The organism is Pseudoxanthomonas gei, from assembly GCF_010119615.1.
GTDB lineage: Bacteria > Pseudomonadota > Gammaproteobacteria > Xanthomonadales > Xanthomonadaceae > Pseudoxanthomonas_A > Pseudoxanthomonas_A gei.
Window position 1 is genome coordinate 1 of the sequence record NZ_QOVG01000012.1, and the last position, 55,859, is coordinate 55,859.

Sequence of the window (55,859 nt, forward strand, 5' to 3'; positions counted from 1 at the left end):
GCCACGTGGCTTGCGTGGGCGGGCTGGGGCGTGGCGGAAGCGGGGGGTACAGCGGACATGCGTCGGGGAAGCCTGGGCAGCGGGGGCCACAGTTTAGCCGACCGCTCCGGCGGGCCGTGGCATGCCGTGGTCATCAGCCGCTGACTGCGGTTACTCTGCAATCGGTGACCAGGGGAAAGCCGCCATGCAAGTCGTGTACCGCGCCAACAACCTGATCGAGGCACATCTGGCCAAGCATGCGCTGGAGGGCAGGGACATCCCGGTCTTCCTGTTCGGGGAGTCCTTGCTGGGTGGTGCAGGCGAATTGCCCCTGTTCGGGATTCTGCGGGTCTGCGTGCCCGAGGGATACGAGGAACAGGCCGGGGCCTGTCTGCGCGAGATGGAAAGCGAACAGGCCGCGGAGCGGAACGAGCTGGGAGACCTGGATGGCCTGCCCGCCGGCTGAAGCCGCTGCGACCATGGCGCGCCACCTGCTGGCGCGGTTGCTGCCCGCCATCGCCGTGTGGCTGATGCTGGCCTGCAACGTCCATGAGGCGTTGCCAGGCAGCGTGTCCGCCACCCACGTGCCGGTGCGCATCGAGCTGCTGGATACCGATGCCCGCAGCCACGTCAGTGTCGATGGCGGCGGCGTGGTGTTGCCAACGAATGGCCGGCCTGCCCGTTTCCTGCTGCATTTCACCCTGCCGGCTTCGCGGGACGAGGATCCGTCCTGGCAGCTGCGCTTCAACCGCGTGGCGGTGGACGAGCTGCATCTGTCGAACGGGCAGTGGCGACCGGCAGCGCAGTCCTATTACCACCCGCTGCCGCAGGACGGCCTGTTTCCCATGGCCTTCCTGCAGACCCTGCCCCGCGACTGGAGCGGCGAGACCACGGTGGAGGTGCAGGCGCGTTCCACCCAGCTGGCGACCTTGCGTCCGCAGGTGGTGCGCACCCTGTACGGGCAGCAGCAGGACCAGCGTTCGCTGGCCCTTGCCGTCACCCTTTACGCCTGCATCCTGGTGCTGGCGCTGGTTGCGGTTTCGCTGCTGTTCGGCGCGCGCGAGCTGGCTTTCCTGAGCCTCCTGTCCTTCATGGCCACCTCGCTGCTGCTGATGCTGGCGATGAACGGACACGCCTACACGCTGCCTTGGCTGCGCGGGCTGTCCTCGCTGGGCGGGCGCGGCATCAACATCGCCACCCTGCTGGTGTGCGCGACCGGGATCGCCGTGGCCCGCGACTTCGCCGGCCGGCGCCCGGAAGATCCCTGGTTGCGATGGCTTCCTTCGACAGGCGCCCTGGCCATTGTGTCGGTGGCCGTGGCCTGCCTGTTCGGCTGGGTGCCAGGCCCCGAGGCCACCCAGCAGCTGGTCACCCTGTGCTGGATCGTGGCGTCCTCGCTATCGGCAGTGGCTTTTGTCAGCGCGACCTTGCGCAAGGCCTGGATGGGCTGGGCCCTGCTGGCCGCGGTCGCCATGCTCGGGGTGACCGGCACCCTGTTCGAACTGAGCGTGCGCGGCATGGGTACCGAGTTCTGGGGCCGTTTCGGATTCCAGATCGGACTGGTCTTCATAGGGCTGGTCCTGGTGTTGGCGCTGATCGGGCGCATCGCCGATTTCCGGGTCCGGCATGAGCGCGAACGCAGCGCGCGCCAGGCCAGTGAATCGCGCCTGCAGCAACAGGAAGCCTACGCCGAGCTGATCCACGACCTGCGCCAGCACCTGCCCGATGTGGCACCCAAGGACATGGAGTGGAACGCGGTGCAGATGGCGATGGCGCGGTTGTTGCCCCTGCTGAAACTCGAGTCGGTGGCGATCCTGCTCAATCGTTCCGGTTACGACCCGATCCTGATTGCCGAACCGGTCGTGCATACATCGCGCATGGCCGCTTTGACGGCGGCCAACGCCGAAACCCTGCGCGCGATCGCGCAGCGCCAGGTGGAGGTCGCTGCGCTGCCGTTGCAGCCGCCACCCTCGGCAGGCGCACCCAAAGTCAAACGCACGTATGCGGCGGTGCCGGTCGCGACCAGTGGCGGCTTGGGAGTCGCCGTGCTGGAGCGCGAGGGCACCCAACCCTTCAGTGCCGAGGAACTGGCTCTTGCCACCCGGTTCGGACTGCTGGTGCAGGAGGTGAGCGCCGAGGCCCGCGCCAACCACAGCCTGCGCCGTGCCGCCGAACTGGACGTGCTGACCGGCATCCTCAATCGCAGCGCGATCGATGGCGTGCTGGTCCACCACTTCGCCGAAGCCGAGCGCACCGGACAACCCTTGTCGATCCTGTTCGTGGACATGGATCACTTCAAGTCGGTCAACGATACCTACGGCCACGCCTGCGGCGATCACTGCCTGCAGGAACTGGCGGCAGTACTGCAGGGCGTGCTGGGCCCCGGCGATGCATTGGGCCGCTATGGCGGCGAGGAGTTCATGCTGGTGTTGCCCGGCCAGGGCCTCGAGACTGCGCGGCACGTCGCCGAGCGCCTGCGGGCCCAGGTCGAACTGGCCAGCGTGCTATGGCAGGGAAATCCGGTAGCGCTGACCGTCAGCGTTGGCGTCGCCGAACGCCGGCTGCATGAGCACGAACCTGCACAAGCCCTGGGCCGCGCCGACCGCGCCCTGTATGCGGCCAAGCACGGCGGACGCAACAAGGTGCTGCTGGGCGACTGAGGCCATGGGCCTGTCTTCAGGCCCTATGGTTCGGACCGGCGCGCCACCGCAGCCTGGCTCAGAGGCGGGTGATCGAACAGACGTAAACCACTTCGCAGGCACCGCCGCCACTGTCGGTGCGGCTGGTCGAACTGCGCCACCGCCATCCATCGGTTGCCCTTGCTTCCACCAGCCAGCCATCGATGCGCAGGTGGTCGTCCCTGGCCGTGGCCGCCAGCAGTCCGGCCACGCCAGGGTTGGCCGGGATCATGTGCATGTTGGCGCTGCTGCTGGCGATTTCCTGCGCGGGCAACGGCGGCTGGTCCCACTGGTAGTGGTACCAGCGCGAGGACTGGCTGATGCGCAGTTGCGACAACACCGCATCCTCGCGCATGCGCTGCCAGCCCAGCGCCAGGTCGGTCGGCGACAGCGCGGCTTCGCGGCCCAGGCGGTAGTCCTCGCGCGACAGCACCCGCGCCTCGATGCTGAAACCGGCCAGCGGCTGCAGCGTGGTGTCTCCCAGCACGAACGGCTGCAGTGAAGCGGGCACCTCGGTCTGCAGGGGCGGAGCGTCGCTCGCCACCCGGGGCGGCAACGGACACGCGGCCAACATCGCGCCGGCGGCGGCCGGCGCGGGCGAATCACGCAATGAGGAAAAAGCCCAGGCCGACGCCGCCAGGCCGGCGCAGGCCAGCAGTGCGGTGCTCAGCTTCACGCGGCGGCGGAAAGGCGTCCGGCCAGGGTCTGGCGCAATGCGGCCAGGTCGCCGGCGAACGCGTCGACGCCCTCGCGCAGCTTGTCGGTGGCCATGGCATCGGCCGCCATGTCACGGGCGAAGCGCGGCGCGTCGATCGGCGCATGGGTCGCGGCTTCGGCGCTGACGGGGAAAAGCCGGCGCGGCAGCTCGCCGGTTTCAGATTCCAGCTTCTCCAGCAGGTCCGGCGAGATGGTCAGGCGGTCGCAACCGGCCAGCGCCTCGATCTGCGCGGTGGAGCGGAACGACGCGCCCATCACCACGGTCGACGAGCCCCGGCGCTTGAATTCCTCGTACACGCCACGCACGAACACCACGCCCGGGTCGGCATCGATACTGGACGGCACCTCGCCACGCGCCACATGCCAGTCGAGGATGCGGCCCACGAACGGGGAGATCAGGAAGGCCCCGGCTTCCGAACAGGCCAGCGCCTGGGTGCGGTTGAAGATCAGGGTCAGGTTGCAGTCGATGCCGTCGCGCTGCAGCTGGCGCGCTGCCTCCACGCCTTCCCAGGTGGAGGCGATCTTGATCAGCACGCGCTCGCGGCCGATGCCCAGGGCGGCGTACATGTCGATGAATTTGTGCGCCTTGCGCACCGTCGCCGCGGTGTCGAAGGCCAGGTCGGCATCGACTTCGGTCGATACCCGGCCCGGCACCAGCCCGGCCAGCGCGGCGCCCACGGCAATGGTCAGCCTGTCCACCACTTCCTCCACCCGCGCGGCCGGGTCGCCGGCCTGGCTGCGTGCCCACGCCAGCTCCCTTTCGATGGCCTCCGCATACACCGGCAGGTCGAGCGCCTTGCGCACCAGGGTCGGGTTGGTCGTGCAATCGACCGGACGCAGGCGCTTGACCGCATCAAAGTCGCCGGTATCGGCGACCACCACCGACATGTCGCGGAGTTGCTGGAGTCTGGAAGCGCTTGCGGGCATTGCAGTCATGGGGTTTCCGTAGTCAGGTCGTGGTGGATTGCAGGAGGTGGCCGGCGCCGCTGTGCAGGGCTTCGGCAGTCAACGGTTGAAATCGGAGTTGGCTTCGGGCTGGTAGTGGACGGCGGTAACCCGCAGCCGCAACTTGCGGCCATCCGGTGCCGACCAGTCGATGATCTGTCCGGGGGAAAGCCCCAGCAGGGCGCTGCCGACGGGTGCCAGGATCGAGATGCGTCCGGTGTCGACACTTGCTTCGTTCGGATACACCAGGGTCAGTGTGTGGCGCTCGCCGCTGAGCTCTTCTTCGAACTCGACGCGGGAGTTCATGGTGACCACCGTGCCGGGCATCTGCTCGGGCGCCAGTACCTGCGCGCGGCTGAGTTCCTGCATCAGGGCGATGGCTGCGGGGTGGCGGCGCAAGGCCGGTGAATCCAGCAGGCTTTCGAGGCGATTGAAATCGCGGCTTGAAACGATGATGGGCGGGGCAAGGCTCGACGGCGGCAGGCCGCTGGTGGAGTTGGCAGTCACGGGAATGTCCTGTAATGGAAGTGGTGGGGCCGGAAAGGAAAACGGACGCCGCGTTGCCGTGGCGTCCGTCGATTCAGTTTGCAGGGCCAACCCTAGCCCGGAAGCGGCATGGGTTCAAGCCTGCAGGGGCAACGGCCTGTCCCCTTTCCGGAGCCGGGACTCGACCTGGGCCGGGTTCGGCTGGAAAAGCGCCGCCGGCAGCTCGGAGAAAACCCGTGAAAATTCGAGCAGGAAGTCGGCCATGGCCGAACTGCGGCGCCATAACATCGCAATCTGGCGGCTGGGATGGGAATCGCTGAAGCCAAGCAGATGTATGTTCTGGGAGCGTGCCACCGGGGGTTTCACCGCCAGCATCGGCAACAGGGTCATGCCGACATTGGCCGCCACCATCTGCCGCAGTGTCTCCAGGCTGGTGGCGCGGAATTCGGACTTTTCGTTCGCACCCGACAGCCGGCACACCTCCAGGGCCTGTTCGCGCAGGCAGTGGCCGTCTTCCAGCAGCAGCAGTTTCTGGTCGGACAATTCGCCCAGGCTCAGCGAATCGCGTTGCGCCAGCGGATGGTTTTCCGGAACCGCCAGCAGGAACGGCTCCTCGAACAGGAACTGGCTGTGCAACTGGTCGTCATGCACGGGCAGCGCAAGCAGCACGGCGTCCAGCTTGCCCTCGTGCAGCCGCGACAGCAGGACGTCGCTCTTTTCCTCCACCAGCAGGAGTTCCAGGTTGGGAAAGCGTTCGCGTATGCGCGGGATCACGTGCGGCAGCAGGTAGGGGCCCAGGGTCGGAAAAATACCCAGCCTGACCGTGCCTGCTTCCGGATCCTGGCTGCGTCGCGCGCCTTCCTTCATCTGCTCGACTTCGGACACGATGCGTCGCGCGCGTTCGGCGGCATCGCGACCGGCGGGGGTCAGCATGACCTTGCGCGGCGCGCGCTCGACCAGCGAAACCCCCAGCTCTTCCTCCAGCTTCCTGATCTGCGTGGACAGGGTCGGCTGGCTGACGAAGCATGCCGCTGCCGCACGGCCGAAATGCCTGTGGTCGGCCAGTGCGAGCAGGTACTTGAGGTCGCGCAGGTTCATGGCCGGAGGATACTTCCAAATGCAACACGGGAAAAAAAAGCCCACTGGATGCCAGTGGGCTGGACCGCAAATCAAATGTCCTTACGCGGCCTCGGCTTCGGTTTCCTCAAGCTCGGCATCCGCGGCGGGAGCCGAGCTGCGGATCAGGTGGTCGAAGGCGCTGAGCGCCGCCTTGGAACCTTCGCCCATGGCGATGATGATCTGCTTGTACGGAACCGTGGTGACGTCTCCGGCCGCGAACACGCCGGGCAGGGAGGTCTGGCCGCGCTCGTCGACGATGATCTCGCCACGCGGCGACAGCGCCACCGTGCCTTTCAGCCATTCGGTATTGGGCAGCAGCCCGATCTGCACGAAGATGCCTTCAAGCGCCAGCGTGTGCCTGTCGTTGCTGCCGCGGTCCTCGTAGACCAGGCCGTTGACCTTGTTCCCGTCGCCAGTGACTTCGGTGGTCATGGCCGAAGTGATGACGGTGACGTTGGCCAGGCTGTGCAGCTTGCGCTGCAGCACCGCGTCGGCGCGCAGCTGGTGGTCGAACTCGATCAGGGTCACGTGGCTGACGATGCCGGCCAGGTCGATGGCCGCTTCCACGCCCGAATTGCCGCCACCGATCACCGCCACGCGCTTGCCCTTGAACAGCGGGCCATCGCAGTGCGGGCAGTAAGCCACGCCCTTGTTGCGGTATTGATCCTCGCCGGGCACGTTCATCTGCCGCCAGCGCGCGCCGGTGGACAGGATCACCGTCCTGCTTTTCAGCGAAGCGCCATTGGCCAGCTCGATCTGGATCATGCCGTCGGCGGCGCTCAGCTTCTCGGCGCGCTGCAGGTTCATGACATCGACCTCGTACTGGCGCACGTGCTGTTCCAGCTGCGCGACCAGCCTCGGGCCTTCGGTCTCGGACACCGAAATGAAATTCTCGATCGCCATGGTGTCCAGCACCTGGCCCCCGAAACGTTCGGCGACGACGCCGGTGCGGATACCCTTGCGCGCTGCATAGATCGCGGCCGACGCGCCGGCCGGGCCGCCGCCCACGATCAGCACTTCGTAGGGGGCCTTCCCTGCCAGCTTCTTCGCATCACGCTGGGCCGCGCCGGTATCGAGCTTGGCGACGATCTCCTCCACGCCCATGCGGCCCTGGCCGAACACTTCGCCGTTGAGGTAGATGGTGGGCACCGACATCACCTGGCGGGCTTCGACTTCTTCCGGGAACAGCGCGCCATCAATCGCCACGTGCTGGACGCGGGGATTAAGCACCGCCATCAGGTTCAGGGCCTGGACCACGTCCGGGCAGTTCTGGCAGCTGAGCGAGAAATAGGTTTCGAAGCGGTAGTCGCCGTCCAGCTCCCTGATCTGTTCGATCACATCCTGGGCGGTCTTGGACGGGTGCCCACCAACCTGCAGCAGCGCCAGCACCAGTGAGGTGAATTCATGGCCCATCGGCAGGCCGGCGAAGCGCAGGCTGATGTCCTGGCCCGGGCTGGTCAGCGCAAACGACGGCGTATGCGCGTCGGCATCGCGGCCCTGCACCAGGCTGATCTTGTCGGAGAGCAGCACCAGTTCGCCCAGCAGCTCTTCCATTTCGCGCGACTTGGCGCTGTCGTCCAGCGAGGCCACGATTTCGATCGGGCGCACGACCTTTTCCAGGTAGGCCTTCAGCTGGGTCTTGAGGGTTTCATCGAGCATGGCTTTGACTCCGGGCAAGGCGGAAGAAGGGTAAAGAGGCTTGCAGAAGCGGCCTGGAACCAGGAATGCGCTGGGGGGAGGGGAGCCGGCGCGGTTTTTCCGTTGGGACCAGGCCGCTATTGCAAGCGTCCATGGGGAAAAAGTGGAGACTCAATGGAAGTCCGGGCGGCTGGCGCCCGGACTCCAGTGCAATGCAGCGGTCTTAGATCTTGCCGACCAGGTCCAGCGACGGAGCCAGGGTCTTTTCGCCTTCCTTCCACTTCGCCGGGCAGACTTCACCCGGGTGGCTGGCGACGTAGCGGGCGGCCTTGAGCTTGCGCAGGGTCTCGCTGATGTCGCGGGCAATGGCGTTGTCGTGGATTTCGGCCGTCTTGATCACGCCCTCGGGATTGATGATGAAAGTGCCGCGCAGGGCCAGGCCTTCCTCTTCGATATGCACGCCGAACGCCTTGGTCAGCTGGTGGGTCGGGTCACCGACCAGCGGGAACTGGGCCTTGCCGACCGCCGGGGAGGTCTCGTGCCAGACCTTGTGCGAGAAGTGGGTGTCGGTGGTGACGATGTAGACCTCGGCGCCGGCCTTCTGGAACTCGGCGTAGTTGGTGGCGGCGTCTTCGACTTCGGTGGGGCAGTTGAAGGTGAAGGCGGCCGGCATGAAGATGATCACCGACCAGTTGCCCTTGAGGTCTGCGTCGGAAACGGTGATGAACTTGCCGTTGTGGAAGGCGTTGGCGGTGAAGGGCTGTACGTGGGTGTTGATCAGGGACATGGAGATCCTTAGGTTGGGTTATTGATGCGACGCAGCAATGTTAAAGCTGGCCGATTGATATAGCTAATCGATTGATGGCATTGCAATGATAGCTTATGACTATCATATGGGTGGATCGACCCCTTTCCCGGTGCGCGGCTATTCCCCCAAAAAGTCCTTCATCGCCTGCATTGCCGCGGGGTTGCGTTGCGGCGCGTAGAAGGCCTGAAGTGGAGCGATATGGCCGCCCTGGATCCAGACGAGTTCTGCTTCCCCGCCCATTGCGCGCAGCTTGTTCGTCAGTTCCTGGCTGTCTTTGGCTTCCACTGTCGTGTCGCTGGCCCCGTGGATGAGCAGGAACGGGGGCTCGTCGCCCCCTACGAAATTGACCGCCTGCGCGCGCGGCCATTGCTCCCGTGGCCCGAACACCTCCTCGTAGCCGCCGGTGATGGCGAAATCGTAGGGGCCTGACAGGCCGATGACGCCGGCCAGGTCGCGTGGTTTCATGGCGTGCGCGGCCAGGTAGCGGCGGTCCGTGCCTATCAACGCGGCGATCTGGGCGCCTGCCGAATGCCCCGCCACGAACAGGCGCTTCGGGTCGCCGCCATAGTCGGTGGCATGATCGCGGCTCCAGGCCACCGCCCGGGCGCCGTCCTCGACGAAACCGGGGAAGGTAGTGCGTGGCCAGGTACGGTAGTCGGCCACGATGGCCAGCACGCCTTGTTGCGCAAGCCGCTGGCCGACGAACCTGTAGTCCTCGCGCTTGCCGCTCTTCCAGTTGCCTCCATAAAAAAACAACACGACCGCGGTTGGAACGGTCGTGCGGGCCGCCGGCCGGTAGATGTCCAGCGCCAGGCCATGCCGGGTGTCGTAGACCATGCTGGCGCTGGCGGCTGCAATGCCGCGGTTGGCGACGCTGAAGGCAACGCTCTGGCAGGCTGCGATCAACAGCGCGACGCTGGCGGCGACCAGGCCGCGCAGGGGAAAGGAGGGAGTCATGGAGTCAGGGCCTGTGGGAGGAATGGGCAAGTGGTCGTGGCCCGCTGCGGCTACGATGGCGTCGTGAATACGAATCAACCGGTGTCCCTGGATGCAGCCCTGCGTAGTGCGTGTGAACGCATCGACGCGGTGGACGCACGCCTGTTGCTTGCACACGCGGTCGGCCGCACGCCTTCGTGGCTGTACGCGCATGGCGGCGAACACATGGAGCAGGAGGCCATATGGCGTTTCGATCAACTGCTGCAGGCGCGGCTCGACGGACAGCCCGTCGCTTATCTCACGGGTAAGCGCGGTTTCTGGACGCTGGATCTGGAGGTCAACGCCGACACGCTGATCCCGCGCCCCGAAACCGAGTTGCTGGTCGAACTCGCACTGGCCCGGCTGCCACCTGCACGCGCCGTGCGGGTGGCCGACCTTGGTACGGGTAGTGGCGCGATCGCGCTGGCCATCGCCAGCGAACGTCCGCGGGCAATAGTGACTGCGACCGACGCCAGTGCAGGCGCACTCGAAGTGGCCAGGCGCAATGCATCAGCCAACGGCCTGGCAAACGTGGAATTCAGGCACGGCAGCTGGTTTGCCCCGCTGGCGGGCAAGCGCTTCGACCTGATAGCGAGTAATCCTCCCTACATCGCCGAAGGGGACCCGCACCTGCAGCAGGGTGACCTGCGTTTCGAGCCTGCAACCGCGCTTTCGTCAGGCAACGACGGGCTGGACGACATACGCCGAATAGTGAACCAGGCGGGCGTACACCTGGTGTCCGGCGGATGGTTGCTGCTGGAACATGGACTGGAGCAGGGCGCACCGATTCGCACGCTGCTGGAAACGGCAGGGTTTGCTGACGTCGATACGGTGCAGGACCTGGAACTGCGTGACCGCGTGACCTGTGGACGATGGGCCTGACTTGGCGCTGGTCAGCGCACGGCCCTCATTGCCTGCAGGCTCTCCAGGCGAGGGCAGGAATCCGGTCTGATTCCAGGCTCTGACGGTCTGAACCCTGTTCGGGTCATCGCGAGGCAGTTCCCGTAGTTGCCACATGAGGGCTTGCGTTGCGCCGGGGCAATACAGCCCGCGTTAGACTCCAAGGCCCAGACCTGAGGCCGCATCCATGCGCCAGCTCTATCCGGACATTGAACCTTTCGACACCGGCACCCTCAAGGTCGACGGCCGCCATACCCTGTACTACGAGCAGTGCGGCAACCCCGCGGGAAAGCCCGTCGTGTTGCTGCATGGAGGCCCTGGCGCCGGTTGCAGCCCGAAGATGCGCCGCTTCCACGATCCGGCCAAATACCGCATCGTCCTGTTCGACCAGCGCGGTTCCGGCCGCTCCACCCCCCACGCCGACCTGGTGGACAACAGCACCTGGCACCTGGTCGCGGACATCGAGCAGTTGCGCGAAAAACTCGGTATCGACGAGTGGCAGGTCTTCGGCGGCAGCTGGGGTTCGACGCTGGCGTTGGCTTACGCGCAGAAGCATCCGGGCCGGGTCAGCGAACTGGTGCTGCGGGGCATCTTCATGCTGCGGCGCTGGGAGCTGGAGTGGTTCTACCAGGAAGGCTGTTCGCGACTGTTCCCGGATGCCTGGGAACATTTCCTGGCGCCGATCCCGCTGGTCGAGCGCCACGACCTGATTTCCGCCTTCCATCGCCGCCTGACCAGTGGCGATGAAGCCACCCGGCTGGCCGCTGCGCGGGCGTGGAGCGTGTGGGAAGGTGCAACCAGCTTCCTGCGCGTCGACCACGATTTCATCAGTGGCCATGAAGACCCGGCCTTCGCATTGGCCTTTGCGCGCATCGAGAACCATTACTTCGTCAATGGCGGCTTCTTCGAGATCGAAGACCAGCTGCTGCGCGATGCCCACCTCATCGCCGACATACCGGGCGTGATCGTGCACGGCCGCTACGACGTGGTCTGCCCGATGGCCAATGCCTGGGACCTGCACAAGGCCTGGCCGAAGGCCGAACTGGTGGTCTCCCCGGTCTCCGGGCACTCGGCATTCGAGGCCGAACACGTGGATGCACTGGTCAGCGCCACCGACAGGTTCGCCTGATGCGGCTCCCTTCTCCCCTAGGGAGAAGGAATGCAGCTCACCGCGGAATCAGGGCTTCCACGAAAGTCTCGTCCGACCACACTTCGAACTTCTCCAGCGTGTTCGGACCAAAGGTGTTGCTGATGGCCACGTCCGCGGCATCGCGCCCACGCGCGATGAGCACGCGACCGATGCGCGGGAAGTTGTGGCGCGCATCGAAGGTGTACCACTGGCCGTCCAGGTAGGCCTCGAACCAGGCCGAGAAATCCATGGGTGAATCGCTGGGCGGCACGCCGAAGTCGCCGATGTAGCCGGTGCAGTAACGCGCGGGGATGTTCATGCAACGGCACAAGGCGACGGCCGAATGGGCGAAGTCGCGGCAGACGCCGCGCCCCTGTTCCAGTGCCAAGGCCGCGCCCTTGGTGGCGTCGGCGAATTCGTAGCCGAACTGGATGCGGCCATGGACGTAGTCGCAGATGGCCTGCACGCGGGCCCAGCCGGTCGGGGTGGCGCCGAACAGGTCCCAGGCCTTCTCCACCAGCTTGTCGGTTTCGCAATAGCGGCTGCCCAGCAGGTAGACCAGGGTTGCTTCGGGAAGCTGGTAGACGGGAATCTGTTTGGCGGCGGGCACCACGGCATCGGTCCAGCCGGTATCGCGGAGCACCACGTCGGATGAAACGGTGAAGGCACCGGCCGGCGAAACCAGCCGGGTGCAGACATTGCCGAAACCATCGTGGTACTGCTGCAGCGGAACCGGCGGCGAGGTTTGCAGTTCCTTGCCGATGGCGATGTCCGCGCGCCGGGAATCGTGCACGTTCAAGGTCAGCAGCATCGGCGTGGGTTCCGGGAAGCTGTGGGTGATCTCGAAACCAAGGCGTATCAGCACGTGTTGCTCCTGCGCAGGAAGCCGCCAGCCGCGGCGCACCGTTCCGGTGCGTCCGGACGATGCGGTGGGTACTGGAAGCGTGGGGTTGCGACTGTTGTAGCAGATGAAGATCAGGGGCGCGTCAAATCCGCCAGTAATGGTGGCAGGAGGCGGGCCAGTCGCTCGGCCCATTGCTGCTGGCCCGCGGCATCGGCAATCAGGTCCTGGCGGATTTCCAGCTCCACGTGCAGCAGGCCGCGCTGCTCGCCATGGACCGGGATGGCATAGTCGCTGTGGTCGCTGACCGCATAGGGTTCGTTGTCGCCGACTTCCAGTCCGGGCTCGGCGCGCAATGCCGCCAGCAGCGCATGTGCCAGGCGCGCATCGCGGTGGTACAGGATGCCGGCATGCCAGGGACGCTCGAACGCGGAGAAGACCGGCGTGAAGCTGTGCATCGAGACCAGCACCGGTGATGGCGAGCGAATGCTGCGGCGGTCCAGTTCCTCGGTGATGCGCCCATGGTAGGGCGCGAAGATTTCCAGCGCGCGTGCTGTCCGCGCCTCGTCATCCAATCCCTGGTTGCCCGGTACCTCGGTGCCGTCGCTGACCGTGACGATCGAGCCGGCGGCCTGCAGCGGCCGGTTGCAGTCGATCACGAGTCGCGAATAGGTCTGCAATATGGCGAAGGCATCGAGCAGGCCGGCGAGTCGTTCGGTGACTCCGGCGATGCCGATATCCCAGCCGATATGGCGGTCCAGTTCCGCCGGTGTCAGTCCCAGGTCGCCGAGGTGGGCCGGAATCCGTTGGCCGGCATGGTCGGCGATCAGCACGAAAGGCGAGTTGCCATTGGGGTTGTGGACGGTGAAGGGTGGCGGGTCGTCCACGCCCAGCAGCACCAGCGCATCAGCCACGCGGGGTGCCGTCCAGCTGGTGGTCGATCATCCACAGCCCGGCCCACAGCTTGGCGTCCAGCTCGTAGCCTTCGGCCATTTTCTGCACCAGCCAGGCGGCCGCCTGCGTCCGCGGGATTTCATGCACGGTGATGTTTTCATCGGCATCGCCGCCGCCTGCGCCTACCCGGCTCAAACCCGTGGCGCGGACGAAGGCGACTTTCTCGCTGGCCATGCCGGAGGAAGTGGGGCCGATCATCAGCACTTCGGCGTGGCTGGCGGTCCAGCCCGCTTCCTCCTCGAGCTCGCGGATGGCCGAGAGCTCGATGGATTCGGCCGCGTGGATGTCGCCCACCAGGCCTGCCGGCATTTCAATGGTGGAAGCCTGCAGCGGCACCCGGAACTGTTCGACGAAGACCACCTTGTCCTCCGGCGTCACCGCGATGATGATCGCGGCCATTCCGCTGGCGTGGGTGCGTTCCACGTACTCCCAGGAACCGCGCTCGACCATGCGCAGGTAGCGGCCTTCGTAGACGGTCGTGGGTACTGCGGTCTTGTTCTTCATGGGTCCATGCTAGTCGAGTAACGCAAGCCGTATGCTCCTAGCCAGGCAGGCCGGCGGCTTCGCGCAGGCGTCGGCGGGTCATGGGGCCGAAGCGAAGCGAGTCGGACAGCGCTTCAAGCATGCCGGCATCGACGCCGGCGCGGACGAAATCGGGTTCGGCGCCGTCGACCGGCGCATCCAGCGCAATGGTGGCAAGCTGCCGCCACAGCAGCGCATGTTCGCGCTGCTCGCGAAGGCGCACCGCCATCTGCGCGGCGCCGCGCATGCGCAGGAAGCCCACCTCATCGATGCGCGTCAGCAGGATGTCTAGGCTTCCGAAATGCGCCAGCAGGATCGCCGCCGACTTGGCGCCGATGCCAGTGACGCCCGGGATATTGTCGACCGCATCGCCGGTCAGGGCCAGGTAGTCGGCGATCTGCGCCGCCTCCACGCCGTGCCGCGCCTTGACTCCCGCCATGCCCCAGCGCTGGCCGCGGGCGAAGTCCCATTGTTCGTCATGCTCCATCAGCAGTTGCGACATGTCCTTGTCGGCCGACACGATCATCCCGCGGAAACCACGTGGGCGTGCGTGGTGAAGCGCGCTGCCGATCAGGTCGTCGGCCTCGTATTCGGAATGCGCCAGTACGTTTAACCCCAGTGCCGCACACAGCGCCTTGCAATGGGTGAACTGGCGCTTGAGTTCCTCCGGCGCCGGGTCGCGATTGGCCTTGTAGGCCGGGTAAAGCCGGTTGCGGAAACAGCTGTCCAGAGCCTCGTCGAAGGCGATGGTGATGTGCCGCGGTCGCTCCTGTTCCAGCAGTTCCAGCACGAATCGGGCGAAACCGTGCACTGCATTGGTCGGCCAGCCATCGGCGTCGTGGAACTGGTCGGGCATGGAATGCCAGGCACGGAACACGTAAAGACTGGCATCCACCAGGTACAGCGCTGGCCTGGGCATTGCCGGCGTCACGGCTTCAGGCATGCGCGTGCCAGTCCTGCAACAGCGCGGCGGCATCGGGGCGGTCGCGTTCCGGAACCTCCAGCTTCGGCGTGCCGATATGGATGAACCCCGCCACCTTCTCGTTGGCCTGCAGCCCCAGGGTCGCCGCGATCACCTCGTCGTAGGCGGCCCATCCGGTCAGCCATTGCGCGCCGAAGCCCAGGGCCTGGGCCGACTGCAGCAATGCGAAGCACACGCAACCGGCGGTGAGCAGCTGTTCCTGCTCAGGAACCTTGTGTCCAGGAGCAAGCCGCGCCACGACCGCGATGACCAGGGGCGCATGGGAAAACCGGGCGCGATCCTTTTCTACGCTCGCCGGAGCGGCATCCGGATCGCGTTGCAGCGTGCGCGCGGCCAGCGCGGCGCCCAGCGCGTGGCGGTCATCCCCCTGGATACGCAGGAAACGGAACGGCACCAGCTTGCCGTGGTCGGGCACGCGCACGGCGGCTTGCAGCATGAGCTGGAGTGCGTCGTCATCAGGTCCTGGCGCGGTCAGTTGCTTGGAGGGCACCGAGCGGCGGGATTGCAGGACATCAAGAAGTGGCATTGCGTCGGGTAGCGGCTTGGTGCTCATCAGTCTCACTTGGTCGGAGGCCATCACGCCGCGGTTGTGACCGGCGGCGAATTACGTCAGGCTCCCCGGAGTCACAAAGTCTTAGCGGTCGTCTGCCTAGTGTAGCCGCCGGTCCCCCCTTGCCGAGGTCCCCGTACTTACATGCAGCAGGCACCGCCGACACTCGCCGTCGCCAACCCGCGCCTGCTGGGATTGATGAGGGAAACGGTGTTGCCGCCACTGCTGGACGCATTCACGGACGTTGTGGACGGCCTGCGCGAGCCGTTGCTGGAGCAAGGCGCGCGCCTGGGTATCGACCCGGCGCCACTGATCGATGGCCTGTATGTCATGCGCCAGCAACGCGAAGCCGTGCTGGGCGCATTCCGCACGCACCTGTTTCGCGCCTGGCAGGCCCTGGAGTCGGGCGCGCCGCTGACCTCGCGGCTGTCCTTTGATGGCCGGGCCACCAACCTGGACCTGGTGGAACACGATGAGCTGGAGGTGCAGCTGGCTGTCCACCATCTGGCGGACGCGCTGACCCGGGAATGGCAGTCGCAGCTGCTGTCGCTCAACAGTTACCTCACCTGGATAGATCCCGGCCTGCGCATGGATGCCGACAGCAATCCGTTCTCGCCGGCGCAGATCGCAATGGGGGTTTACGAAGGTTTCAGCGCCGTGTCCCTGCCCGGTGTCATGCGGGTCAATGCGGTGGAGTGCTGCGAGCGCGTGCTGATCGAGTTGGTCGGGCCGATCTACGAAACGGTGTATGCCATCCTGGCGCGGGAATTCGGCGTTCCGGAAAAGGGATCCGGCCAGGCCAGGATCGCCCATATCCCATCCACCGGCGCCGAGTCGGCCGAGCCGGAACCCGACTGGCTGACCCGTTTCTTCGGCGAGTGGGAGGTTGGTGAGCCAGGTCAGGCCGCCGCAGCCGCCCGGTCACCCACTGCCGCCACGCCCGATGACAGTACCCTGCCGCCCGCCCTGCACAGGCTGTTGGAGGATTCGCGTGCGGCGCGCGAAGAGGTGCAAGGTCGCGACCCGGGAATGTCCGGGCCCCGCAACACGCTGTCGCAGCGGGAACTGGTGTCCATCCTGACCCTGCTGCAGATTGCCCCTGATGAATCCATCGCCGCCATGGTCCGGCCGCCGGGCGCCTTGCTGCCCCGGTTCAAGAAGCAGATGTTCGCCACTGCGGCCCTGCTGGGCGTGGAGGCCAGGGCGGTGAAGCTGTCGGCGGCCGATGAGAACATCGTCGATCTGATCGGCATGCTGTTCCAGGTGATGTTCGACGAATGCGACCTGAGCCCCGCCCAGCGCGAGGTGCTTGGCAAGCTCATCGCACCCATGACCAAGGTCGCCCTGCAGGACCGGCAGTTGTTCCTGCAGGCCACGCATCCGGCGCGCCGCCTGCTCAACGTGCTGGCCGAAGCCTGCGAAGGCAACCACGGCCAATCAGGCGAAGAGCGTGAGCTGCTGGAAAAGGTGGAGGCCACGGTAGGCAGGCTGGCGCTGGAATTCGATGAAAGCCAGTCGGTGTTCCGCGCGTTGCGTGGCGACTTCAACCTCTATTACGGCGAGTACCGCCGGCGCGCGGATATCGCCGAGCGTGAACTGGCCGAACGTCAGCGCCTGGACGAGGCACTGGAGAAAGCCCGCAACTGGGCCCGTGCGGCCTTGCAGTCCAGGCTGGAGGCCCGGGTCATTCCCGCGCCCGTGCGTGAGTTGTTGCAGGCGCGCTGGGCGGCGCACGCCGCGGCGCTGGAAGCCGGTGGCAAGGGCCACGCGGCGTTGATGCAGATCGACGGGTTGCTGCAGGCACTGGAGTCCGCGCAGAAGGAAGGACCCGCTGCGCGCTGGGATTCGGTGGTCGACTGGCTGCAGCCGGTGTGGCTGTCTTCGGGCAAGTCGAGGACGGAAATCGCAGCCGCCCGGACGGCAATGATGGAAGCCTTGCATCAGGGCGCGATGGGTCACCCAACGGCAATGCCCGAAGTGCCTGGCGACGTGGTCCCGGAAACGGCGCTGCCGTCCGTGCCGGAAACACATGCTTCGCCTTTAGTGTCCGTCAGCCCCCTGAGCCGGGAAGAGCTGGAGGCGGGCATCGAATACGACAATGTCACCGCCGAGTACTTCAGCAACCTGCCGGTGGGCACCTGGCTTGATTTCGTCGGCCGCGACAACCGCGTGCAGGCAGGCAAGCTGTCCTGGATCAGTCCCATCTCCTCCCGCCTGTTGTTCGTCACCCGCTCGGGAGCGCGTATCGCGGTCGCCTCGGCTCAGGAGCTGGCGATCATGGTCAAGCTGGACCGCCTGCGCCTGCATCGCCCCGATGACGCATTCCATAGCGCCATGCAAGGCGTGATCGATCGGCTTGGGCCGGTCGCAGCGGGCCAGTCCGTAGCTGCGTGAGGCAATGCACCCGCGCCCGGCATGGTGCGCGGCATCAAACTGGCTAACGGGTCACGGTTGTTAAGGGCTCGCATTCACTAAGCTGTCCAAGCGGAATCCTGCCCGCACTTGCCCCCCCGTTTTTCTTTCGCCTGCCAGGGCGGGAACCTTGCGCATGTCCAGCAGCAATCACAACCCCGAGCCCCACGGTCGCGATCCCCGACTGCTTGCCCAGGCCCGCGAGATGGTGATTCCGCCGCTGGTCGATACCTTCGCCGTCGCACTGGGTCGTTTCGACGACGCGTTGTTTGATCGCGCCGAACGTGCCGGCAACTCGCAGATGGCGTTCCTGGATGCGATGCGCGAGTTGCGCCGCCGCCGCGATGAAATCATCCGCCGCTTCCGCAGCCACCTGGACAAAGCCTGGCAGTCGCTGGAGTCCGGCGATCCGCTTTCGGTGGAAGACGCACTGTCCGAGCCCACCACCTCCCTGAGTCTGGTCTCGGACCAGGAACTCGAGTCGCGACTTGCCGCGCGCAACCTGGCCAGCGTGATCATGCGCGACTGCAAGCAGGTGATCGTGCGACTGGATCGCCGGCTGGGTTGGATTGCGGGCAACCTGGTCCTGGACAACGACCACAATCCCATCGGCGCAGAACACATCGGTGTTGCCATCCACGAGGCATTCGCCACCTGCGAGCTGAGCCTTGAAGTAAGGCTGGTCGTGGTCAAGCTGTGCGAGCGCGACCTGGTGCCGGGCATCGGCCGCATTTACGAAGCGCTGGACCAGCGCCTGGTGCAGGCGGGTGTCATGCCCGAAATGCCGGCCGCCCGGGCGCCGGTGCGGACGCCAACGCGCGCGCCGGAACACGAGGCGATGGCCGACGAAGAGGACGAAACCAGTGCGCCGGCGTGGGCGGCCCGCTTCACCCATCGCATGGCCGGGATGAAGGGCGGCATGCAGGCCTCGATGGGCCAGGGCGGCTACAACGAAGGGCAGGGCACCTATTCCGGTGGCGCCCAGGGCGTGCTGCTTGAAGCACTGCACCATCTGCTGCAGGAATCACGCGGCAACCGCGAGGCACCGCAGGCTAACCGGCCGAACTCCGGCAGCGTGGACAACCGCGCACTGTCGCAACGCGAGATGCTGTCGGTGCTGTCGCTGCTGCAAAGCACCCCCAGTGCCACCCTGCGCGCGGCCATTGGCGACACCGGCGAGTCACTGGCCCAGCGCCTGAAGAGTGAAGTGCTGAGCGGCGCCACCCAGCTGGGCGTGGATCCGTCGACGGCACGGCTGGCGCCGGTGGATGAGGATGCGATCGACCTGGTCGGCATGCTGTTCGACGTGATGCTGGACGAGCGCGACCTGGAAGGCCGGCCGCGCGAACTGATCGGCCGGCTGGTGGTGCCCTTCGTCAAGGTCGCGCTGCTGGACCGCCGCATGTTCGTGCAGAAGACCCATCCGGCGCGCCGCCTGCTCAACGTGCTGGCCGAAGCCTGCGAAGGCAACAATGGCGAGAGCGCGGCCGAACGCACGCTGATGGCCAAGGTCGAGGAAGTGGTGGGCCGGCTGACGGCCGAATTCAACGAGAACCTGGCGATCTTCCTGACCCTGGAAGAGGAATTCCGTGATTTCCTCGGCCAGCACAAACGCCGCATCGAGATCGCCGAACGCCGCGCCGCCGAGATCCAGAGCGGACAGGAGCGCCTGGAGACAGCGCGCCTGCGCATGGCCCAGGAACTGTCGGCCCGCCTGGATGGGCGCCATGTGCCACAGGCCATCGACGACTTCATGCGCCAGCCCTGGGCCCACCACGTCACCATGACCGTGCTGCGCGAAGGCGAGAACGGCGATGGCCTGCGCGATGCGCTGGCCCTGGCCGATGGCGTGCTGGAGGAACTCAACGAGGCCCAGCGACAGATCGTGGGCAAACCCTGGCTGCAGACCTGGCGTCCCTCGCTGCAGAAGGTGTTCGCCAGTGTCGGCATGAACCCCGATGCCGCCAGTTCGGCTGTCGATGCGCTGCACGACACGCTGCAGGCCGTGGCCGCCTCGCGCCCGGACCTGGAGAAGTCCTTGCCCGAACTGCCGCAGGTGGTGTTGCCCAAGGTCGCCGAGGACGATTCGCTTTCCATCCAGCTCGTTGGCGGCACCGATACGCTGGATTTCGACAGCACCGATGCCGATCATTTCCGTTCGCTGGCGATCGGCACCTGGCTGGATTTCATCGACAAGGACAACAAGGTGCAGGCCGGCAAGCTGTCGTGGGTCAGCCCCATTTCCTCGCGCCTGTTGTTCGTGAATCGCCGCGGCGTCCGTTTCTGCGTGGCCTCGCCCGAAGAGCTGGCCATGATGGTGCGCATGGGCCGCCTGCGCACCCACCAGGACGAGGATGCCTTCGACAGCGCCATGCAGGGCGTCATCCAGCGCCTGGACCCGGAGAAGGCAGCAGCCGGCGTCTGAGTCCCGGAGCTGCTCCGGCCAAGCCGGTCGAATAAGCCGCCGTTTCGCGATCCCCCCATTGCAGACCGGGTGCATTTCCGCCGCCGCCAACGTGCCGGCCTGCCATGGGCTTTCAGCCGTGGCCCGTCTGCAACCCCTTCGCTTTGCTAGCATCGGCAGTCTGGAATCCGACCGGTGAGGGGAATATGGCGATTGAAGTGCTGGTGCTGAAGGAAGTCGCGGCGGGTGAACGTCGCGTGGCCGCCACTCCCGAAACAGTCAAGAAGCTCGTTGCCACCGGCGCCAGCATCAAGGTCGAGAGTGGCGCGGGCCGGAGTGCCGGATTCGTCGACCAGGCCTACCTCGATGCCGGTGCCCAGCTGGCGACCGCTGAAACCCCCGCCCAGGCCGACCTGGTGCTGTGCGTGCAGGCTCCCGACCCCGCTGCGATCAGCCAGCTGAAACAGGGCGCCACGGTGGTGGGGATGCTGCAGCCGGACGCCGACGCCCAGCGCGCCGAGGCATTCAAGGCGCGCGGCATCGTCGCTTTTCCGCTTGAGAAGCTTCCGCGCACCACGCGCGCGCAGTCGATGGACGTGCTCAGTTCGCAGGCCGGCATGGCCGGCTACAAGGCGGTGCTGATCGCCGCGCAACTGGCGCCGCGATTCTTTCCGATGCTGACCACCGCCGCCGGCACCATCCGTCCGTCCAAGGTATTGATCGTCGGCGCCGGCGTGGCCGGACTGCAGGCCATTGCCACCACCAAGCGCCTGGGCGCGCAGGTCGAAGGCTTCGACGTGCGCCCGGAGACCCGCGAGCAGATCGAGTCGCTGGGTGGCAAGTTCCTGGACCTGGGCGTGAGCGCGGCGGGCGAGGGCGGCTATGCGCGCCAGCTCACCGACGAGGAGCGCGCCGAGCAGCAGCGCCGCCTGGCTGAACACCTGAAAGGCATCGACGTAGTGGTCTGCACCGCCGCCGTGCCCGGACGCCCGGCGCCCAAGATCATCACCATGCCCATGGTCGAGGCGATGAAGCCGGGGAGCGTGATCGTGGACCTGGCCGCCGAAACCGGCGGCAACTGCGAAGCGACCCGACCGGGAGAAACCATCGAGCTCAACGGCGTGACCGTGGCCGGCCCGCTCAACCTGGCCAGCATGGGTGCCGTGCATGCCAGCGAAATGTATTCGCGCAACGTCTACAACTTCGTCGCACTGTTCCTGAAGGAAGGTGCGATCAACTTCGACTGGAATGATGAGCTGCTGGCGAAGACTAGGTGGCCGGAAGCGGTAGTGGCTACCCAGTAGTTCGGCGCGACATTTAGGGCTATATAAGACTTAGGCTCGCAACCTATACAGGCGCGCCTTAGAGCTTGTGGCCGCAATCATGCGTAGCCAGCAGCATCCGCTACCGAATGATCGATCCTGCTTGGGTGCCGACACGCATCGTCATTCACGTTCGGCGCAATGCCCTTCGGTTATTGCGCCCTACGCCAGCTTTCGACGGAGCGCCTTCCGGCAACTGCGGCATCCCCTGCCGGCGGGCCGGGGCCCGCCCTACGCAATTACGGATGTGCCGGCGGTGATTTCGGCGTGTTGTTCTGTACCCAGGCCTTGCGCTGCTCGGCCGTCATCGCCCTCCACTCGTCGCGAAGCTGCTTGCGCTGCCCCGGCGACAGCGACTTCATGCGCTCGAACAGGGCGCGTGCTTCCTCGCGTTGATGCGGTTTCATGCCTTCGAACCGGCGCATGCCCTTGCGGGCCTGCTGGCGCTGTTCGGGGGTCATGGCCTGCCAGCGGCGCGCGTGCTCCAGCATCCTGGGGCGCTCGGTGGGATCGGCGTTCCAGCGCTCGCGAACCGGTGCGATCAAGGCTTCGCGTTGCTGGGAAGTCAGCTTGTCCCATTCGGGCAGTGGCTGCGCCGGCGTCGACTGCGCAAACGAATTGCCGGCAAGCAACAGCATGCCCAGCGTCGCGGCGCGAAAGAAAGTGGTCTTCATGCAGTTACTCCATTGCCAGCGGCGCAGCTTCCGAAGAAGCCAGCCACACGTAAAGGTCGGGACTTTCGTCCAGCGTTGCCAAGGTCTCGGTATAACCGGCATCGCTGCTGGCGGCAGCCATGGGCGGTGCCTCGGTGGCGGGCCCGGAGCCCGGCAGCAACTGCACGCCCAGACCCACGGCGAGCACTGCCGACAGCGCGGTCGCGGTGACCCAGCGCCAGGCATGCCCGCGTCGTGGCGCAGCCTGCGCGGCGTGGCGCGCCGCGCGCAGGCGCGCGAGCGTCTGCGGCGAGAGGCTGGATACGGCCGTGGCATGCAACTGGCGCATGTCGTGGTCGAACTTCTGCTCCTTTTCGTCGATCCCCGTATTCATCGGAAATCCTCCATTTGTTTCTGCAAGGCGCCGCGCGCGCGCGACAGGTGGGTCTTGACCGAGCCTTCCGAACATCCCATGGCACGGGCGGTGTCGGCGACGTCGAGTTCTTCCAGCACCCTCAGGGTGAAGGCTTCGCGCTGGCGGGCCGGAAGAGTGCGCAGCGCAACCGTCAATCTTGAATAGGCTTCACGCTGGTCGTGCGAGCGCGAAGGTCCTGCGGCCGAGTCGGCCCAGTCAGCGAGGCTGTCTTCGCTGCGTTCGTTGGGTGGGGCGAAGAAACGCAGCCTGAAATTGCCACGGCGCTGGATGTCCACGATCTTGCGTCGCAGGATGCTCCAGAACAACGGCGTCCATTCCTCGGCGGGGCGTTGGCGATAACCCAGCATCTTCATCATTGCTTCCTGCACTGCATCCAGGGCGTCGTCGCGGCTGCGCAGGCCGGCCTCGGCGAAGCGGAACGCGCGGGTGCCGACTTCGGCCAGAAACAGCTCCAGCGTCGCTGCCACTTGGCGCGGCGTGCTTTCGAGGGGCTGATCGAGGTCGGCCTGGTTTAGGTTCGGACTCACCAGCACAGCTTAGTGCCTGTGGTCCGGGAGGCCGTCAAGATCACCGCCTCGTACGCCAACAGCGTATCTGCAATATCGGGCAGGGACATGCGGGGCAGGATGGCCTGGTACCTCGTCGGTCTGTATTTCATCGCGGCCTGCTCCGACTCGGGTTCAGGGGGGCAAACGCATCAAGCGGCCATGGGTTGACCCAAGTGCCAACGGATTCAGTGCGCGGTTATGATGCGGGCAGGGCGCAGTGCCCTGGGAGAGAATGGATGAGCGACGGTTTCGTGGCCTTGTACATCTTCATGCTGGCGGCCATTGCCGGCCACGTGATCATTTCGCGGGTGCCGGTGATCCTGCATACCCCGCTGATGTCGGGCTCCAACTTCATCCACGGCATCGTCCTGATCGGCGCCATGATCGTGCTCGGGCACGCCGACACCACCCTTGAGAAGGTGATCGGCTTCATCGCCGTGCTGCTGGGCGCGGGCAACGCCGCTGGCGGCTACGTGGTGACCGAACGCATGCTGGACATGTTCAAGTCTTCCAAGAAGCCCGCCATCAAGCCGGAGGCCCAGCCATGAGCTGGATCACGCCGGAAGTGCTGGCGAACTTCGTCAAGCTGAGCTACCTGGTCGCCGCGACCCTGTTCCTGCTGGGCCTGCAGCGCATGGCCTCGCCCATGACCGCGCGCAGCGGCATCCGCTGGGCCGGCCTGGGCATGCTGATCGCCACCGCCGCCACTTTCCTGCTGCCGGAACTGCACAACCACCTGCTGATCTTCACCGCGGTGGCCATCGGCACCACGGCGGCCTGGATCTCGGCCAACCGCGTGGCGATCACCGACATGCCGCAGATGGTGGCCCTGTACAACGGCATGGGCGGCGGCTCGGCGGCGGCCATCGGCGCCGTGGAACTGCTGCGGTATTCGGCCCACGGCGGCTCGCCGTCGAAGGTCACGCTGCTGCTGGCCGTGATCGGTGCGCTGATCGGCGCCGTATCGCTGTCCGGTTCCATCATCGCCTGGGCCAAGCTCGACGGACGCATGGACAAGCGCTACACCTTCGCCGGCCAGCAGTGGTTCAACGCGGCGGTTGCAGTGGCTGCGGTGGTGCTGGGCGGCATGGCCATGTGGACGCTGCAGACGCCCTGGATCATCGCGTTCTTCGTGGTGGCGTTGGCCCTGGGCATCCTGATGACGCTGCCCATCGGCGGTGCCGACATGCCGGTGGTGATCTCGCTGTACAACGCCTTCACCGGCCTGGCCGTGGCGTTCGAAGGCTATGTGCTGGGCATCGAGACTCTGATCATCGCCGGCATGATGGTGGGCGCGGCGGGCATGCTGCTGACCAGGTTGATGGCCAAGGCGATGAACCGGCCCATCAGCGGCGTGCTGTTTTCCAACTTCGGCGGCAGCAGCGGCGAGATGCAGGAAATCAGCGGGTCGCAGAAGCCGATCGAGGCCGGCGACGTGGCGGCGATGATGGCCTTTGCCGAACGCGTCGTGATCGTTCCCGGTTACGGCCTGGCGGTCGCCCAGGCCCAGCACAAGATCTGGGAACTGGCGCAGAAGCTGATGGAGCGCGGGGTCAAGGTGAAGTTCGCCATCCACCCGGTAGCCGGGCGCATGCCGGGCCACATGAACGTCCTGCTGGCCGAGGCCGGCGTGCCTTACGACCTGATCGCGGACATGGACGACGTCAATCCCGAGTTCCCCAACACCGACGTGTCGCTGGTGATCGGCGCCAATGACGTGGTGAATCCCGTCGCCAGGACCGACCCGGCCAGCCCGATCTACGGCATGCCGATCCTGGACGTGGTCAATTCAAGGAACACCATCGTCATCAAGCGTGGCAAGGGCACCGGTTTTGCCGGCATTGAAAATGCGCTGTTCTACGCCGACAACACCCGCATGCTGTACGGCGATGGCGCAGAGATGGCCAGCGCGCTGGTCAGCGAACTGAAGGCGCTGGACGGCGGCCACTGAGGCTGGCCTGCGCCCTCGTCAGCGGCCTTGGATAATCAGGCCGCCCGCTCAGCGGGCGGCAAACGCCGCGACTGCGAGGGAGACCACCATCCACAGCCGGTCCAGCGGATGGTTGGCCAAGCTTGCCAGCGTCCATGCATAGGCGCTGCCCAGCTTCCACGCGGAATCCCAGGGGTTAAGCCCCATCGAGAATCCTATCTGGGTAGCGGCAACCACCCAGTTGACCAGCACGATGATCGCCAGGGTGGCCAGCGCCGCGGCCAGTGAACGGCCCAGGCTGCGCGGCATGCCGCCCAGCCTGAGCATGCACGCACACGTCAGCGCGGCCGCGATGGCCATCCAGCCGCAGGAGCGTTGCAGGTAGAGCGCAGCCAGCACCCAGGCCAGGGCGATGCAGCTGCCGCCCAGCAGCAACAGGGCGGGTGCGACCCAGCGTGCGGGGCGATGGGCTCGGATTGGTTGCTGCATGGATACTCCCGGGTGACCACACAGGATACTGTGCCGTCCGCACGAACCCGTCGTGACCCAAGGAAAAGGCCGGATGGATGCCCGGCCTTGGCCTCATGCAGGACGCAGCCGCGGCCTAGAAGCGCACGCGCGCCGTGACGCCATAGGCGCGCGGCTGGCCGGGCACGAAGGTCGGGGTACCGAACTGGCGACCCGTGTTGCCGCCATCGATCAGATACTCCTCATCGGCCAGGTTGGACCCCCACACGCCGATGTCCCAACGGTCGTTGTCCAGGCGCACGCCCAGGCGCAGGTTGAGCAGTCCGTACGCGCCCTGCTCCAGGCCTGCGGCGTTGTCGTCTTCGAAATACACCTTCGACTTCCAGGTGTAGGACGGGCGCAGGTAGAAAGCGTTGCCGCCGCCGAAAGGCAGCTCCCAATCGAGGCCGACGGCCGCTGAATGGTCCGGAGTCAGGCGGAAGCGATTGCCGGCGTAGACCTGCGGACTGCCGTTGTCGTCGGTGCTGTCGAAGCGCGCGTGGGTCCAGGCGTAGTTGGCGAAGACCACCAGGCCCCGCGTCAGTTCGCCGGTCACTGAAGCCTCGATGCCGTTGGCGGTGGCGTTGCCGCCGTTGGTGGGAATGAAGAACGGGGTGCCGCCGGCGGGATTGGGACGCAGGGTCTGGAAATTGCTGTAGCGGTACCAGTAGCCGGCCAGGTCATATACCAGGCGTCCGCCCAGGGCGTTGCCCTTGATGCCCAGCTCATAGCTGTCGACCACCTCGGCCGGCAGCACGCTGCTGCCTTGCGGGGTGATCTCGATGACGTTGGGGCGGCGGCCGCGCGCGAGCGTCGCGTAGCCGCTGAACGTGTCGCCGAAGGCATAGCGCGCGGCCACGCGACCGACCACCGAATTGAAGTCCTCGGAACGCTCCAGCCGGCCATCGGTCGCCAGGTTGAGGATGTTGCTGCCTGCCAGCGGGGCCGGGCTGCCGGTACCCAACCCGTTGAGCAGGGTGGGGCCATTGCCGGCGAAGCCCTGGTAGGCGGCGGTCTGCTGTTCCCAGCTGGCACGCAGGCCGCCACTGAGGTCGAGCTTCGCATTGACGTGCCAGGTGCCATCGACGAACACGTCCAGGGCCCTGGTGGTGCCGTAGTTGGCGAAGGCTTCCTGGTGGTCCTTCTTCAGCAGGCCCTGCAATCCGAGAGGCAGGGTGTAATCCAGGTTGGCATCGCCGTTGGCCAGCACCGGCGGGATGATCGGGAACGGGACTCCGCCGAGGATGCCGCTGACCTGGTTGCGGAAATCCGGGTTCTGCGAGAGCAGCGCCACCAGGCTGCGTTCGTCGGTGCGGAACGGCACCCGCTGGGAGCCGTCCTCGAAGAAGTAGCTGGCGCCCAGGAAACCGGCGAAGCGTTCGCCGTCGTCGAAGTTGAGGCGCAGCTCCTGGCTCCATTGCTCGCCCTGCGCGATCTCGGCGAATTCCAGCGCATACAGCTGCGAACCGTCGCCGTCGAATTCCTCGTGCGAGTCGAACGTGCGCCAGCCGGTGACGGTGTTCAAGGCCCACGTATCGTTGAGCGGGAAACTGCCCAGCACGGTCACTCCGCGCACTGTGCGGTCCAGGCCCAGTTCGTCGCCGCGGTTGAGCTCGGCCTGGTCGAACGGACCGGTGCTGCCGTTCCGGGTCGGGAGGGTGCCGCTGCGGAAAGCGGTGCCTGGGGGAGTGTCGTGCTGGTAGTTGAGGATGAAGTCCAGTGAGCCGGCCTCGCCCATGCGCATGCCCAGGCTGGCGCGCACGGCGGTGGTGTCCTTGCCATTGAGGGTACCGCCGGCGGCGTTGTCGATGCTGCCGTCGCGCTCTTCGTGGAACACGGCCACGCGCGCGAACAGCGCGTCCGGGGCGATGCTGGCATTGAAATAGCCGTTCAGCAGGCGCTGGTCGAAGGCCCCCATGCCAACTTCCAGCTGCCCGGAGTTCTCGTCGCGGGCCTTGTTCTGGATCAGGTGCACCGCACCGACTTCGGCGGCACGTCCGAACAGCGTGCCTTGCGGGCCGCGCAGCACTTCCACGCGCTGCATGTCGAACAGTTCCACCGATGCGCCGCGCGAGCGGCTGATGGAGACGCCGTCCTGGAACACCGATACGCGCGGCTGCACGGTGGAGTCGCCGCTGTCGGAAGTGATGCCGCGGATCGCGAAGCCGGGGTTGTTGGGGCTCTGCTCCTGCACCTGCAGGCCCGGCACGTAACCGGCCAGTTGCCCGAGTCCGGTGATGCCAAGCTTGTCGAGGAACTCGCCCGAATAGGCGGTGATCGCAATAGGCACTTCCTCCACCTGCTGCTCGCGCTTCTGTGCCGTGACCACCATGGTTTCGAGGAGCGTGGGTTCGTCCCCGGCCGTGGGGCCGGCGGACTCCTGGGCCACGGCCAGGCAGGGCAGGGCGAGCGCCAGCAGGGCGGCGCGCAGCGCAAGGACGAGTGGATCGGGCGGTAAGGAATGCGTGCGCGTCTTATGGCTGGGCATGGTGGCCTTCTGGTCCAGTGGTGAGGTTGGCGTGCCTTTCCTGCGAAGAGGCGGCGAGGCTGCGTTGGTTCCCCGTCCCCCGGGGAACACAAGCATGCCGCGCAGCATGGCGGGTGCACATTGCCATACGATTGCAGGTAATCCTTGCCATCCACTGGCAACGGTCCGGGGTTACCGTCGAGCACTTCCCGCGCCTTCCCATTAAAGGAGTTGTCCTTGTCCCAGCCTGCCGATCGATCCATGCCACGCCCTGCGCGTCGTCGTTTCCTCAAGGCGCTGGTGGTGGCCGCGGCGGCCGTGCCGTTCGCCAGCCGAAGCGGCTGGCTGCAGGCAGCGGAAGATCCATCCGGCCTCGCCATTTCAAGACATCATTTCCCGCAGTCGGTGGCTTCCGGCGATCCGCGGCCGGATAGGGTGTTGCTGTGGACGCGGGCGCCCGATGCGGGCGGAATGGATGTGGCACTGCGCCTGCAGGTTGCCGACGACGCCCAGTTCCTGCAGCTGCGCGTGGAGCGCGACCTGGTGGCCCTTGCCGAGGCGGACCATTGCCTGCGCGTGCGGGTGCAGGAGTTGCAGCCCGGGCGACGTTATTTCTACCGCTTCCTGCGCCGCGACGGCGACACCTGGCTGGCATCGCCGACCGGGCGCACGCGCACCGCACCGGCGGCCGAGGCACCGACGCCGCCGCTGAAGTTCGGTTTCGTCAGTTGCCAGGACTATGGCGGTCGCTGGTACAACAGCCTCATGCCGTTGCTGGAGGAAGCACCCGACTTCGTCCTGCACCTGGGCGATTTCATCTACGAATCGGTCGGCGACGAAAGCTTCCAGAGCGTTGGCGGCGAGCGCAACATCGTGTTCGACGACCAGGCCGGCGCGCTGCCGGTGGCCAAGAAGAATGGCGGCTATTTCGCCGCCCGCAGCCTCGACAACTACCGCCAGCTGCATCGCCAGTACCGCACCGACCCGATGCTGCAGGCGCTGCTGGAAAGCGCGCCGCTGGTGGCGATCTGGGACGACCACGAGTTCAGCGACGATTGCTGGCAGGATCATTCGGCCTACAGCAACGGACGCCATGATGAAGGCGACCGCGTGCGCCGGCGCCACGCCGAACATGCCTACTTCGAATACATGCCCGTCGATGTCGAGGTGGGCGCCAATGGCGACGACGGCACGCTGGCCGTGGATGAAGAACGACTGCATCCGCACACCCGCTTGTGGCGCGCGCTGGATTTCGGACGCGACCTGCGCCTGGTCCTGCTGGACTACCGCAGCCAGCGGCCGGACCATCCGATCCCCGAAGATGCCTTCCCCGGCGCGCTGGCCTATGACCAGACCGCGCTGCAGCGTCTGTTGCCGCTGCTGGGCCTGGATCCGGTCGCGATGGCGCCGAAGTTGATGCCCTACCTGGATCTGGCCGATGACACCTGGAAGACGCTGCGCAAACCATTGCTGCGCGCGCTGACGCGGGCCTACACCGACGAAGGCATCGACAAGCGCGATGCGGTGAGGCGGGCGCAGGCGGCGAGCACCGCGCCGATGGCCCTGATGGCGTTGCGCGGAATCCTGCAGCGCTACAACGCGGCGGTGCCCGGTTTCATGCAGGCCGAGCTGCCGCCGGCCGAAGGCGATTACCCGCGCGGCCTGCCGTGGCTGGCGCTGGGCAAGAGCAAGTTGTTCAGCCATATCGGCAGCCGTTATCTGGTGGTCAAGGACAGCTACGACCTGCTGCTTGCCCTGCGCGAGGCCGAAGGCAAGCTGCCGCTGGCGTTGGGTGAAGAACAGCAGGCATGGCTGCTGGCCCAGCTTGCGTCAAGCCGGGCACGCTGGAAGCTGGTGGCCAGTTCGGTGTCGATGACTTCGATGGTCCTGGACATGGCGCGACCTGATATGAAGGCGCCACCGATGCTGCAACGCAAGTTCTATCTCAACGTCGACCAGTGGGACGGCTTCGGGCGCCAGCGCGACGCACTGGTCAAGGCCATGGACGAGGCTGGCGGCACGGTGGTGCTGTCCGGCGACATCCATGCCGGCTTCGCCACCCAGCTTTCGCAGCGCACGCTGGAGTTCACCGTTCCCGCCGTTTCTTCGCAGACGCTCAAGGACATCCTGGCCGGCAGTGCGGGCGACGACCCGGATACCGCCGACACGGGCAGGCGCCTGGTCGAGGGCTTGGATGAGGTGATCGCCGGGGGCGATGCGCGGATCCGCCATGCCCAGACCAGCCGCCATGGCGCCGGCCTGATCGAGATCGGTGCCGAAGGCGATCTGCGCGCCAGCTTCTTCGAGCTGCCTGCCGAAACCTGCAGGCAGTGCCTGTACGAGCAGCCTGCGGCAATGCAGGCGCAATTGCGCCGGGTAGGCTTCGCGGTGTCAGCGGGCGATCGGGTGCTGCGCCCGGACAAGGCCGATTCGCCGACAAATGCCGGCAGGGAAACTCCATATCACCAGCACATGGCCGTGGAGGCCTGACGCCGGGCGTTGCGCGGCTACGGCGCGATGCCGTCCGCTTCACCACTTCCCCGTGATCGCCACGGGGAAGTGGGGCAATGGCCTGCCTGCGGTCAGAACTTGCCGGTCAGGGTCACGCCGTACATGCGGGATGCGCCGGCAATCAGGGTCGGAATGCCGAAGATCAGGCCCGTGTTGCCCGCATCGACGATGTATTTCCGATCGGCCAGGTTGTTGCCCCATACCGTCACGTCCCAGCGCGGGTTGAAGCGAACCCCGGCGCGCAGGTTGAACAATCCGTAGGCACCTTCTTCCAGCGCCAGTCCGGTAAGTGGATCGGGATCGTTCGAGTCCTCGAAGAACATCTGCGAACGCCAGTTGTAGCTCGGCCTGACGAAGACGCTGCGGCCCGCGGAAAGCGGCAGGTTCCAGTCCAGCCCGACGGTGAAGCTGTTCTCGGGCGTCATGCGGAAACGGTTGCCGGCCAGCTCCTGGTAGGTGCCGTCCTCGTTGAACGCATTGAATCCGGCATTGATATAGCTGTAGTTGAGGAAGCCGCCCAGGTCGGGGCTGAAGCGGGCGAACAGCGAGGCCTCGAACCCCAGCGCGTGGGCGCGACCGGCGTTGATGGTTTCGTACTCCGGCGGCGGATTGTCGTTGGCGACGGATGCCTGGAAGTTGCTGTAGTCGTAGTAGAACAGCGACAGGTCGTAGGACAGGCTGCCGGTGGGCGTGGCACCTTTCAGCCCGACCTCGTAGCTCCACAGGATTTCCGCCGGGATCTCCTCGATGATCTCCTCGGGATCCGGGTTGGCGCCCTCGCGCCGGTACTCGATGCTGATCATGTTGGGGCGGCGGCCGCGTGACACGCTGGCGTAGGCATTGACATCGTCGTTGATCTGCCAGCCCAGGACCGCACGGCCCACCCACGAATTCCAGCTGCCATCCCGGCTGATGCGCCCATCGGTGGGGTTGTAGAGCACGTTGAAACAGGGCGACAGCAAGGGCTGGCAGTTGGGCACGGTATTGGCGGAGAGGAAGTAGCCGATGCTGGTGAAGTTGCCTTCGTCGGCGTGGTACCCGTAGGTGACCTTCTCGCGCGTGCCGCGTGCGCCAAGGGTCAGGCTCCAGCGGTCGCTGAAGCGCCATGTGCCATCGGCGAAGATTTCGTAGGAACGGACCTGCACGTCGTTTCCGAAGGTCTCGAAATGGTTCGGATTCAGCGGTACCAGGCCTCCTACCAGCGATTCCTGGCTGATGTTCGGGGTGCCGTCGGGGTTCAGCAGGGGAATGATCGGCAGGAAGGAAAAGATCGCGTTGGCGCGCGGCGAGAGCAGCGCATAGAGCTGGCGTTCGTCGGTCTGGTAGAGCAGGTCGCGACTGGCGCTCTCGTCGAAGAACGAGGCGCCGGCGAAACCGGTGAAAGCGCCGCCATTGTCGAAGTTGAAACGGAATTCCTGGCTGAACTGGTTGCCCCAGGCATGCTCGTCGAACTCGATCAGGTCCGCCTGCGAGCCATCCGCGTCGAACTTGTCGAGGCCGTCGTAACGGCGCCAGCCGGTGATCGTGGACAGGCTCCAGTTCTCGTTGATGCCGAAATTCCCTAGCAAGGTGGCGCCGTACACCTCGCGGTCCGTGCCCAGGCCCTCGCCGCGCTGCGAATTGGCGACGTACGGGTCCAGGCTGCCCTGGGCATTGGGGATGACCATGCTGCGGAAGGCGGTGCCCGGAGGCTGGTCCTTCTGGTAGTTCAGGATCAGGTCCAGGCCGCTGGTTTCCCCGACGTTGAGGTGGAAGGCGCCGCGCAAGGCGCGCGTGTCCTTGCCCTGCAGCGTGCCGCCATCCAGGTTTTCCACATAGCCGTCGCGCTTCTCGTAGAACGCGGCTACCCGGCCTTGCAGGTTTTCGCTCAGGTCGGTGTTGTAGTAGCCGGTGAATTTCTCCTGGTTGAGGTTGCCGAACCCCACCTGGAAGCCGCTGGAGGTGCCGGTCCGCGCCTTGTTCTGGATCAAATGGATCGCGCCGGTTTCAGCTGCCCGCCCGAACAGGGTGCCTTGTGGGCCGCGCAGCACTTCCACCCGCTCCATGTCGAACATTTCCACGGACGAGCCACGGGAGCGGCTGATCGATACGCCGTCCTGGAACAGCGAGATGCGCGGCTCCTGGGTAGGGTCGTCCAGGTCGGCGGTGATGCCGCGGATGGAGATGCTGGGGTTGCTGACGCTCTGGGTCTGGATTTCCAGGCCCGGCACCAGCGTGCCGAGGTCACCGTAGTCGTTGATGCCGTTGGCCTGCAGGAAATCGCCGGAATAGGCATTGATGGAGATCGGCACCTCCTGGATCTGCTGCTCGCGCTTCTGCGCCGTCACCGTGATCCGGTCGAGGTCGGTCGCCTTGACCGGATCGGCTTCCTGGGCGTGGGCAGTGGAGGCCAGGGCGGCGCCCAGGGCGAGGAACAGGATGTCCCGCGGGACGTGGGCAAAACGGTGCGAAGACGGATTCCGGGGCATGGCGAGAGCTTCTCCCGGGGAGCTGGATAAGAGGACGTGGGCCCGGTCCTCCCCAGGCCGGAACACACAGTTGCCGGCTCTTTGTAGCGTGTCCGCGCGTCGCAGGGAAGCACAGGACGCTAAAATGACGGCTTGCGGCCACCCGTGCCGGCCCCCATCTGGTCCTTATGTATTCCCGCAGCAGCGAACCCGTCCAATTCGAGCGCGATTGCGCCGCCGTGCTCGTGCCCCAGGGCGACAGCGTGACCTTGCCCGCGGGCAGCTTCGGCTACATCACCCAGGCGCTGGGCGGCAGTTACACGGTGTTCGTGGAAGGCAACCTGTTCCGCATTGCCGGCCAGGATGGCGACGCCATCGGCAAGGAACCAGCCGAATCGCTGAGCCTGCCCGAGAACGCCAGCGACGAGGAAGTCGAGCAGTTGATCTGGAAGCAGCTGCGCACCTGCTTCGATCCGGAGATCCCGTTCAACATCGTCGACCTGGGCCTGGTCTACGAGGCCAACCTGAGCAAGCGCGAGGACGGCCAGCGCGGCGTCGAGGTCAAGATGACGTTGACTGCGCCAGGTTGCGGCATGGGCGAGATACTGGTCGATGACGTGCGCAACAAGCTCGAACTCATTCCCACCATTGCCGAAGCCGACGTCGAACTGGTCTTCGACCCGCCCTGGGGCCGGCACATGATGTCCGAAGCGGCCCGTCTCGAAACCGGCATGCTCTAAGCGTCGCAGGCCCCACAGGCCGCGCAAGGCGGCCCTGTACTGCAGCATCCGGGCGGGGGCCCGAGTCCCTCCGCCCCGGCCGTCTTCACGGCATTTTTACAAGTCCAGCGCTGTCAGTTACACATGTAACCGATTTCCGTCACGGATACGCGCACATACTGTAACGACGGTTCCATTCCATTGGATTCCCTGCTGAAGCACCTTGTGCACCTGCCGTAGTGGCGGTTAGGTTCCAGTCAGGTGCGCACGTTCATCCGGCGCACCAGGAAGTGAAGGCGCCGTCACCACCCTGTTCCGCGTCACGGCCGCATTCGCATCGCCGCACCAGCGGCACCATCAGCATGAAAGAGGGAACTTCGATGTCAGATGTCTCAAAGCGTCGCTTGCGTATGCACGTCCTGGCCAGTGCCACCGCCATCGCTATCGCGTCAATGTCCGCCCTGCCCGCAATCGCGGCAGGCCGCGTTGATGCCAGTGGTCTGCAATCCCCCGGGCAGACCGGTTTTGATCGCTTCATCGTCAAGTACAAGGAAGGCAGCAGCGAACGGGCGAGCACCAGCTCGCTGGCTACGGCGCTGACCTCGGCCACGCGGGCCATTCCCGCCAAGTCCGGTCGGGTCCTGCAGGTCACGCAGGTTCGCAGGCTGGCGGTAGGCGCCGACGTGGTGCGCGCGGACCGCAAGCTGGATCGCGTCGAGGCCGAGTCGCTGATGCGGCAGCTGGCCAACAACCCGAACGTGGAATACGTGGAAGTCGACAAGCTCAACAAGGCGCTGTTCACGCCGAACGATACCAATTTCAGCCAGCAGTACGGGTTCGGCACCGGCGCCGGCGGTATCCGCGCCACCGAGGCCTGGGACATCACGTCCGGCGCCGGGACGGTGGTGGCCGTGCTCGACACCGGCATCACCAACCACAGCGACCTGGCGGCCAACATCCTGCCAGGCTATGACTTCATCATCGATACGGCGGTGTCCGTCGACGGCAACGGCCGTGATTCGGATCCCAGCGACCCGGGTGATGCCTACGGTGGCAACCCCTCCAGCTGGCATGGAACCCACGTGGCCGGGACCATCGCGGCAGTCACCAACAACGGCAAGGGTGTCGCCGGCACTGCCTTCAGCGCGAAGGTCGTCCCCGTACGCGTGCTGGGGGCCGGTGGCGGCTACGATTCGGATATCGCCGACGCGATCATCTGGGCGTCCGGCGGCACGGTAAGTGGGGTGCCCGCCAATGCCAATCCGGCGGAAGTCATCAACCTCAGCCTCGGCGGCAGCGGCGCCTGCGGCACCACCACGCAGACCGCCATCAACGGCGCGGTCAGTCGCGGCACCACCCTGGTGATCGCGGCAGGCAACGACAATGGCAACGTCTCCAATGCCTCGCCGGCCAACTGCAACAACGTGGTCGCGGTCGGCGCGGTCACCTCCACAGGCGCCAGGGCCAGCTATTCGAACTACGGCACCCTGGTCGACGTGGCCGCACCGGGTTCGGCGGTGCTCTCCACGCTCAATGCCGGTACCGCCGGCCCCGGGGCCGAGAGCTATGCGTCCTACAGCGGCACCTCGATGGCTACCCCGCATGTGGCGGGCGTGGTGGCGCTGATCCAGTCCGTTTCCAATCCAGCCAAGACCCCGGCCCAGATCGAGGCCCTGCTGAAGAGCTCCGCGCGTGCGTTCCCGTCCACCCCGTCGCAACCGATCGGCACGGGCATCGTCAATGCCAAGGCGGCGGTGGATGCGGCCGGCGGTGGTGGTGGCACCAATGCGGCACCGGTGGCCAACTTCACGTCCTCGGCCAGCGGGCTGACGGCGACCTTCTCCGACAGCTCCACCGACAGCGACGGCACCATCGCATCGCGCAGCTGGAACTTCGGCGACGGCACCACCTCCACCGCCACCAGTCCCAGCAAGACCTATTCGGCGGCGGGTACCTACAACGTCAGCCTGACGGTCACCGACGATGACGGTGCCACCAATACCAAAACCAGCGCAGTTACGGTGAGCGCCGGGGGCGGTGGCGGTACCGTCCTGCAGAACGGGGTGGCGGTCACCGGTCTGGCGGCGGCGGCGGGCGCATCGCTCAACTACACGATGGCGGTGCCGGCCGGTGCAACCGGCCTCAAGTTCGTGACCAGCGGCGGTACGGGCGATTCGGACATGTACGTGAAGTTCGGCAGTGCGCCGACCGACACGTCCTACGACTGCCGCCCGTACGCATCGGGCAATGCGGAGACATGCAACATCGCCACCGCCTCCGCGGGCACCTACTACGTGCGGCTGAAGGCGTACTCGGCGTTCTCCGGCCTGTCCTTGACCGGCAGCTACACGGCAGGTGGTGGGGGCGGAAGCACCCAGACCTATACCAATGGCACCGACGTAACCATCGGGGACAACACCACGGTCAACAGCCCGATCACCGTTTCCGGACGCAGCGGCAACGGCCTGGCCAGCACCTCGGTGGCGGTGAACATCGTGCATACCTACAAGGGCGACCTGAAGGTGGACCTGGTGGCCCCGGACGGCAGCGTGTACGTACTCCACAACCGCACGGGCGGCAGCACCGACAACATCAACTCGACCTTCACCGTGAACCTGTCGAGCGAAGTGTTGAACGGCACCTGGAACCTGCGCGTGAACGACAACGCCAGCGGCGACACCGGCTACATCAACAGCTGGAGCGTCACCTTCTGATCGATGCGGGAAGCAAGGCAACAACGAAAACCCCGGCGCAAGCCGGGGTTTTCATTTTCATCCGCTCAGGCCGCGGATTCGAAACGGTTGGCGGACACGTTCTTGCGTACCTTCGCCGGGTCCCAGATGCGGCCGTTCATGGCGATGTAGACGCCTGCCGGCAGCGATTGCACCGCGCCTACCGCGCAGCCGATGTTGAATTCCGCATCCGAGCCGCGGAAGCGCGCGGGGTTCAATGCGCCGGTCAGCACGATGGTCTTTCCCTGGATGCTGGAAAGCACCTGTGCCGTGGCGACCATGCTGTCGGTGCCGTGGGTGATCAGTACGTGGCGTGCCGACTGTGCCGCGATGGTGTCGCGCACCAGTTCGCGATCGGCGTCGCTGATGTGCAGCGAATCCTTGCGGATGATCGGGATGACGTTGAAGCGGAACGCCACGCCCAGTTCCTGCAGGATGCGGCCGATCTGGGGGTCGCCCACCTGGAAGTCGGACTTGTCATCGAAATAGATCTTGTCGATGGTCCCGCCGGTGGTGACGATCAGTAGTTCTTCCACTTTGCCTACTCCTTTGCCGACGCGATCATGCCGCGTCGACCGTGTTCTTTTTGCGAAAACGCGCGCTGATCCCGGGCCAGCTGGAGGCCAGCACGATGACCACGGCCAGCATGACTTCGACGATTGCGTAGCCGCGTTCGCGCGGTACCGCATACGCTTCCATCACCCCGTGGCTGAACCAGAACAGGCCCAGCACGCCGGCCCAGAACGAAGCCTTGGCATAACGGGCAAGGACGCCGGCCAGGACCAGCAGCGGCGGGGCCATGAAAAACGCGAGCAGGGCAATGCGGAACCTGCTGCCATCGAACCACAGCGCGAAAAGGACCGAGAGCGCGAACAGCGCCAGCGCCAGGAGGGCCTGCGACTTCTTCATGCCTGTCCTCCCAGCTGCTGCGCGATACGCGCCACCCGCCTGCCCAGCGCGCGCGCCAGCACGCTTTCCTCTTCACTGGGCTGCGGATCGTTGTCACCACCGGCCACATGACCGGCCCCGTACGGAGAGCCGCCGCCGCGGGTGGTGCTGAGCGCCGGTTCGGTGAAGGGAATGCCGACGATCACGCAGCCGTGGTGCAGCAGTGGAACCTGCATCGACAGCAAGGTCGATTCCTGTCCGCCGTGCTGGGTGGCGGTGGAAGTGAAGACGCCAGCTGGCTTGTCCACCAGCGTGCCACTGGCCCACTGCGCGCCCAGCCCATCGATGAAATGCTTGAGCGGCGCGGCCATGTTGCCGAAACGGGTTGGGCTTCCAAGTACCAGGCCTGCACATTCCTCCAGGTCGCGCGCCTGCACGTACGGAGCACCTTCCTCGGGCTCGGGCGGCGCGGCCTGCTGGGTCACCGGGGCCACCGGTGGCACCGTGCGCAGGCGTGCGCTCATGCCGGCGACTTCGCCTACGCCACGCGCCACCTGCTTGGCCAGCCGGGCCACCGATCCGCCACGGCTGTAATAGAGCACCAGGATTTCCGACATCAATGCTTCCACTTGCTGCAATGGCCGCTAGTATCGGCGATGTCGGCTGTTCTGCGCATGGTGGTTGCCGCACATCGCCTTGCGCGCATCGGTTAACCTCTGCGCCAATGGAACCATTGGCCACCGTCAACCGCTGGACCGAACGCCTGCGTGACCGCGCCCGCGCGGGCACCTTCTTCCGCTTCCTCGCCAAGCGCTTCCTGGATGATCGCCTGTTCCAGGCGGCCGCAGCGCTCGCCTACACCACGGTGTTCGCGCTGGTGCCGCTGGCCATGGTGGTGTTCGGGGTGCTGTCGGCCTTCCCGGTCTTCGACCAATGGAGCAAACAGCTGACGGACTACGTTTTCGCCAACTTCGTGCCTGGCGCGGCCAGTTCACTTTCCGCGCAGATCCAGCAGTATTCGGCGAACGCGCGCGGCCTCACGATCACAGGCGTCATAGCCCTGGTCGTTTCGTTGCTGATCACCCTCAACAGTGTGGAAACCACCTTCAACCAGATCTGGCGCGTGGGCAGCTCGCGGCCGCGACTGGGCCGCTTCCTGGTGTACTGGACGGTGCTGACCCTGGGCGCGATGGTGGCCGCGGCCTCGCTTGCGATTTCGGCGCGCTTTTACGCGCTGCCCTTGTTCGCCACCGCTGGCGGACATCTGCTGGCAAACCTCAGCGTGAACCTGGCACCGGCGTTCATCGAGCTTGGCGCCATTACCGCCATCTACCGCGTCGTCCCCCACCGCACCATCCAGTTCCGCTATGCGCTCGCTGGCGGACTGGTGGCTACGCTGCTGCTGGAACTGATCAAGTGGGGCCTGGGAATCTACCTGGCCAGCTTCGATTCGTATGAAAAGATCTACGGGGCCGTTGCGATGGCACCGATCCTGCTCCTGCTCTGGATCTACCTGTGTTGGGTGGTGATCCTGCTGGGCGCATCGTTCGCATCGGCCATCTCCGCATTCCGCTACCAGCCCGCGTCGATGCGCCTGCCATTGGGCTACGAGTTCTACGCGTTGCTGCGGCTGCTGGGCAGGTTCAGCGAGGCGCGCACGCAGGGCAGGGGACTGCATAGCGCGGAGATACTGGATATGGAACCCATCCTGACCGACTCCCTGGCCCAGCAGCTGTTGTGCCAGCTTGGGGAGATCAACCTGCTGCGCCGCGACGAACAGGGCGAGTGGCTGCTGGCGCGCGACCTTGGCGACATGTCCCTAGCCGAGCTCTACGAGGCCTGCCAGTTGCGGGTTCCGGTCGCCGAGGCGCACCTGCCCTGCCAGGACGACGCCCTGGGCCAGGCGGCCCGCAACGCGCTGGACCAGCTGCGCGTGCCCACCCGTGACCTGCTGAAGCGCAAGGTCAGTGAGATCTACGCACAGCCCGGAGAAAAATCATGAAATCATGGCCCGCCGTCATGGCCCTGGCCCTGTTTGCACTGTCGGGTTGCAAGCGCGAAGCAGCGGAACCGCAAGCCGCGGCGACCGCATCGGTGCTTGCGGAAAGAACGCCTGCTGATGGCGCACCTGCAGACAGCGCGCCGGCGGACAGCGCGCCTGCCGCAACGGCGAACAGCGGTTACCCGGTGCTCAAGGTGGAAACAGTACAAGGCCAACCCTATGACCTGGCCGCCCATCGCGGCAAGTGGGTGGTGGTGAATTTCTGGGCGACCTGGTGCGCGCCCTGCATCAAGGAAATGCCGGAGCTGTCCGCGCTGGACCAGGGACGCGATGACGTTGAAGTCATCGGCCTGGCCTACGAGGAAATAGAAGTACAGGCAATGCGCGACTTCCTCCAAAAGCGGCCGGTCGTTTATCCCGTCGCCATTGTCGATGTCTACGCGCCGCCCGCCGACTTCGCCACCCCGCGTGGACTGCCCATGACCTATCTCATCGGTCCACGCGGCGAGGTGGCCAGGCAATTCCTGGGGCCGGTAACCGCCAGCGAAATCGAGGCCGCGATTTCCGCATTGGGTGGGGCGAAGGCAAAGGGTTGATCGCGCCCCGGTGCTATTGAGCATTGGCCGGCGCATGTGCTGCGCGCGCTCCACGCTGATGGCGCCGCTGCCAATGTGTGGGTGTGACGGAGCCGCCTCGAAATCACCGGGCACTGGCGCTATGCGAATCGTGTTCTGGTTAATGAACCGTCGACAAGCGGTCGCGCAAAATGCGTGGCATGGAAAACAAGGAAAGACCACCGTCGGCGCGCGAGCGGCGCAAGGCCCAGCAGCAGGAAGACGACGCCAGGCTGAAGGCGGGGCTTACCCCGGCGCAGCTGGCAACCCTGCACACCATGGAGCAGTTCCGCTGGACACTGCGCTTCGTGCGCCGGCCGATGTTCCTGCAGCCCGTGGCGGTACTGTTCAACCGCGACGATTCGCGCTATGCCGTGCTGGAGGCCGACGGGTCCATCAACGAATCACCGGACTTCAAGATCCGCACCTGAGAAAGAGTCCGGCACTGGACAGGTAGCGGTTGCCCCGCCGGGAGATCCCGGACCCCGTCAGTCTTCCGGGTCATAGGAGGGGATTGGCTTGACCACGCCGAAGCGCTCTTTCTGCGGCTTCGTACCCAGGGCGGGGAAATCCAGCTTGGCATCGGGCACTTGGGTATCGGGCATGCGATCGAGCAGGTCGCGGATCAGGGTGAGCCGACCGCGTTTCTGGTCATTGAAATCGACCAGCGTCCAGGGTGCGTCCTCGGTATGCGTGGCCTTGAGCATGGCCTCGCGTGCGCGGGTGTAGTCGGCGTACTTGGCGCGTGCCTCCACGTCGATGGACGACAGCTTCCAGCGCTTGAGGGGGTCGTCCAGGCGTTCGCAGAAGCGCTTCTCCTGTTCTTCCTGGTCCACTGTCAGCCAGTACTTGAGCAGCAGTATGCCGTCGTCGACCAGCAGCTTCTCGAACACCGGCGCCTGCTTCAGGAATGCCTTGTACTGCGCGTCGTCGCAAAACCCCATCACCTTCTCGACGCCGGCCCGGTTGTACCAGCTTCGATCCATCAGCAGGATCTCGCCGGCGGCTGGCAGGTGCGGCACGTAGCGCTGGAAATACCACTGGCTCGATTCCCGCTCGCTGGGCTTGGACAGCGCCAGCACGTGGCACTGGCGCGGATTGAGATGCTCCGAGATCGCATTGATCACCCCGCCCTTGCCGGCGGTGTCGCGGCCCTCCACCACCACCACCACGCGCTTGCCGGTATGGTTCAGCCAGCGTGACATCGCCAGCAGTTCCAGCTGCAGCGGCTCCAGTTGCTTCTCGTAATCCTTGCGCTTGAGCTTCTTCATTTGCCCGATTTCCTGCGGCTTGCCACATGGGTGTCGGCCATGGTCCGTGCCACTTCCAGCAGGGCGCCCTGCTGGCGCGTGTTGAGCAGGCGGTAGGCGGCGAGCAGGTCGTGCTCGCCCCCGGTGCGGGCAGGGTCGAAGGTGCTTGCGAGCCCCGACAGCAGCGCCCCGGTGGGAACACCGAATGTGCGGGCCAGCGCGGTGACCTGATCCTTGCCGGGTAGCTTCTCGCCGTCGAGCCAGGCTTTCACCGTGGCCACGCCGGCGCGCGGGATGGCGGTGGCGATGTCGGTGGGCGTCAGTCCGCTGGCCTTGGCCAGCAACTGCAGGATGTTCAGCGCCATGGTCTATTCCTTCAAGCGGGGTCGGAGCGTGGCCAGGTTGCAAGGACGCGTGCGTGCATCCAGTTGCGCGCGAATGATCTTTTCCCAGCCTGTCCTGCAGGCCGAGGTCGAGCCAGGCAGGCAAAACACGAAGGTGCCGTTGGCAAGCCCGGCGAATGCGCGCGACTGCAGCGAGGACGTGCCGATTTCCTCGAAACTGAGTGCGCGGAACAATTCGCCGAAGCCCGGCATTTCCTTGTCCAGCAGCGGCAGCAGCGCTTCGGGCGTGGAGTCACGGCCGGTGAAGCCGGTTCCGCCGGTGACCAGCACGCCGTCGACGTCCTGGTCGGCAATCCATCTGGAGACCAGCGCCCGCAGTTGGTAGCGATCGTCGGGCAGCAAGGCGCGTTCCACCAGTGCATGCCCGGCGTCGGATAGCGCGGCGATGAGGTAGTCGCCTGATTTGTCATCGGCCAGCGTGCGCGAGTCCGATACGGTCAGCACGCAAAGGTGCAGCGGGATGAAGTCGGGGTCGGCGCTCATGCGGCGAAGCCTAACCCATGGAAGCGAGGGAGATGCAAAGGGTGTGGTTCGACAGGTTCGACGTGCCGTGGATGGGAAGCCCGGATCTTACTGCCCAGCCCGTTCGACCCGTGACCTTGGGTCATTGGCAACAAGGCCACGGGTTTACGCGTCGCCGGCAATGGCAAGCCAGTTTGAAAGTCGCCAGCCTGGTGCATGCGGACAGGCTAGTCCTGCATGGCTGCGGGGCATGCAGGTCTTGGTGCAGCTGCCTGCGGGAATCGATTGCCCGGTGGTCGAAGGTCGCGACCTGCGTGTCGCGTCACGCGGCTTCGGTCAACCGTGCCAGTTCATCGGCCTGGTGCTCGCGCGACAGGCGTTCGATCAACTCGTCCAGGTTGCCCTGGATGATGTTGGGCAGGTCATACAGGGTGAGTCCCTCGACGCGATGGTCGGTGATGCGGCCCTGGGGGAAATTGTAGGTGCGGATGCGCTGGCTGCGGTCGCCGCTGCCGACCTGCAGCTTGCGCGATTCGGCCTGGGCGGCGGCCTGTTTGCTGCGTTCGGCTTCCAGCAATTGCGCCTTCAGCCGCTTCATCGCGTGCTCGCGGTTGGCGTGCTGCGAACGTGCGGTCTGGTTCTCGACCACCAGCCCGCTGGGGATATGGGTGATGCGGATCGCCGACTCGGTCTTGTTGACGTGCTGGCCGCCGGCACCGGAGGAGCGGAACGTATCGACCTTCAGGTCCGCCGGATTGATGACCACTTCCTCCACCGCGTCATCGTCGGGGATGATGGCGACGGTAGCGGCGGAGGTGTGGATGCGGCCCTGCGATTCGGTTTCAGGCACCCGCTGCACGCGGTGGGTGCCCGACTCGAACTTGAACCGCGAGAACGCGCCGCGGCCACTGATCTTGGCCACGATTTCCTTGTATCCGCCATGCTCGCCGGGACTCTCCGATTCCACTTCCACTTTCCAGCCCTGGCGCTCGGCGTAGCGCGCATACATGCGGAACAGGTCGCCGGCGAAGATGGCCGCTTCGTCGCCGCCGGTGCCGGCGCGCACCTCGAGGAAGAGGTCGGCGTCGTCGCGCGAATCCTTGGGCAGGAGCAGCAGCGACAGCTCGTCCTCCAGCTGCAACAATCGCGCACGGGCGATTGCGATTTCCTCTTCGGCCAGTTCGCGCATCTCCGGGTCGCTGCGCAGGGCTTCTGCGGCGGCGAGGTCACGCAGGGCATTGGCTTCCTCGCGCAGCGCGACCGCCACCGGCTCCAGCTGCGAGAACTCGCGCGAGTACTTGCGGAAGCGTTCGTTGTCGGCGACCACGCCGGGTTCGGACAGCAGGCGCTCGAGTTCCTCGCGGCGTTCGGCCAGCGCCTCGAGCTTACGGCGCAGGGTCGGCGTCATCGTCTTTCTTGGTATGGGTATAGGGAGCCTGCGCCGGGAACAGCCTGTCGGCGGCACGCGCCAGCTCGGCGTCTCCCGACAGGGCCGCTTCGCGCAACGCCGCGGTAGGTGGATGCAGCAGGCGGTTGGTGAGCGTATGGGCCAGGAAATCCAGTACCTCCTGCGGCTCGCGGCCGTTGGCCAACTGTTGGCGCGCCTTTGCCAGTACCTCGTCGCGTGCCAGGTCGCCGTGCGCCCGCAGGCGTTTAAGCGGTTCCTGGCGCATGCTCGCATGCAGGTTCTCGATGTAGCGCGCGACCTGCAGTTCGATGATGGCCTCTGCCGCGTCGGCGGCTTCGCGCCGGCCCCGCCGATTGTCTTCTACCGCGCGTTCCAGGTCGTCCACGGTGTACAGGTAGGCGTCGTCCAGGCTGGCAACGCCGGACTCGATGTCGCGCGGCACGGCCAGGTCGAACAGCAACATCGGCTTGTGCCTGCGTTGCGAGAGGGCGGTGGCGACCTGGGCGCGGGTCAGGATCGGTTCGCGGCTCGCAGTGGCCGAGAACACCACGTCGGCCTCGGCCAGGTGCCGGTCTATTTCGCCCAGCGGCAACGCGAAGCCGCCGTGGCGGGAGGCCAGCTCCTGCGCATGCGACAGCGTGCGGTTGGCGATCAGGAGGCGGCGGACCTTGCCTTCGCTGAGATGGCGTGCGGCCAGTTCGATGGTTTCGCCGGCGCCGATGAGCAGGACCGTGGATTCATCCAGGCGCGCGAATGCGTTCTGGGCCAGGCGCACGGCGGTTGAAGCGACAGAGACGGGGTTGGCCCCGACGCGTGTATCGGTACGCGCACGCTTGGCCACTGCGAAGGTCTGCTGGAAGAGCCGGTCCAGGCGCGTGCCCAGGGCCCCGTGTTCGCGCGCCGCCACCCAGGCTTCCTTGACCTGGCCCAGGATCTGGGGCTCGCCCAGGACCATGGAATCCAGGCCGGTCGCTACCCGGAACAGGTGGCGCACGGCGGCGGCATCGCTATGACGATAGAGATAGGCATCCAGGCCTTCGGCGTGCGCGGCCATCCAGCGCGACAGCGCATTGCCGTCCTCGGCGAATGCATACAGTTCGGTGCGGTTGCAGGTGGACAGCACCGCGGCCTCGGAGACCTCGGGCAATGCCTGCAGCGAGGACAACGCCGCGGGCAGCGCTGCCGCATCGAACGCGACGCGCTCGCGCAGGCTTACCGGCGCGGTCTGGTGGTTGATTCCGAGAACCCACAACGTCATCGTTCAGTTGCTTGCGTTAAGCTTCTGGCCATTCAAGGTCGCCATTTTACGGCCCGGTTCGCCTCCATGCCTGCATTGATTCGCATCACCGTCGCCGCATTGCTTTTGGCGGCCACGGCGGGTTCCGTTTCCGCCGCCCCAGCCCCGGCAAAAGCCGCGGACGCGCTGACCCCGGTCATGGCCGGAGAATTTGCCCTGCAGGCGGGCCAGCTCGACGAGGCCTCGCGCTGGTACCTGCAGGCGGCCCGGGCCGACGACGACGCCGGCCTGGCCGAACGCGCCACCCGCATTGCCCTGCTTGCCAACGACGATGCGCGCGCCGCCGACGCCCTCAAGCTGTGGCGCCAGCGCGCTCCGCAATCCCTGGCCATGCGCGCGGCCGAAGCCGCCCTGGCACTGCGCAAGAGCAACGTGGCCGTTGCGCGCCGGGAACTGGGGGCCTTGCTGCGGGACAAGGACGACATGGGTTGGCGCTATGCCCTGACCGTGCTCGGCAGTGGGGGCCGGGATCCGGCCTTGTCGGCCCGGTTGCTGGACGGATTCGTCGACGCCGGTGCCATTCCGGACAAGTTGCCAGCCTGGCTTGCCTTCGGAGGGCTGGCGCAATCGCTTGAACAATCAGCCCTGGCCGAGCGCATTGTCGGCGAGGCGGTCAAGCGCTTTCCTGCCGAACCCAAGGTTGCCCTGCTGCACGTCGGCCAGCTTCGCCAGGCCGGCAATACGGAAGAAGCCCGCAAGGTGCTCGACGGCTTGGCCGATGCCGCCGTACTGGCGCCGCAATTGCGGCTGGCCATCGCCGCCGAATACGACGCGCTTCGTGACCCGAAGCAGGCCGCCGCAACGCTTGCACGCGGCACCCAGGACAACCAGACCTACGGCCTGCGTGCTTCGCTGCTGGCCAAGGCCGAAGACACGATGACGCTGACCCTGCTCTACGATGAGCTGCGCAAGGACGCAAGCAATCCGGATCCCCAGCGGCGCCTGCTGCTTGGGCAGATCGCTCAGTTCCTGAAGCGTCCGCAGGAGGCGCTGGAGTGGTACCGCGGCGTTCCCGGCGGCCCGCAGCGTACCGAGGCGCGCCTGCGCACCGCCAACGTCCTGTTCGAACTCGGTCGCAAGACCGAGGCTTTCACCGACGTGCGTGCCTTGCAGGCCGATGCAAGCGCGGACGATGAAGCACGGCGCGGCGCCTACCTGCTGGAGGCCGAGCTCAAGCAGAAGGACCAGGACGATCCGGGCGAAATCGACGTGCTTGCGCGCGGGCTGGCCGCCTATCCGGATGACAACGCGCTGCTGTATGCGCGAGGCTTGGCGTGGGAGCGCCGTGACCGCATCGACCGCGCCGAGGCCGACCTGCGGCGGATCCTGGTCACCGACCCGGAGAACGTCGCCGCGCTCAATGCCCTGGGTTACACGCTGGCCGATCGCACCACGCGGTACCAGGAAGCACTCGAACTGATTGGCCGCGCGCGCGTCGCCGAGCCCGACGAGGCCGCCATCATCGACAGCTATGGCTGGGTGCTTTACCGGCTGGGCCGCAACGCCGAGGCGCTGGTCGAATTGCGGCGCGCCTTTACCCTGCAGAAAGATGCGGAAATCGCCGCCCACATCGCCGAAGTGCTGTGGGTCAGCGGCAAGCAGGAAGAAGCCCGCAGGTATTTCGAGGAATCGCGCAAGCTGGATCCGGAAAATCGCTCGCTCCTGCGCGCGCTGGAGAAGACGGGCGCATGAGGGCATCAACGCATGCCGCCGGCCTGTGCGCTGCCCTCGTGTTGCTGGGCGGCTGCGCAACGCGGGGCCCCAGCGGGGCATTGCCGCCCGCCTTGTCCGACCCGCGGGCGATCGAAGCGGCGGAGCAGGGACAGTCGCAACGTGAGCAATGGCTGCGCGAGCACCCGCAATGGTCGTTCGAGGGCCGGGTCGCCATCAACAACGCGGGCAAGGGTGGCAACGGCAGGATCGAATGGCAGCAGGACGGGACTGCTTACGTGGTGTCGCTGAGCGCGCCCGTGACCCGGCAGAGCTGGCGACTGACTGGGGACACCCGTTCGGGCGCTGGCCGGCTGGAGGGGCTGCCAGGTGGCCCGCGTCATGGTGAGGATGCCGAGGTTCTGCTTCTGCAAGCGACCGGTTGGGACATACCGGTCAACGCCCTGGCCGGATGGGTGCGGGGACTGCAGGCGGTAGGCTTCCCCGTGGAGGAGCGTTCCTTTTCGACGGAAGGGCGCGTGCAAACCTTGCGCCAGGCGGGTTGGCAGATCGACTACACGCAATGGACCGACGCGCAGGACAGCCGGCCGGAATTGCCCAGTCGGATCGAGGCCCAGCGTGACCAGGCCGCGGTTCGACTGCTCGTTGACCGGTGGGATTTCAGCGCGCCATGAACAGTCCCGGGGCAGGGGACGAAGCGGGTTGGTCGACATGGCCTGCGCCTGCCAAGTTGAACCTCTTCCTCCAGATCACCGGGCGGCGCGCCGACGGGTATCACGCCCTGCAGACTGTATTCCGGATGCTGGACTGGGGTGACGAGATCCGTCTGCGCCCCCGGCGCGACGGCCGGATCCAGCGCTTCGGGACCGGACTGCATACGGTCAGCGAGCTGGATGACCTGACGGTAAGGGCTGCCAAACTGTTGCAAAATGAAGTCAAAAGCAGCCAAGGCGTCGATATATGCGTCGAAAAACGCATTCCGATGGGCGGCGGGTTCGGCGGCGGTTCTTCTGATGCGGCCACGGTGCTGGTGGCCCTGAATCACCTCTGGCGGCTGGACCTGGACCGCGACAGCCTCTGCAGGCTGGGCCTGAAACTGGGTGCAGACGTACCAGTCTTCGTGGCAGGTGAGAATGCCTGGGCAGAAGGCATAGGCGAAGTGCTCACTCCGCTGCGCCTGCAGAAGGCCTGGTATGTACTGGCTGATCCGGGAATCCACGTCCCCACTGCAGAGTTGTTTCAATCATCTGATTTGACGCGCAATGCTGCACCCGCGAAAATAGCCGACTTCATTTCGGGAAAGATGCTCGGCAACGCGTTCGAGCCGGTCCTGCGTAGCCGCGAACCCGCCATTGAGGCAGTGTTTTCGGTCCTTTCGCGGATTGGCACGGCACGTCTCACCGGGTCCGGCAGCGGTTGTTTCGTCGAATTCAGTGACCGCGCGTCCGCAGAGGCCGCGCTCGCGGAGTTGCCGGAAGGATTGCGCGCCTGGATCGCGGAAGGCGCGGACCGCTCGCCGTTGCATGATTTCCTGGAGAGGCAACAACACACACTGGGGCGTCGCCAAGAGGCCTAAGGCACCGGGTTTTGATCCCGGCATTTCGCAGGTTCGAATCCTGCCGCCCCAGCCAATCAATGCAGTTTCGTTTGTTTCCCTTGAGTACGGCGCTTGCGCCGGGCTTCCCAGCGCTACCTTCCGGACCCCAATGACATGCAAGACGAACGCAACCTGCTTGTCTTTTCCGGAAACGCCAATCAGCCGCTGGCCGCCAGCATCTGCCGTGAGCTTGGTATCCGCCAGGGCAAGGCGCTGGTGTCGCGCTTCTCAGATGGCGAAGTGCAGGTAGAGATCGAGGAGAACGTGCGTCGGCAGGAAGTGTTCGTGATCCAGCCGACCTGCGCCCCCAGTGCCGAAAACCTGGTGGAGCTGCTGGTGCTGGTGGACGCACTGAAGCGCGCCTCGGCCGCCAGCGTCACCGCAGTCGTGCCGTACTTCGGCTATGCGCGCCAGGATCGTCGCCCGCGTTCGTCGCGGGTGCCGATCACCGCCAAGGTCGCGGCGCAGATGTTCAGTTCGGTGCGTACCGATCGCGTGCTGACCGTTGACCTGCATGCCGACCAGATCCAGGGCTTCTTCGACATGCCGGTGGACAACGTGTACGCATCGCCGCTGCTGCTGGCCGACATCTGGCGCGCCTACGGCACCGAGAACCTGATCGTGGTGTCGCCCGACGTGGGTGGCGTGGTGCGCGCGCGCGCCGTGGCCAAGCGCCTGGACGATGCCGACCTGGCGATCATCGACAAACGCCGCCCGCGCGCCAACGTGTCCACGGTGATGAACATCATCGGCGACGTGCAGGGCAAGACCTGCGTGCTGGTCGACGACATCGTGGATACGGCAGGCACCCTGTGCGCAGCTGCTGCCGCGCTCAAGGCGCAGGGCGCGTTGAAGGTTGCCGCCTACTGCACCCATCCGGTGCTTTCGGGCCCGGCCGTGGACAACATCAACAATTCCGAGCTGGACGAACTGGTCGTCACCGACACCATCCCGCTCTCGGCCGCCGCGCGCGGCTGCGCCAAGATCCGCCAGCTCAGCGTCGCCGAGCTGCTGGCTGAAACCATCCGCCGCATCGCCTTTGGCGAATCGGTCAGTTCGCTCTACGTGGACTGAAGCAACCGGCAGGCAGCCATCCGGCTGTCGGCCACACCGGCTCACCTGGTCGCGGGTGAGCCTCCAAAATCGCCGCGAGGCGATTCATTCAACTGAAGGTAGTAGAAGAAATGGCAATCACACATGAAATGAAGGTGCAGCGCCGCGAAGACGAGGGTAAGGGTGCGAGCCGCCGCCTGCGTCACGCCGGTACCGTGCCGGCCATCGTTTACGGTGGCGAACTGAAGCCCGTCAGCATCCAGCTGAACCACAATGACGTCTGGCTTGCCAGCCAGAACGACTGGTTCTACTCCTCGCTCCTGGACCTGAACCTCAACGGCGACGTGCAGAAGGTGCTGTTGCGTGACATGCAGCGCCACCCGTTCAAGCAGCAGATCATGCACCTGGATTTCCAGCGCGTGAACGAGAAGGAGACGCTGCATGTTGCGGTGCCGCTGCACTTCCTCAACGAGGACAAGTCGCCGGCCGGCAAGTCCGTCGAAGTGGTGGTCACGCACGAACTGAAGGACGTGAACATCGAATGCCTGCCCAAGGACCTGCCCGAGTTCATCGAGGTTGACCTGGCTGAGCTGAGCGTCGGCGATATCATCTACCTGTCCGACCTGAAGTTGCCGGCCGGTGTAGAGATCCCGGGCCTGAAGCTGGGCAAGGACCATGACGACGCGGTGGTCATCGCCAAGCACGGCAAGGAAGAAGAGGAAGTCGCCGACGTGGCAGCAGTCGCCGAAGTTCCGGCGGCCAAGGTTGCCAAGAAGGAAGAGCCCAAGAAGTAATCGCATGACGATGCGTCCGCTGCGGCGGACGCATCGGCGATTGACGTCATGGCAGGACTTCGTCTCATCGTCGGATTGGGCAATCCCGGTCCCGAACACGCGCGAACCCGGCATAACGCCGGGTTCCGTTTTGTCGATACGCTCGCCGAAAAGGAAGGCGTGCGTTTTGGCCTGGAAAGCAAGCTGTTCGGCGAAACCGCCAAGATCCATGTCGGCGGCGAGGCGATCTGGTTGCTGAAGCCAGCCACCTTCATGAACCTCAGCGGCAAGTCGGTCACCGCCGCGCTGCGCTACTGGAAGATCGATCCGGAGCAGGCATTGCTGGCCCACGACGAACTGGACCTTGCGCCGGGCACGGCACGGCTCAAGTTCGATGGCGGGCATGGCGGGCAGAATGGATTGCGCGACACCATGCAGCTGCTGGGCAACGGCAAGTTCCACCGTCTTCGGATCGGCATCGGCCATCCGGGCCACAAGGACAAGGTCACCGGCTGGGTGCTCGGCAAGCCAGGCAAGGATGATGAAATCCTGATCGGGCGTGCCATCGACGACGCCATCGAGGTGTTGCCGCTGGCAGTCGCGGGCAACTTCATGGACGCGATGACCAGGCTGCATACGGGTAAATAGGCAAGTCGGCGGCATGGCCGCCTGCGAAGGGCAATGGGCAAGCGCGGGCAGTGCCGTTCTTTACCATTCACACTTCGCCCTTCACTGCGGCACCCAGAGTCAACGGCAAAGCGCGGCGTAACCGCCCTTCTTTCCCCTTCACTCTTCACCATTGGCGGCTCCAACCCATGGGCATCAAATGCGGCATCGTCGGTCTTCCCAACGTGGGCAAGTCGACCCTTTTCAACGCGCTGACCAAGGCCGGCATCGCCGCGGCCAACTTTCCCTTCTGCACCATCGAACCCAACGTGGGCGTGGTGCCGGTGCCGGACCTGCGCCTGAATGAGCTGTCCGACATCGTCAAGCCGCAGAAGGTGATACCCACTGCGGTGGAATTCGTCGACATCGCCGGCCTGGTCGCCGGCGCGGCCAGCGGCGAAGGCCTGGGCAACAAGTTCCTGGCCCACATCCGCGAGGTGGACGCGATCACCCACGTGGTGCGCTGCTTCGAGAACGACGACGTCATCCACGTCAACAACAAGGTCGATCCGCTTTCGGACATCGACACCATCGATACCGAACTTGCGCTGGCCGACCTGGACAGCGTGGAGAAGGCGCTGAACCGCGCCGAGCGCTCGGCCAAGCAGGGTGAAAAGGACGCGATCGCGCGCAAGCCGGTGCTGGCGAAGCTGCAGGCGGCGCTCAATGATGGCAAGCCCGGCCGCAGCATCGGCCTGGACGAGGAGGAGCTGGCGCTGGTGCGCGACATGTTCCTGCTGACCCTGAAGCCGGTGCTGTACATCGCCAACGTCAGCGAGGACGGCTTCGAGAACAACCCGCACCTCGATGCCGTGCGTGCCCGCGCTGCCGCCGAGGGCGCTGAAGTGGTGCCGGTCTCAGCCGCGATCGAGGAAGAGCTCTCGCAGATGGACGACGCCGACCGCAACACCTTCCTGGCCGACATGGGCTTGAACGAGCCCGGCCTCAATCGCGTCATCCGCGCCGCCTACAAGCTCCTGGGCCTGCAGACCTATTTCACCGCCGGGGTGAAGGAAGTGCGCGCCTGGACGGTCAAGGCCGGTTCCACCGCGCCGCAGGCCGCGGGCGTGATCCACACCGATTTCGAGAAGGGCTTCATCCGCGCCGAGACCATTTCCTACGCCGACTTCCTCCAGTACAAGGGCGAAGCAGGCGCCAAGGAAGCCGGGCGACTGCGACTGGAAGGCAAGGAATACCGCGTGCAGGAAGGCGACGTACTGCACTTCCGCTTCAACGTCTGACGGAAAACGCCTGTCGCGGCGCGCCTACTGTGGCGCGCCGTCGACACCGGCCGAAGCATCGCGCTGGACGCTGGTCTGCGCCCCCAGCCATGCATAACCGACGAAATCTTCCTGCTTGGCGTTGTACATGTGGAAGATCAGCGCGTTGTCTCGCCATTCGTAGTTCTGGCTGATGTGGGAATCCTCGCGCGACAGCGAGAGGGACACCGAATAACTGCCCTTGCCGATGCGCGCGGGGAACTCGAAGCGGTAGACGATCAGTTCGCCGGGCGGGGGATTCTCGATCGCCTGCTTCAACCTGTGCGTGTTGATGCCGTAGATCGCCTGGCCGAAACGGTCCTTGATCATGAAGCCCAGCACCAGGCGGTCCAGCGCGGCGTGGATGCGCACGCCGACTTCCAGTGTCACTGTGTCGCCCACCTCGACGGCCTCCACCGGCATGCCTTCGCTGTTCACCAGGCGCAGGGTCTCGACCCGCGCCTGTCCAGTGCCTGAAATGGTGGAGATGCGCCCGTCGTCGAGCACCTTCTGTTGCACGGTCTGGTGTTCGCGCTCGGCCATCAGCGCGTTGTAGTAGTCCAGGATGTCGACCGGGTTGCCCTGCATCTTGACCCGCCCTTCCTGCAGCAGGATGGCCTTGTCGCAGATGGTCTGGATGGCGTAACGGTCGTGCGACACGATGAGAAGGGTAGTGCCGGCGCGCTGGAACTCGCGTATGCGTTCGAAACTCTTGTGCTGGAAGTAGGAGTCGCCGACGGAAAGCGCCTCGTCGACGATGAGGATGTCCGGGCGCATGGCCGTGGCCACGCTGAAAGCCAGCCTGATCTGCATGCCGCTGGAATAAGTGCGGATGGGCTGGTCCATGTAGGCGCCGATTTCGGCGAACGCCTCGATAGCGGGCATGACCTGCGCGATTTCCTCGACGCTCAGTCCCTGCAGCTGGCCGCCCATGATCGCGTTCTGGCGTCCGGTGAAATCAGGATGGAAGCCCATGCCCAGTTCGAGCAGTGCGGAGATGCGGCCGGTAGTGGTGACCTCTCCGCTGGTGGGCTTCAGCGTGCCGGTGATCAGCTTGAGCAACGTGCTTTTGCCGGCGCCGTTGTTGCCGACGATGCCGACCGCCTCGCCCGCGCCCACCCTGAAGTCAACGTCGCGCAGTACCCAGTGCTCCACATGCTGCTTGGCGCGCGAGTCGAAACTCAGCCATTCCGCGAGCCGGGACCATTGGCTGGGGTATTGGCGATAGGCCTTGCCGAGGCCGGAAACCGTAATTTCGCCCATCAGAGTTCATCCACCATTTCTGCCGAGCGCCTGCGGAACAGGAGCAGGCCAAGCACGCACAGGACCACCGCCAGCACGGCCAGCGGCAGCACCGCGCTCCAGTGCGGCCACCTGTGCTCCAGGAAAATGCCCTGGTAGGACTGCATGAGCCCGGTCATCGGGTTGAGTGCGATCAATCCGCGGACACCTTCGGGCAGCGTGGCGGTCGAATAGACGATGGGGGTGAACCAGAACCAGAACTGCAGCACGATGCTGAAGAACTGGCCCACGTCGCGGAAGAACACATTCAATACGCCGATTATGATGCCCAGGCCCAACGCAAAAGCCACCTGCACCAGCAGCAGTGGCAGCACCGACACCAGCTCAAGGCCGGGGAAATTTCCAGTCACGGCAAGGAAGGCGAGGAAGATCGCCAGCGTGATCGAGAAATTGAGCAGTGCGCTGAGAACGACGATGGCCGGCAGGCAGATCCGGGGGAAGCTGAGTTTCTTGATCATGTTCCCGTTCTCCAGGAACACACCCATGCAGCGCTGCACGATTTCGTTGAACAGGCCCCATGTCAGCACGCCGGCGCAAAGGTAGATGCTGAAGGCAAAAGGCGTGTCGACGCCCGGCAGCCGCGCGCGCATCAGCTCGGAGAACACCAGGGTATACACCAGGATCATGGCCAGCGGCTGCAGCACGGTCCACAGGCCGCCAAGCAGGGAATTCTGGTACTTGGACTGGAACTCGCGCTTGACGCTGCCGAGCACGAAGCCGCGGTAGCGCCATAGCGAAAGGCCGTGCGCAATGCTCATGCGGCGGGAGTCATCGGCTTGGAGGCAACGATGACCTGGCTCTTGGGCATGAAGGCATCGAGCTTGTGCTTGAGGTCCATGCCGCCCTCGGTTTCCAGCAGCGCCTGCCAGGTCCTCGACCACTGGTCCAGCAAGGGATGCACGGGATTCGAAAGGTCGACCTTGGCCGTCCAGAACATGGCCCACCAGATCGACCAGAAGAATCCGTAGTAATCATGCTGTTCGACCACCAGCCCGGCATCGCGGACAAGCGATTCGAAATCCTCGCGGCTGATGATGCGCACGTGGTTCGGTTTCTGGAAATAGCTGTCCGGCGCGACCTGCTTCTGCAGGTTCTCCTGCAATGCATCGGGAACGCTGAGCAGATAGCGTGCGCCCGGCTTGCCGATGCGCGCAAGCTCGGCCATGACCTGGGCGGGGTCATCAACGTGCTCCAGCACTTCGGTGCAGATCACGCGCGAGGCTGTGGCATCGGCCACGGGCAGGGTGGGGGACTCGATCAGCATGAATTCCATCTTTCGTGCCGCGCTGCCTTCAAGGCGCTTCTGCACATGCGCGATGACGGCGGGATCGATATCCACGCCGATCAGGTGCGCCCCGCGCGCCGCACAGAAATTCAGTGCGCCGCCATCGCCGCAGCCGACGTCGACCACCACGTCCTCGGCGCTGATCCCCACCCCTTTGAACACTTCGTTGCTGTCATTGAGGTACCAGCCACTCAGCACGGCATCATGCAAGCCCAACGCCATCGAATCGACCGGCGGCAGCCCGGAGTGCACGGCCGTGGAGGCAAGGGGGGCAAGCTCGCCACCGGCCTCGAGGCCCAGGATTTTCTTGATGAGTTCTGACATATGGGTTTCACGTGGGGGAAATGGGAGCTGGACGGGGCTCCAGCGGGGTGGCCTGATGATCGGCCTGCTGTATGCGGTGCGCAAGCCGCACGCCTTGCTCACGCAAAGGCCGTTCTATCCATCGATAGTTGGCTTCGGCCAGTACAGCGATCAACAGCATGGCGCTTGCCGCATAAATGAATAATGAGTAGGGGGGCGGGGGCGTGCCCGCCATGCCCATTCGCCATAGGCCTTCGCGCACGAAGAAATAGGCGGGGATGTGGATCAGGTAGATCGCATACGAGCGGCTGCCAATCCAGAGCATTACTGTTTTCAACCGCCCCGCGGAGCAGATATACCCGCGCCCATACGAGCCAAGCCACACCAGAGTACCGCAGAGAATGGCGATGAGGCCGATGCGCCAGTTTAGGGTCGCCGAATTGCTGTCTGCGGAAAGCCATGCCGCCGCGCCGAACAAAGTCAGCAGCACCGGGTAGCGCACCCACCGCGTGCGCAGTGCCACAGGTTCCATGCGCTTCCACAAGGGTGTTCCCTGCGCCATGGCCAGCAGTACCCCCCATGCCAGCGCATCGGTGCGGAATGACATGCCCCACGTGGTCCGCGTCAGGTAGAACTGCATCAGTATCAATGCCAGCAGCAGCCAGGCCAGACGGGCACGCAGAACCCAGGCAGCCAAAGGCAGCAACAGGTAGAACTGCTCCTCGAGCGAAAGAGTCCAGTAGATGAAGCTCGCACCGTACTCGTAGCGCATGAAGGAATCGGCGAAACGGAAATTGGCGAAGTTGGCCATGCCCGCCAGCGTCGCCCAAAGATTGGCATTAACGCTGCCGAATACACCGCTTCGGTTGAATGCCACTACCGCAAGCATGATCAGGCCGAGCCAGAGCCAGGCCGAAGGCAGCAGGCGAAACGCACGCCGCACCCAGAACGCAAGCACCGTTTTCCAAGAGGCGCCGGGAATGGCGGCTGATGCCGCCAGTTGCGGAAGCAGGCTGCGTGCGATCACGAACCCGGAGATTGCGAAGAACAGGTCCACGCCGGACCAGAAGGCAAAATGCGCGAATAGACGGCCCAGCCACTCCGGATACCAGTAATAGAGCGCACCTTGCAGGTGGTGCACCAGCACGCCGATGACGGCAACTGCGCGAAGGCATTCGATATCGTGGATGCGTCCGCCAGCCGGATGGCCCGCCGCCGTGTCGATTGCTGCGCCGGTTGCGGTGCTCACGCCTGTAATCTGGCTTGCACGTCGTGGTCATCCCGCCCAGCGAGATGCCGGGTGATCGCCTGGCG

53 protein-coding genes and 1 tRNA gene (1 of these 54 running past the window's edge) are annotated in these 55,859 nt (G+C 65.5%); 23 read left to right on the plus strand and 31 right to left on the minus strand.

Annotated elements, in window-relative coordinates; all coding sequences use genetic code 11:
- The first annotated feature begins 184 nt into the window (after positions 1–184).
- Together DT603_RS14775 and DT603_RS14780 are read left to right on the plus strand one after the other, a co-directional pair.
- Entirely contained in the window at positions 185–445 is a 261-nt protein-coding gene (locus DT603_RS14775) for a putative signal transducing protein (protein ID WP_162350759.1), read from the plus strand.
- Entirely contained in the window at positions 426–2,639 is a 2,214-nt protein-coding gene (locus DT603_RS14780; RefSeq protein WP_162350760.1) for a sensor domain-containing diguanylate cyclase, read from the plus strand. Before DT603_RS14775 ends, DT603_RS14780 begins: the two co-directional genes overlap by 20 nt.
- Positions 2,640–2,697: 58 nt before the next feature.
- Here DT603_RS14780 and DT603_RS14785 read toward each other — a convergent pair whose 3' ends face one another.
- The 7 genes from DT603_RS14785 to DT603_RS14815 all read right to left on the minus strand — a co-directional run bounded on the left by DT603_RS14785 (position 2,698) and on the right by DT603_RS14815 (position 9,327).
- Positions 2,698–3,333, minus strand: a complete 636-nt coding sequence (locus DT603_RS14785) for a hypothetical protein (RefSeq protein ID WP_162350761.1) — start codon at positions 3,331–3,333, stop codon at positions 2,698–2,700.
- Positions 3,330–4,301 (minus strand): transaldolase, encoded by a 972-nt coding sequence (locus DT603_RS14790; RefSeq protein ID WP_162350816.1) that lies wholly within the window; start codon positions 4,299–4,301, stop codon positions 3,330–3,332. Before DT603_RS14790 ends, DT603_RS14785 begins: the two co-directional genes overlap by 4 nt.
- 78 nt (positions 4,302–4,379) lie before the next feature.
- Positions 4,380–4,826 carry a nucleoside diphosphate kinase regulator gene (gene rnk / locus DT603_RS14795; protein ID WP_162350762.1) on the minus strand — a complete coding sequence of 149 codons (447 nt, stop codon included), beginning with the start codon at positions 4,824–4,826 and terminating at the stop codon, positions 4,380–4,382.
- Positions 4,827–4,940: 114 nt separating this feature from the next.
- The gene (locus tag DT603_RS14800; RefSeq protein WP_162350763.1) at positions 4,941–5,903 is read right to left on the minus strand and encodes a LysR substrate-binding domain-containing protein; all 963 of its coding nucleotides are present in this window, start codon (positions 5,901–5,903) and stop codon (positions 4,941–4,943) included.
- A gap of 81 nt (positions 5,904–5,984) precedes the next feature.
- Entirely contained in the window at positions 5,985–7,583 is a 1,599-nt protein-coding gene (ahpF, locus tag DT603_RS14805; RefSeq protein ID WP_162350764.1) for an alkyl hydroperoxide reductase subunit F, read from the minus strand.
- Positions 7,584–7,785: 202 nt separating this feature from the next.
- Entirely contained in the window at positions 7,786–8,349 is a 564-nt protein-coding gene (ahpC, locus tag DT603_RS14810) for an alkyl hydroperoxide reductase subunit C (RefSeq protein ID WP_162350765.1), read from the minus strand.
- A gap of 138 nt (positions 8,350–8,487) precedes the next feature.
- Entirely contained in the window at positions 8,488–9,327 is an 840-nt protein-coding gene (locus tag DT603_RS14815) for an alpha/beta hydrolase (RefSeq protein ID WP_246191875.1), read from the minus strand.
- Positions 9,328–9,390: 63 nt separating this feature from the next.
- On the opposite strand from DT603_RS14815, the gene prmC reads away from it, so the two are divergent.
- Both prmC and pip read left to right on the plus strand, forming a co-directional pair.
- Entirely contained in the window at positions 9,391–10,227 is an 837-nt protein-coding gene (prmC, locus tag DT603_RS14820; RefSeq protein ID WP_343037772.1) for a peptide chain release factor N(5)-glutamine methyltransferase, read from the plus strand.
- Positions 10,228–10,432: 205 nt separating this feature from the next.
- Positions 10,433–11,374 carry a prolyl aminopeptidase gene (gene pip / locus DT603_RS14825; protein ID WP_162350768.1) on the plus strand — a complete coding sequence of 314 codons (942 nt, stop codon included), beginning with the start codon at positions 10,433–10,435 and terminating at the stop codon, positions 11,372–11,374.
- A 37-nt stretch (positions 11,375–11,411) separates the two neighbouring features.
- Here pip and DT603_RS14830 read toward each other — a convergent pair whose 3' ends face one another.
- From DT603_RS14830 to DT603_RS14850, 5 genes are all read right to left on the minus strand, one after another.
- On the minus strand, positions 11,412–12,239 hold the full coding sequence (locus DT603_RS14830; protein ID WP_162350769.1) for a transglutaminase domain-containing protein: 828 nt from the start codon (positions 12,237–12,239) through the stop codon (positions 11,412–11,414).
- Positions 12,240–12,349: 110 nt separating this feature from the next.
- Positions 12,350–13,129 (minus strand): N-formylglutamate amidohydrolase, encoded by a 780-nt coding sequence (locus DT603_RS14835; RefSeq protein WP_162350770.1) that lies wholly within the window; start codon positions 13,127–13,129, stop codon positions 12,350–12,352.
- Positions 13,122–13,673: an NUDIX hydrolase gene (locus DT603_RS14840; protein ID WP_162350771.1), complete on the minus strand. Its 552-nt coding sequence runs from the start codon at positions 13,671–13,673 to the stop codon at positions 13,122–13,124. Before DT603_RS14840 ends, DT603_RS14835 begins: the two co-directional genes overlap by 8 nt.
- A gap of 37 nt (positions 13,674–13,710) precedes the next feature.
- Positions 13,711–14,634, minus strand: a complete 924-nt coding sequence (locus DT603_RS14845) for a 5'-3' exonuclease (RefSeq protein ID WP_162350772.1) — start codon at positions 14,632–14,634, stop codon at positions 13,711–13,713.
- On the minus strand, positions 14,627–15,199 hold the full coding sequence (locus DT603_RS14850; protein WP_211368471.1) for a nitroreductase family protein: 573 nt from the start codon (positions 15,197–15,199) through the stop codon (positions 14,627–14,629). The genes DT603_RS14845 and DT603_RS14850 overlap by 8 nt, the downstream gene beginning before the upstream one ends.
- A 168-nt stretch (positions 15,200–15,367) precedes the next feature.
- On the opposite strand from DT603_RS14850, the gene DT603_RS14855 reads away from it, so the two are divergent.
- The 3 genes from DT603_RS14855 to DT603_RS14865 all read left to right on the plus strand — a co-directional run bounded on the left by DT603_RS14855 (position 15,368) and on the right by DT603_RS14865 (position 21,343).
- A complete protein-coding gene (locus tag DT603_RS14855) occupies positions 15,368–17,617 on the plus strand; it encodes a DUF1631 family protein (protein ID WP_162350774.1) in 2,250 nt (749 codons plus the stop codon).
- 154 nt (positions 17,618–17,771) lie between these two features.
- Positions 17,772–20,060 (plus strand): DUF1631 domain-containing protein, encoded by a 2,289-nt coding sequence (locus DT603_RS14860; protein ID WP_162350775.1) that lies wholly within the window; start codon positions 17,772–17,774, stop codon positions 20,058–20,060.
- A 185-nt stretch (positions 20,061–20,245) separates the two neighbouring features.
- Positions 20,246–21,343 (plus strand): NAD(P) transhydrogenase subunit alpha, encoded by a 1,098-nt coding sequence (locus tag DT603_RS14865; RefSeq protein ID WP_162350776.1) that lies wholly within the window; start codon positions 20,246–20,248, stop codon positions 21,341–21,343.
- Positions 21,344–21,600: 257 nt separating this feature from the next.
- Here the strand turns inward: DT603_RS14865 and DT603_RS14870 are convergent, their stop codons facing one another.
- The 3 genes from DT603_RS14870 to DT603_RS14880 are packed head-to-tail and all read right to left on the minus strand — an operon-like array spanning position 21,601 to position 22,917.
- A complete protein-coding gene (locus DT603_RS14870) occupies positions 21,601–22,035 on the minus strand; it encodes a DUF3106 domain-containing protein (protein WP_162350777.1) in 435 nt (144 codons plus the stop codon).
- Between the two features lie 4 nt (positions 22,036–22,039).
- Positions 22,040–22,408 carry a hypothetical protein gene (locus tag DT603_RS14875; RefSeq protein WP_162350778.1) on the minus strand — a complete coding sequence of 123 codons (369 nt, stop codon included), beginning with the start codon at positions 22,406–22,408 and terminating at the stop codon, positions 22,040–22,042.
- Entirely contained in the window at positions 22,405–22,917 is a 513-nt protein-coding gene (locus DT603_RS14880; protein WP_343037774.1) for an RNA polymerase sigma factor, read from the minus strand. Before DT603_RS14880 ends, DT603_RS14875 begins: the two co-directional genes overlap by 4 nt.
- 317 nt (positions 22,918–23,234) lie before the next feature.
- Here DT603_RS14880 and DT603_RS14885 point away from each other — a divergent pair, with 317 nt between their 5' ends.
- Positions 23,235–23,546, plus strand: a complete 312-nt coding sequence (locus DT603_RS14885) for an NAD(P) transhydrogenase subunit alpha part 2 (protein ID WP_162350780.1) — start codon at positions 23,235–23,237, stop codon at positions 23,544–23,546.
- A complete protein-coding gene (locus DT603_RS14890) occupies positions 23,543–24,949 on the plus strand; it encodes an NAD(P)(+) transhydrogenase (Re/Si-specific) subunit beta (RefSeq protein WP_162350781.1) in 1,407 nt (468 codons plus the stop codon). Before DT603_RS14885 ends, DT603_RS14890 begins: the two co-directional genes overlap by 4 nt.
- 48 nt (positions 24,950–24,997) lie before the next feature.
- Here the strand turns inward: DT603_RS14890 and DT603_RS14895 are convergent, their stop codons facing one another.
- Positions 24,998–25,417, minus strand: a complete 420-nt coding sequence (locus DT603_RS14895) for a hypothetical protein (protein WP_162350782.1) — start codon at positions 25,415–25,417, stop codon at positions 24,998–25,000.
- 115 nt (positions 25,418–25,532) lie between these two features.
- Positions 25,533–27,923: a TonB-dependent receptor gene (locus DT603_RS14900; RefSeq protein ID WP_162350783.1), complete on the minus strand. Its 2,391-nt coding sequence runs from the start codon at positions 27,921–27,923 to the stop codon at positions 25,533–25,535.
- Positions 27,924–28,139: 216 nt separating this feature from the next.
- Between DT603_RS14900 and DT603_RS14905 the strand changes: the two genes are divergently transcribed.
- Positions 28,140–30,392 (plus strand): alkaline phosphatase D family protein, encoded by a 2,253-nt coding sequence (locus DT603_RS14905; protein ID WP_162350784.1) that lies wholly within the window; start codon positions 28,140–28,142, stop codon positions 30,390–30,392.
- A 92-nt stretch (positions 30,393–30,484) separates the two neighbouring features.
- Here DT603_RS14905 and DT603_RS14910 read toward each other — a convergent pair whose 3' ends face one another.
- Positions 30,485–32,881 carry a TonB-dependent receptor gene (locus tag DT603_RS14910; protein ID WP_162350785.1) on the minus strand — a complete coding sequence of 799 codons (2,397 nt, stop codon included), beginning with the start codon at positions 32,879–32,881 and terminating at the stop codon, positions 30,485–30,487.
- A 167-nt stretch (positions 32,882–33,048) separates the two neighbouring features.
- Here DT603_RS14910 and sufT point away from each other — a divergent pair, with 167 nt between their 5' ends.
- On the plus strand, positions 33,049–33,600 hold the full coding sequence (sufT, locus tag DT603_RS14915) for a putative Fe-S cluster assembly protein SufT (RefSeq protein ID WP_162350786.1): 552 nt from the start codon (positions 33,049–33,051) through the stop codon (positions 33,598–33,600).
- A gap of 359 nt (positions 33,601–33,959) precedes the next feature.
- Positions 33,960–36,293 (plus strand): S8 family serine peptidase, encoded by a 2,334-nt coding sequence (locus DT603_RS14920; RefSeq protein WP_162350787.1) that lies wholly within the window; start codon positions 33,960–33,962, stop codon positions 36,291–36,293.
- Positions 36,294–36,358: 65 nt separating this feature from the next.
- Here the strand turns inward: DT603_RS14920 and DT603_RS14925 are convergent, their stop codons facing one another.
- The 3 genes from DT603_RS14925 to wrbA are packed head-to-tail and all read right to left on the minus strand — an operon-like array spanning position 36,359 to position 37,816.
- On the minus strand, positions 36,359–36,847 hold the full coding sequence (locus DT603_RS14925) for an asparaginase domain-containing protein (protein ID WP_162350788.1): 489 nt from the start codon (positions 36,845–36,847) through the stop codon (positions 36,359–36,361).
- 25 nt (positions 36,848–36,872) lie between these two features.
- Positions 36,873–37,220, minus strand: coding sequence for a DUF2069 domain-containing protein (locus tag DT603_RS14930; protein ID WP_162350789.1), 348 nt, complete (start codon positions 37,218–37,220; stop codon positions 36,873–36,875).
- Positions 37,217–37,816 (minus strand): NAD(P)H:quinone oxidoreductase, encoded by a 600-nt coding sequence (gene wrbA / locus DT603_RS14935; RefSeq protein ID WP_162350790.1) that lies wholly within the window; start codon positions 37,814–37,816, stop codon positions 37,217–37,219. Before wrbA ends, DT603_RS14930 begins: the two co-directional genes overlap by 4 nt.
- A gap of 107 nt (positions 37,817–37,923) precedes the next feature.
- Between wrbA and DT603_RS14940 the strand changes: the two genes are divergently transcribed.
- The 3 genes from DT603_RS14940 to DT603_RS14950 all read left to right on the plus strand — a co-directional run bounded on the left by DT603_RS14940 (position 37,924) and on the right by DT603_RS14950 (position 40,246).
- Entirely contained in the window at positions 37,924–39,201 is a 1,278-nt protein-coding gene (locus DT603_RS14940; protein ID WP_162350791.1) for a YihY family inner membrane protein, read from the plus strand.
- The gene (locus tag DT603_RS14945) at positions 39,198–39,797 is read left to right on the plus strand and encodes a TlpA family protein disulfide reductase (RefSeq protein WP_162350792.1); all 600 of its coding nucleotides are present in this window, start codon (positions 39,198–39,200) and stop codon (positions 39,795–39,797) included. The genes DT603_RS14940 and DT603_RS14945 overlap by 4 nt, the downstream gene beginning before the upstream one ends.
- Positions 39,798–39,976: 179 nt before the next feature.
- Positions 39,977–40,246 carry a hypothetical protein gene (locus DT603_RS14950; RefSeq protein ID WP_162350793.1) on the plus strand — a complete coding sequence of 90 codons (270 nt, stop codon included), beginning with the start codon at positions 39,977–39,979 and terminating at the stop codon, positions 40,244–40,246.
- Positions 40,247–40,303: 57 nt separating this feature from the next.
- Here the strand turns inward: DT603_RS14950 and ppk2 are convergent, their stop codons facing one another.
- The 5 genes from ppk2 to hemA all read right to left on the minus strand — a co-directional run bounded on the left by ppk2 (position 40,304) and on the right by hemA (position 44,597).
- The gene (gene ppk2 / locus DT603_RS14955) at positions 40,304–41,086 is read right to left on the minus strand and encodes a polyphosphate kinase 2 (protein ID WP_162350794.1); all 783 of its coding nucleotides are present in this window, start codon (positions 41,084–41,086) and stop codon (positions 40,304–40,306) included.
- Positions 41,083–41,430, minus strand: coding sequence for a hypothetical protein (locus DT603_RS14960; protein WP_162350795.1), 348 nt, complete (start codon positions 41,428–41,430; stop codon positions 41,083–41,085). The genes ppk2 and DT603_RS14960 overlap by 4 nt, the downstream gene beginning before the upstream one ends.
- A gap of 3 nt (positions 41,431–41,433) precedes the next feature.
- Positions 41,434–41,952 carry a molybdenum cofactor biosynthesis protein B gene (gene moaB / locus DT603_RS14965; RefSeq protein ID WP_162350796.1) on the minus strand — a complete coding sequence of 173 codons (519 nt, stop codon included), beginning with the start codon at positions 41,950–41,952 and terminating at the stop codon, positions 41,434–41,436.
- 301 nt (positions 41,953–42,253) lie between these two features.
- Positions 42,254–43,339: a peptide chain release factor 1 gene (gene prfA / locus DT603_RS14970; protein ID WP_162350797.1), complete on the minus strand. Its 1,086-nt coding sequence runs from the start codon at positions 43,337–43,339 to the stop codon at positions 42,254–42,256.
- Positions 43,317–44,597 carry a glutamyl-tRNA reductase gene (hemA, locus tag DT603_RS14975; RefSeq protein ID WP_162350798.1) on the minus strand — a complete coding sequence of 427 codons (1,281 nt, stop codon included), beginning with the start codon at positions 44,595–44,597 and terminating at the stop codon, positions 43,317–43,319. The genes prfA and hemA overlap by 23 nt, the downstream gene beginning before the upstream one ends.
- 66 nt (positions 44,598–44,663) lie before the next feature.
- Here hemA and DT603_RS14980 point away from each other — a divergent pair, with 66 nt between their 5' ends.
- The 8 genes from DT603_RS14980 (at position 44,664) to ychF (ending at position 51,637) form a co-directional block, all read left to right on the plus strand.
- Entirely contained in the window at positions 44,664–46,328 is a 1,665-nt protein-coding gene (locus DT603_RS14980) for a tetratricopeptide repeat protein (RefSeq protein WP_162350799.1), read from the plus strand.
- Positions 46,325–46,981 carry a lipoprotein insertase outer membrane protein LolB gene (gene lolB / locus DT603_RS14985; protein ID WP_162350800.1) on the plus strand — a complete coding sequence of 219 codons (657 nt, stop codon included), beginning with the start codon at positions 46,325–46,327 and terminating at the stop codon, positions 46,979–46,981. The genes DT603_RS14980 and lolB overlap by 4 nt, the downstream gene beginning before the upstream one ends.
- Positions 46,978–47,883: a 4-(cytidine 5'-diphospho)-2-C-methyl-D-erythritol kinase gene (gene ispE / locus DT603_RS14990; protein ID WP_162350801.1), complete on the plus strand. Its 906-nt coding sequence runs from the start codon at positions 46,978–46,980 to the stop codon at positions 47,881–47,883. Before lolB ends, ispE begins: the two co-directional genes overlap by 4 nt.
- Positions 47,861–47,938 (plus strand) — tRNA-Gln (locus tag DT603_RS14995). Before ispE ends, DT603_RS14995 begins: the two co-directional genes overlap by 23 nt.
- Before the next feature lie 80 nt (positions 47,939–48,018).
- On the plus strand, positions 48,019–48,978 hold the full coding sequence (locus DT603_RS15000; protein WP_162350802.1) for a ribose-phosphate diphosphokinase: 960 nt from the start codon (positions 48,019–48,021) through the stop codon (positions 48,976–48,978).
- Between the two features lie 110 nt (positions 48,979–49,088).
- Positions 49,089–49,751: a 50S ribosomal protein L25/general stress protein Ctc gene (locus tag DT603_RS15005; protein ID WP_162350803.1), complete on the plus strand. Its 663-nt coding sequence runs from the start codon at positions 49,089–49,091 to the stop codon at positions 49,749–49,751.
- A 48-nt stretch (positions 49,752–49,799) separates the two neighbouring features.
- A complete protein-coding gene (gene pth, locus DT603_RS15010) occupies positions 49,800–50,378 on the plus strand; it encodes an aminoacyl-tRNA hydrolase (protein WP_162350804.1) in 579 nt (192 codons plus the stop codon).
- A 167-nt stretch (positions 50,379–50,545) separates the two neighbouring features.
- Positions 50,546–51,637: a redox-regulated ATPase YchF gene (gene ychF / locus DT603_RS15015; RefSeq protein WP_162350805.1), complete on the plus strand. Its 1,092-nt coding sequence runs from the start codon at positions 50,546–50,548 to the stop codon at positions 51,635–51,637.
- A 24-nt stretch (positions 51,638–51,661) separates the two neighbouring features.
- Here the strand turns inward: ychF and DT603_RS15020 are convergent, their stop codons facing one another.
- The 5 genes in view from DT603_RS15020 to DT603_RS15040 are tightly spaced (at most 7 nt apart) and all read right to left on the minus strand, a layout consistent with a single transcriptional unit that may run on beyond the window.
- Positions 51,662–52,918, minus strand: a complete 1,257-nt coding sequence (locus DT603_RS15020) for an ABC transporter ATP-binding protein (RefSeq protein ID WP_162350806.1) — start codon at positions 52,916–52,918, stop codon at positions 51,662–51,664.
- Entirely contained in the window at positions 52,918–53,715 is a 798-nt protein-coding gene (locus tag DT603_RS15025; RefSeq protein WP_162350807.1) for an ABC transporter permease, read from the minus strand. The genes DT603_RS15020 and DT603_RS15025 overlap by 1 nt, the downstream gene beginning before the upstream one ends.
- The gene (locus DT603_RS15030; RefSeq protein ID WP_162350808.1) at positions 53,712–54,566 is read right to left on the minus strand and encodes a class I SAM-dependent methyltransferase; all 855 of its coding nucleotides are present in this window, start codon (positions 54,564–54,566) and stop codon (positions 53,712–53,714) included. The genes DT603_RS15025 and DT603_RS15030 overlap by 4 nt, the downstream gene beginning before the upstream one ends.
- Before the next feature lie 7 nt (positions 54,567–54,573).
- Positions 54,574–55,794, minus strand: a complete 1,221-nt coding sequence (locus DT603_RS15035) for an acyltransferase family protein (RefSeq protein ID WP_343037773.1) — start codon at positions 55,792–55,794, stop codon at positions 54,574–54,576.
- A protein-coding gene (locus DT603_RS15040; protein WP_162350809.1) for a glycosyltransferase crosses the window boundary here: on the minus strand, positions 55,791–55,859 show its 3' portion. It continues 1,251 nt past the right edge of the window; only the last 69 of its 1,320 coding nucleotides appear in the window; the start codon falls outside the window, past its right edge; its stop codon occupies positions 55,791–55,793. The genes DT603_RS15035 and DT603_RS15040 overlap by 4 nt, the downstream gene beginning before the upstream one ends.

What these genes read in the sequence shown, in the direction of transcription:
- DT603_RS14775 (WP_162350759.1), top strand. Translation starts at nt 185, where the DNA reads ATGCAAGTCGTGTACCGCGCCAACAACCTGATCGAGGCACATCTGGCC.
- DT603_RS14780 (WP_162350760.1), top strand. Translation starts at nt 426, where the DNA reads ATGGCCTGCCCGCCGGCTGAAGCCGCTGCGACCATGGCGCGCCACCTG.
- DT603_RS14790 (WP_162350816.1), bottom strand. Translation starts at nt 4,301, where the DNA reads ATGCCCGCAAGCGCTTCCAGACTCCAGCAACTCCGCGACATGTCGGTG.
- DT603_RS14800 (WP_162350763.1), bottom strand. Translation starts at nt 5,903, where the DNA reads ATGAACCTGCGCGACCTCAAGTACCTGCTCGCACTGGCCGACCACAGG.
- ahpF (WP_162350764.1), bottom strand. Translation starts at nt 7,583, where the DNA reads ATGCTCGATGAAACCCTCAAGACCCAGCTGAAGGCCTACCTGGAAAAG.
- ahpC (WP_162350765.1), bottom strand. Translation starts at nt 8,349, where the DNA reads ATGTCCCTGATCAACACCCACGTACAGCCCTTCACCGCCAACGCCTTC.
- DT603_RS14815 (WP_246191875.1), bottom strand. Translation starts at nt 9,327, where the DNA reads ATGACTCCCTCCTTTCCCCTGCGCGGCCTGGTCGCCGCCAGCGTCGCG.
- pip (WP_162350768.1), top strand. Translation starts at nt 10,433, where the DNA reads ATGCGCCAGCTCTATCCGGACATTGAACCTTTCGACACCGGCACCCTC.
- DT603_RS14840 (WP_162350771.1), bottom strand. Translation starts at nt 13,673, where the DNA reads ATGAAGAACAAGACCGCAGTACCCACGACCGTCTACGAAGGCCGCTAC.
- DT603_RS14845 (WP_162350772.1), bottom strand. Translation starts at nt 14,634, where the DNA reads ATGCCTGAAGCCGTGACGCCGGCAATGCCCAGGCCAGCGCTGTACCTG.
- DT603_RS14850 (WP_211368471.1), bottom strand. Translation starts at nt 15,199, where the DNA reads ATGCCACTTCTTGATGTCCTGCAATCCCGCCGCTCGGTGCCCTCCAAG.
- DT603_RS14855 (WP_162350774.1), top strand. Translation starts at nt 15,368, where the DNA reads ATGCAGCAGGCACCGCCGACACTCGCCGTCGCCAACCCGCGCCTGCTG.
- DT603_RS14860 (WP_162350775.1), top strand. Translation starts at nt 17,772, where the DNA reads ATGTCCAGCAGCAATCACAACCCCGAGCCCCACGGTCGCGATCCCCGA.
- DT603_RS14865 (WP_162350776.1), top strand. Translation starts at nt 20,246, where the DNA reads ATGGCGATTGAAGTGCTGGTGCTGAAGGAAGTCGCGGCGGGTGAACGT.
- DT603_RS14870 (WP_162350777.1), bottom strand. Translation starts at nt 22,035, where the DNA reads ATGAAGACCACTTTCTTTCGCGCCGCGACGCTGGGCATGCTGTTGCTT.
- DT603_RS14875 (WP_162350778.1), bottom strand. Translation starts at nt 22,408, where the DNA reads ATGAATACGGGGATCGACGAAAAGGAGCAGAAGTTCGACCACGACATG.
- DT603_RS14885 (WP_162350780.1), top strand. Translation starts at nt 23,235, where the DNA reads ATGAGCGACGGTTTCGTGGCCTTGTACATCTTCATGCTGGCGGCCATT.
- DT603_RS14890 (WP_162350781.1), top strand. Translation starts at nt 23,543, where the DNA reads ATGAGCTGGATCACGCCGGAAGTGCTGGCGAACTTCGTCAAGCTGAGC.
- DT603_RS14895 (WP_162350782.1), bottom strand. Translation starts at nt 25,417, where the DNA reads ATGCAGCAACCAATCCGAGCCCATCGCCCCGCACGCTGGGTCGCACCC.
- DT603_RS14900 (WP_162350783.1), bottom strand. Translation starts at nt 27,923, where the DNA reads ATGCCCAGCCATAAGACGCGCACGCATTCCTTACCGCCCGATCCACTC.
- DT603_RS14910 (WP_162350785.1), bottom strand. Translation starts at nt 32,881, where the DNA reads ATGCCCCGGAATCCGTCTTCGCACCGTTTTGCCCACGTCCCGCGGGAC.
- sufT (WP_162350786.1), top strand. Translation starts at nt 33,049, where the DNA reads ATGTATTCCCGCAGCAGCGAACCCGTCCAATTCGAGCGCGATTGCGCC.
- DT603_RS14920 (WP_162350787.1), top strand. Translation starts at nt 33,960, where the DNA reads ATGTCAGATGTCTCAAAGCGTCGCTTGCGTATGCACGTCCTGGCCAGT.
- DT603_RS14930 (WP_162350789.1), bottom strand. Translation starts at nt 37,220, where the DNA reads ATGAAGAAGTCGCAGGCCCTCCTGGCGCTGGCGCTGTTCGCGCTCTCG.
- wrbA (WP_162350790.1), bottom strand. Translation starts at nt 37,816, where the DNA reads ATGTCGGAAATCCTGGTGCTCTATTACAGCCGTGGCGGATCGGTGGCC.
- DT603_RS14940 (WP_162350791.1), top strand. Translation starts at nt 37,924, where the DNA reads ATGGAACCATTGGCCACCGTCAACCGCTGGACCGAACGCCTGCGTGAC.
- DT603_RS14945 (WP_162350792.1), top strand. Translation starts at nt 39,198, where the DNA reads ATGAAATCATGGCCCGCCGTCATGGCCCTGGCCCTGTTTGCACTGTCG.
- DT603_RS14950 (WP_162350793.1), top strand. Translation starts at nt 39,977, where the DNA reads ATGGAAAACAAGGAAAGACCACCGTCGGCGCGCGAGCGGCGCAAGGCC.
- ppk2 (WP_162350794.1), bottom strand. Translation starts at nt 41,086, where the DNA reads ATGAAGAAGCTCAAGCGCAAGGATTACGAGAAGCAACTGGAGCCGCTG.
- DT603_RS14960 (WP_162350795.1), bottom strand. Translation starts at nt 41,430, where the DNA reads ATGGCGCTGAACATCCTGCAGTTGCTGGCCAAGGCCAGCGGACTGACG.
- moaB (WP_162350796.1), bottom strand. Translation starts at nt 41,952, where the DNA reads ATGAGCGCCGACCCCGACTTCATCCCGCTGCACCTTTGCGTGCTGACC.
- prfA (WP_162350797.1), bottom strand. Translation starts at nt 43,339, where the DNA reads ATGACGCCGACCCTGCGCCGTAAGCTCGAGGCGCTGGCCGAACGCCGC.
- hemA (WP_162350798.1), bottom strand. Translation starts at nt 44,597, where the DNA reads ATGACGTTGTGGGTTCTCGGAATCAACCACCAGACCGCGCCGGTAAGC.
- DT603_RS14980 (WP_162350799.1), top strand. Translation starts at nt 44,664, where the DNA reads ATGCCTGCATTGATTCGCATCACCGTCGCCGCATTGCTTTTGGCGGCC.
- lolB (WP_162350800.1), top strand. Translation starts at nt 46,325, where the DNA reads ATGAGGGCATCAACGCATGCCGCCGGCCTGTGCGCTGCCCTCGTGTTG.
- ispE (WP_162350801.1), top strand. Translation starts at nt 46,978, where the DNA reads ATGAACAGTCCCGGGGCAGGGGACGAAGCGGGTTGGTCGACATGGCCT.
- DT603_RS15000 (WP_162350802.1), top strand. Translation starts at nt 48,019, where the DNA reads ATGCAAGACGAACGCAACCTGCTTGTCTTTTCCGGAAACGCCAATCAG.
- DT603_RS15005 (WP_162350803.1), top strand. Translation starts at nt 49,089, where the DNA reads ATGGCAATCACACATGAAATGAAGGTGCAGCGCCGCGAAGACGAGGGT.
- pth (WP_162350804.1), top strand. Translation starts at nt 49,800, where the DNA reads ATGGCAGGACTTCGTCTCATCGTCGGATTGGGCAATCCCGGTCCCGAA.
- ychF (WP_162350805.1), top strand. Translation starts at nt 50,546, where the DNA reads ATGGGCATCAAATGCGGCATCGTCGGTCTTCCCAACGTGGGCAAGTCG.
- DT603_RS15020 (WP_162350806.1), bottom strand. Translation starts at nt 52,918, where the DNA reads ATGGGCGAAATTACGGTTTCCGGCCTCGGCAAGGCCTATCGCCAATAC.
- DT603_RS15025 (WP_162350807.1), bottom strand. Translation starts at nt 53,715, where the DNA reads ATGAGCATTGCGCACGGCCTTTCGCTATGGCGCTACCGCGGCTTCGTG.
- DT603_RS15030 (WP_162350808.1), bottom strand. Translation starts at nt 54,566, where the DNA reads ATGTCAGAACTCATCAAGAAAATCCTGGGCCTCGAGGCCGGTGGCGAG.